This is a genomic window from Paenibacillus sp. 2KB_22, assembly GCF_052115745.1.
GTDB lineage: Bacteria > Bacillota > Bacilli > Paenibacillales > Paenibacillaceae > Paenibacillus.
This window is the reverse complement of sequence record NZ_JBFRHG010000003.1, coordinates 230,686-288,356: the sequence shown is the minus strand read 5'-3', so window position 1 is coordinate 288,356 and position 57,671 is coordinate 230,686. Positions and strand designations below refer to the sequence as shown.

Sequence of the window (57,671 nt, the reverse complement as noted above, 5' to 3'; positions counted from 1 at the left end):
AGATAGCTGATTGATATTTGGCAAAAAACAAACAGGCATGAATACTCTTCAACTGAGGCAGTCCATCCCGGCATTATTCATGCCCATCTGTACGTTCAAGTGTTACTTATCTATGTGATTCGTACTGTATATAAATTCAAAATCCCTTCGGGTTCAAGCCCGTGAATGGTTTCGGCTAATTCGGTTATACTCATTAATCAATTCGTCCAATGCCATAGACTGCCGAATCACATCAGGATGCCCAAGCCCACCCTTGTTATGCTCTACCAGCACATAAAGGTTACGTCTGGCCTTCTCTATTTTATTTTTCAAATCCAAACTCATAACCATAACCCCTGATACCTCCTTATTCTGTGAACCATTTTAGTTTTTCCTGTCAATCTATAGGTGGATTAACATATGGCATAGGAGACAAGGATGTTTTGTATTCTTCTCCATTTTTTGATAAAGATTATTTTATCATACAAGAGCTTATCCGAAAATGGCTGATATGACGCAATTTTAGAGGTAATCACAAGGGCTTTATTCTAACGTCTGACCCCATCATTCACGCCCAGAATGGATTGTGTCGTAAATGTGTATATTGAAAAAACAAAAAGTCTATTGGTTCAAAAGGTAATAAAATCCCTTTCCATAATGGGGTCATTCAGGTACAATAGGGCGATGTGTGTGTCCGGACCCGGCGGATACAAATGATGTAATGTAGAGGACGGCCAACGACGGCCATTGATCCTGATTTGATATTATTGGAGGCTTATCATCACCATGCAGACCGATTCACAGACTAAAGTCAAAATTGTTAACGCCGATCCCAGCGCAATGGGATTATTTGGGTTGGCTATCGTAACCCTGGTCGCTTCTTCCCAAAAGCTTGGCATCACAGATGGACTTAGCTACGCTATTCCTTGGGCGATCTTCCTGGGCGCTTTTGCCCAGTTATTCGCATGCATTCAAGATTCCAAACGCAACAATACCTTTGGCACAACGGCATTTGGTGCGTACGCATTCTTCTGGTTCGCCATGGCTGCCAACTGGATGATCAAAATGGGCGTATTTGGCTCCACTCTTGCTGAACAGGCCGATGGCAAGCAGCTCGGATTTGCTTTTGCCGGATACCTTGTATTCACCCTGTTCATGACAATCGGTGCGATTGAAGCGAATAAAGTATTGCTTATCATCTTCATTCTGATCGACTTCCTGTTCCTTGGCTTGACCTTTGACGCTTTCGGCGTAGCTCCTCACATTTTCCACACCATTGCAGCATACGCTGAAATGGCGATCGGAATTGTGTCCCTGTATGGTACAGGTGCTTCGGTACTGAACGCTCACTTCGGCTATGCGTTCTTGCCGATCGGCAAACCGTCCGGCATTTTCAAGCCCAAGGCTTAATATACAGCAGTAAACCGCCAGCGCGCCGGTCCGCGCCTGGTGGTTTTTTTGCAGTCCAACTTCATTTGAATATGGTTCTGACCGACACTTATACTTAAAGATACTATATAAGTCAAACTAAACATTTACATAGAACGAAGAGGAGAGAAATAACTTGAAGAAGCGGAGCGTTCGCCTCAAAGCTTTCTGAAAGAAAGCTGCATCGGAAGCATACGCTATCCCCGGATTTTCACTCTATAAAAAGGAATACTAAAAATCTGGGGATAACAGCGATCGGAGAGTTATTCTATCATCGGAGTGGCCATGTAAATAATCTTTAGTTGAACTTATGTCACAGCAGCCATACGGTAAGGAGGAAAAAGCATGAGAGAGATACCGAAACCTACGGAGATGGATCAGGTGGAGAAAAAGTATGTACGCGAAACGCGTTGTTTCAAGACGGCTCGGGTGTTCCCAACCGATGTCAACAATCATAATACACTGTTTGGCGGGAAACTGATGTCCTACATCGATGATATTGCATCCATTGCCGCTTCCAAGTTATGCCGGGTCAATACCGTAACAGCCTCAACCGACTCGGTCGATTTCCTGTACCCGATTAACCCAACGGATTCGGTTACGCTGGAGTCGTTCGCGTCCTGGACCGGACGCAGTTCCATGGAGATTTTTGTGAAGGTGATACGTGAGGATCTGAAGACCGGAGAGAAAAAAATTGCAGCCACGGCATTTCTGACTTTTGTGGCCTTGGACGAAAATAATCGCAAACTGATCGTACCCCGCATTATCCCGGAGACGGAAGAAGAGAAGAAACTATACGAGACCGCTCCGGATCGGGCGGCCATGCGGAAAAGACGGCGGGAAGAGAGCAAGAAATTCGCTGACTTCCTGACCGTTACTTATCCTTGGGAATAAGAAGTCACTAAACAAGCACAAGCTTGAACCAAGGGCTACCTGGACGATGCCGGATAGATGGACACCGCTCTGTTATCCGGCAGTTCGCCACCCATGGAGACACACCACTGTTGATAGATGCGATACGCTGCACCACTCTCCAGCAATCCCTGACAAGTGTATATGCCCTCTTCGATGGAATTGACACGCCCTGCTGCGTACAAGCGGAATCCCCCATTTAACAAAACCTGATTCACAAAAGCAATATGGCCGTCACCACTTAAAACACTTTCCGCCACTTCAAGCTGCTTCGCAGCCGTCCAGACGAGTTCAGGCACGGGCATATCCAGTTCATAGGCTGCTGGATCAACCAGTTCCAGCTTCATATCACCGTCTTCCACGGCGTATACGCGGGTTGGCCGATCAATATACAGATCCTCAGAACCTTCCATCCCCTGTACCACATAAGCACGACGATAATTAAACCGGGTGAGCAGCTTTGCAATCCGATCCAGAAAGGTATTATGAAACACACCGAACACCAGATACGGTGAATGGTTATAATCAATGAGTTTCTCTGCTGTGTTAAACACCGTGCGGAATCCCAGCTCTTCCCGTAACGGACGAAGCTTGCGAAGAGGCTCACACCACTCCTCGGAAGATACGTACATGACACCTGAACGGAGCGCAGCGCCTTGGGCATCTTCCCGATCCATCTTACCGGGATCTATTCCTGCTTCCTTCAACAGTACCGACAGCGTAACGCCCCACTTGGGCGGTAAAGGATCACTCCCGTGCAACGTCACTGGCAACCCGGCTGCCGCGAGTACAAACGCAACCGGAAACGTGGCCATGAACGACTTCGTCCGCCCGTCATAGGGACCCGCACAGTCCAATCCGTCCTGAAATAAGGAGAAACGTTCCGCACTGTTACGGCATGCATGAACAAAGGCTTCCAGTTCCTCTACGTTTTCCATTTTCATTCGTTCAGCCATGAGAAAGGCAGCCGTCTGGGCAGGGGAAACCTCCTGTTTCAGGATTTTCTCTGCAACGGTCAGTGCCTCTGTATAATTCAGATCACGCGAGCCTCGTTTCCCACGTCCGACCTCTCGGAGTATCTGAGACATATCCATGGAGAATCCTCCTTCCAATTAAGACTGGAGCAGTTGATGTGCCTTCACAATGGCTGTGGCTACATCGACCATCCGTTTGCGTTCATCCATCGCTCTCTTGCGTAACAAGTCATAGGCTTCAGCCTCGGAAATCTGCTTCAGATCACTAAGGATGGCCTTCGCCATATCAATCCACTTCCGATCCTCCAGCCTGGATTGCAACTGCTTCCGTTCCTGCTCCCACTGTTTGCGTTCCATGTAGCGCCGTGCTGCAAAGTGAAGCGTCCAGTGGATCTCGGGCCCAGTCATGGATGGCGTAAGTATGCCATCAAATGAAGTTTCGACCTCGCAGGACTCTGCGGATGAAGAGGCCGTATCTGGCGCGCACCACCAGAGCAGCGGGGAATCCGACTTCCCCTTTCCCAGGCAGTTCACCCAGTACTCCACATCAGCCAGCGACAGATGCAAGATGGACGCTTCCGCAGCACGAGCCAGCTTCACCGCTTCCATTTCACTGCCTGCCACCTGTACATGGTACCCGTTCGCTCCCAGCAGCCTCTCCGGTGTCAGAGGGATTGCATTGGACGAATCAGCTATCGTTGATTGTATACGGATGACCAATAAAGATCGCATGATGGAGCAATCCCTCCCTAATTACGTATAATTAGAATCGCATTATTCAAGGCATTAACACATGAAAGCGCTATATATGTTATATTACCTGACAAAAAAACAGATCAATCTGATTTTATAACTGATTTCGAGATAATAAATAGAAAAATCATGACAGATTGTCCTAGTAGCCAAAAAGATTGAAACACTAATCATGACACGTTTTCTATGCTTTTTGTAGTTCCCGGCACACTATTCCCCACTAAAACATTCATTTTCATGAATATATACCCTTAAAACCTCTTCGATCATTCGTGTTCCAATAAACTCATGTAAACATAATTAACTTTAAATTTCAAATACTTTTTTATGTTAACTATATTGACATGGCTAGATTGATCTTTTATAGTTAAGCCATAACAACTCCATATTTGAATCGATCACAGTTACAACGGCGTAGCTGGTTGAAACGGCAATGAAGCCTGTTTTGCAATCTCGGAGCAAGGGATGCGTATGTATATGCGCAGTCCTCCGAGGCATAACAGGCTTTTTCGATTTTAGAGACAAGATTCCGAGGCAGTTTGCACAATGGACCTAAGGGGGCTAATCATAATGAGTACAACGAAAAAGCTGGTATTGGTCGGTAATGGCATGGCGGGAATTCGCACAATCGAACATATCCTCAAGCTCGCTCCGCATGCTTATGAAATTACAGTCTTCGGCGCAGAGCCGCATCCCAACTACAACCGGATCATGCTCTCCTCTGTATTGGCTGGCGGAACATCCATCGAAGATATCGTCATCAACGAGTGGAGCTGGTACGAAGATAACGGCATTCAGGTATACCCGGGTGACCCGGTCGTTCAGATCAATACCGAGCGCAAGGAAGTTGTATCTCAGAACGGTGTACGCGCAGCCTATGATGAGCTGATTATGGCAACCGGATCACAAGCGTTCATCCTGCCACTTCCCGGTGCCAACAAGGAAGGTGTTATCGGTTTCCGTGATATCAAAGATTGCGAGACCATGATGGAAGCATCACAAAAATATCGCAAAGCCGCCGTCATTGGAGGTGGATTGCTAGGACTTGAAGCAGCACGCGGGCTGCTCAATCTGGGCATGGACGTCACGGTTATCCATATTAACGGCCATCTGATGGACCGGAATCTGGATCTCCCGGCAGGCCTGATGCTCCAGCGGGAGCTTGAAGAGCAGGGCATGAAGTTCCTTTTGAATAAACATACCGAAGAAATTACAGGCAAGCATCGAGTGAAAGCCATTCGTTTCACAGATCAAACGGTACTTGAAGCTGATCTGGTAGTCATGGCTGTCGGAATTCGTCCTCAGGTTGAACTTGCTCGCAATACCGGCCTCGATGTGAATCGTGGTGTCATCGTAGATGATTATATGCATACCAGCATTCCTGGCATCTCTGCCGTCGGCGAATGTGCTGAACACCGCGGTATTGCCTACGGACTGGTTGCTCCATTATATGAACAAGGTATGGTGCTCGCGAAACGCCTGGCTGGTGCAGCCACCGAAGGATATGCAGGATCGGTAACTTCCACCAAACTGAAAGTATCCGGAGTCGACGTATTCTCTGCCGGACAATTCAAAGACGCTGCAGATACGCGCAGCATTCGCATTCAGGATGATGTCGATGGTGTGTACAAAAAGATGGTGATTAAGGATGGGCAGCTCATTGGCGCTGTATTGTTCGGGGATACCACAGATGGCGCATCGCTGTTTTCTCTCATTAAGAGTGGCGAGAACATCAGCGGTCGGGAGAAAGAAATTTTGCTCGGCGTAACTTCCGGCGCTTCAGGCTCTGGTCCATCTGTCGCAGAACGCATGGCCAGTATGCCAGATGACGAGATCGTCTGTGGTTGTAACGGTGTTACGAAAGCCTCCATCGGAGATGCCGTTCTGAATAAAGGCTGTAACACTCTCGGTGCAATCAAATCCTGCACCAAAGCTTCCGCTTCTTGTGGTGGATGCAAACCGATTATCGAAAACCTGCTCACGTATTATGCCGGTGATAATGTAGGTGAACAGACCAAAGAAGGCATCTGTGGCTGCACATCCTATGATCGGGATGAGATTGTTGCACAAATCAAGGAAATGGGACTCAAAAGCGTGAAGGAAGTGATGAACGTTCTCGGTTGGAGTGAGCCGGAAGGTTGCTCCAAGTGTCGTCCGTCCCTGAATTATTATCTCGGTATGATCTGGCCGGCTGAATACAGAGATGAGCGTGTATCCAAATTCACCAATGAACGTTATCACGCCAACATTCAGAAGGACGGTACCTATTCCGTTATTCCACGGATCTATGGTGGTGTCACTTCCCCAGCGGAATTGATCAAGATTGCAACAGTCGCGGAGAAATATGATGTGCCGATGGTGAAGTTTACAGGCGGACAACGACTCGATCTGCTCGGAGTACAGAAAGAGAACCTTCCGAAGATCTGGGAAGAGCTCGATATGCCTTCCGGTTTCGGTTATGGCAAGGCGCTGCGTACGGTGAAGACTTGTGTAGGTAACACATTCTGCCGATTCGGAACACAGGACTCCATCGAGATGGGGATTCGACTGGAGAAAAAACTCGACAAAATGGTTGCTCCGGCAAAAGTGAAACTTGCTGTATCTGGATGTCCGCGGAACTGTGCTGAAGCAACCATCAAGGATCTGGGTGTTGTCGCCATCGATGGTGCATGGGAGATTCATGTTGGTGGTAACGCCGGAGTTAAAGTTCGCACAGCTGAGTTGCTCTGTACGGTGAAAACCGATGCGGAAGTGGAAGAGTGGACCTACTCTTACCTCCAATATTATAGAGAGAACGCAAAATGGAATGAGAGAACAGCGGCATGGATTGAACGGGTAGGTCTGGATCACGTGAAGGAAGCATTGGCGGATCGGGATGTACGTCTCGCTCTGATCGAACGCCTGGAAGTTACGCTGGGTCACACGGTTGATCCTTGGAAAGAAATTATTGAAGACGAGAAGTTGCGTAAGAACTTCACCCCACTGGCCGGTGCCGAGCCGGTAACTCACTAGAAGAGGAGGAACAGCGATGAACAAATTCCGGATTGGACACCTGGCGGATATTGATGAAAAGGGTGCACGGACCTTCCTGATACAGGATACCGAAATTGCAGTCTTCAAACTGAGCGACGGGAGTCTGCACGCCGTCGAGAATCGCTGCCCTCACAAGGGCGGCAAGCTGTCGGAAGGCATGGTATGCGGGACAGCTGTTCATTGTCCTTTGCATGATTGGAAGATTGATCTGCGCAACGGTAAGGTACATGAGCCGGATGAGGGCTGCCTGAACACCTACAAAACAGAAGTAGATGGCAACAGCGGAGAAATCTATATCACAATTGCGGGTTAAAGGCTAGAGATACCCTGACATCAAGGAGGCGTGCGCTATGGATTTTGTTAAACCTGCAGAAATGCTGCAATCGATGGTCGAAGCTGGTGAGAGCAAAGCCAGCATGAATCGGGTACAGATGCTGATCCGTGGTTTTCTGGCAGGGGCCATCCTTGCTTTTGCAACCACAATGGCATATACCGCTGTAACTCAAACTTCCGTTGGTTTGGCAGGTGCACTGATATTCCCGGCGGGATTCGTCATTATTATTCTGTTGGGCCTTGAATTGGTGACAGGAAACTTTGCGATGCTTCCACTCGCAATGATGAAACGCAGAATTACATGGATGGATATGCTCCGAAATTATTTTTGGGTGATCACAGGTCATCTGCTTGGATGTGCATTCTATGCTCTGTTATACGGCCTGACCATTACGAAGATGGGTACGGATATGAGCAACCCACTCATTCAAACACTGATCCAAACCAGTGAAGCTAAAACATTAGGATATCAGCATTTGGGCGGAGCAGGCATTGTTCTGGTGATCATCAAAGCCATTCTATGTAACTGGATGGTCACACTTGGGGCAGTGTTGGCGATGACATCCACATCAACCCTGGGTAAAATCGTAGCAATGTGGCTGCCTATTATGATATTTTTCGCCCAAGGTTTTGAACACGCTGTGGTGAACATGTTTGTTATTCCGGCAGGCATGATGCTCGGTGCACAGGTTAGTGTCGCTGACTGGTGGCTGTGGAATCAGATCCCGGTGTTGGTGGGTAACCTCATTGGCGGAGCTGTATTTACTGGACTCGGTCTATATGCTGCCCATCACTGGGGGAAACCGGTGAAGATATCAACCAAACTGGCAACCATTCAGGGTGGTCGTTCAGGATTGGCAAGTTCCGATGTGGCACCGAAATTGGGGACACGATCATGAGCCGGGGCTTGGTTAGTATTGTTGGCGCTGGTCCTGGAGATCCGGATCTGATTACGGTAAAAGCCCTGAAACGTATTCAGTCCGCAGATGTCATTATGTATGATCGGCTTGTGAATGATCAATTGCTCGCAGAGGCTCGTGATGGAGCACTCCGCATCTACTGCGGCAAGGCGCCAGGGCTTCACTCCATGAGTCAGGAGATGATTGGACGGATGCTGGCTGCACATGCAGCGGAAGGCAAACAAGTCGTACGACTCAAGGGTGGCGATCCGTTTATCTTTGGCCGTGGTGGTGAAGAAGCGCTTGTGCTGGCGGAAGCAGGCATTCCATATGAAATCATTCCCGGCATCACTTCGGCTGTCGGCACGTCCGCTTCCTCCCTTATTCCGTTAACCCATCGCGGAATCGCTTCATCGTTCGCATGTGTCACGGGAACCGGCAGCGACGGAAATCGTTCTTTGGTACGCTGGGACCTGCTTGCCCATAGCGTGGATACACTGGTCATCTACATGGGCATTAGCCAACTCCCCCAGATTCAACATGAATTGCTTCACCATGGTAAAAGTGGACACACCCCTGCGGCTTTGATCGAACGGGGAACCACTTCGGAGGAACGGATTATTACCGGCACACTTGCCGAACTTCATTCCCTAGCCCTGTCACATCAAGTGAATAATCCGGCATTGATCATGATCGGAGAGTCGGTCCTGATTCGCGAACAGCTGCTTCAGATGCAACAGGCCGCCAACGCCTCCATGACGGGATAATCTGACTCTCTAATCCAACAGCATACGCTCGTGAATTGTCCGACCCTTCTGCCCTGGTTCAATCAGCAGACGGGTCGGTTTAATGTTGATCAGTGCCGTAAGCTGCTCTCCCATATAATGCGCAGAATATTTGAACCCAATCTCCGCCCAGTGCATAATCACGCCCACCGTAGCAGATACCAGATAACTTAACATGATGTCGTAATTAATCGTCTGCTCGCTATCTTCGGTCACCAGCACAAAATCCTCGGTTAAATACGTTCTAAACATATTGCACAGCCGGGAACCCATATCCGAATGCATCGTTATTAATGCGCGGAAAATATCCTGATGGGCTTCAATATATTCAAATACCGGCATCGTGGATGGCAGCAATGCAGTCATATCCACTTCTTTGAGCTGTGCGTATGGTGCTGCATAAGCCTGTCCTACCCCCTGCATGAAATCATCCAGAATGAACTGCAACAACTCCGGTTTGCCGGGAAAATGTAAATAGAAGGTTCCACGGTTGTAATCCGCCCGCTCCGTAATATCCCGGATTGTGAGGGCATCCGCTCCCTTTTCTAATATCAAAGAAACCGCCGCAGCGATGATCGCATCCTGTGTTCTTCGTGCTCTCCGGTCCTGAGGATGTTCAATAATCAACATTTTCGCCTCCTTTGTTCATTATTGTAATATAAATAAACACCGCTTACACCTCTGTCCGATAGCTGACATATGCGCTGTCAATGATTATTGTCACATGGCTATGTATATCTTAACATTGAGACAGGAAAGATAGACGACAGGTTGAAACTTTTTTTGAGAAATACCTGCCAATAATGAATAAGGAGCGAATATATCATGAGTACAACGTATACACATACAGCCGTAATTACAGGAGCAGCCGGAGGCATTGGTAAAGAATTGGCACGCCGCCTTGCAGAGCGCAAAATCAACTTGGTTCTGGTGGACCTGAATGAAGAAGCCATCCAACAGACGATTACTGATCTGAACCTCGACAAAGAGCACGTCATCGCTGTAAAAGCAAACGTATCCCAGGAAGCAGACGTGAAAAACTATGTGCAAAAAGCACTGGATGCATTTGGCCGAATCGATTATTTTGCCAACAATGCCGGAATTGAAGGTCCAACAGGGCTGATCGAAGACCTGAGTGTTGAAGCACTCGACACCGTATATAACGTCAACATTCGTGGCGTATTCCTTGGTCTGCAAAATGTCATTCCAGTGATGAAAAAACAAAAATCCGGTGCGATTCTAAATACCTCTTCCCTTGCGGGTCTGATGGGCGCACCTGCCGTATCTCCATATATTATGTCCAAACATGCCGTAGTTGGCCTCACACGTACCGCTGCCAATGAACTGGCACCTTACAATATCCGGGTTAACGCTGTATTGCCAGGCACAATCAACACACGTATGATGCGCCAGATCGAGGCGAATTCCGGTAACGTGGAAGACTACCAATCCGCAACCGTGTCCGCCATTCCAATGGGTCGCTATGGTGAACCGGAAGAAGTCGCTGCGGTGATGAACTTCCTGTTGTCCGAAGAAGCATCCTATGTAACAGCTTCCCTCTACACCGTAGATGGCGGTATGATGGGTCAATAAGAAGCTGTAAACTGTAGGAGTTATACTGACAAGTATCCCCCAAGGGATGCCTGGTCACTACAATCTAAAAAAGGCCTCAACACCACAGTAATGCGGAGTTGAGGTCTTTTTTACAGTACAACATTTAGACTTAGCATGCTGAAGGCTGCACATATGAAATGTTACTTTTGGAACAGCCATATAACGCCTCGCCGTTGCCCTTGTGATCACTCACGCTAACGAACCCAGAACACCTTATTTCGGCTAAAAGTGCTTATTTCCCGAACTAACGAATCTCAGACACGCTAATTCCGCACAAATGCTGCAATTGCACTGGAAACTCACACATAGCCGTACAATAACGCGTCTCAGATTCCTTAAACTCTCAATCAAGCGAGAAATACCCGAATAGCGCGTGTCAGGTTCGTTAGATTTTGCCTATGCTGAACTTAATCGATGTATCCCGCGTGACCCTTGTCCATCAAGTAGTCCATCTCAGCATCCAAAATGCTTTCCACGGCCAACTCATCCAGCTTCACATCTTTGCGACTAAGGATGTAGTCAGCCAGATCATCGCCGTCAATATCTACATCGTTACCTTTGGCATTTTCGTGCGCCTTGTTGATGTACGCTTGCTCATGCTTCAATACAAGGGCGATATTTGCCTGGCTTGCCTTTGTTTTATCTGCAATATATTGCATCATTTCTTGTTCATTAATATTGTTTGCTTCTGCCACGTTCAGTTCATCTCCTTGATTCATACATACTGTTGCCATTGTAGCATAGGTTAACCCATTACAGGCAGAACTTATGCTTGAAGAACGGTTTTGGAACAGAGTTGTAATCCCTCAATCCCATTCATACACTAACGCTTCATCCAACTCTGCGCCTGCGCTACTCACCCTACGACAACCGTACGTAAAATGTAGCGCCCTCTCCGACCACACTTCGGGCGTATAGCTCTCCTTTGTGCTGATCCACAATGGACCGAGCAATCGCCAACCCCAGACCATGTCCACCATGTGTGCGGGCTCTGGACGAATCCGTACGATAGAATCGATCGAAGATCCGATCCAGATGTTCCGGTGCAATGCCTTCACCCGTGTTGGACACGGCCAGCATAACATCATTATTCTGTTTCTGGAGCGTAACGTTTACCGACCCTTTGGGACCGGAATACTTCACCGCATTATCGAGCAGGATCAGAATGACCTGTTTGATCTGCTCACTGTTTCCATGAACCGTAAGATTCGGCTCAATGTTGTAATCGAGGGAGATGTTTTTCTCAAAAATAACGGCTTCCATTGGCAAAATAATACTTTCTACCGCATCGCTCATATTAAACTTCGTATGAATCATCGTTGAGCGTGAATCGTCCATCTGTGTCAGATAGAGCAGATCATTCGTAAGTCCGGTCATGCGTTCGGTTTCCGACTTGATATAGTGAAGCCACTTCGCCTGGTTCGCTATGGTATCCTCCTGATTCGCCAATAACACGTCAGCATTGGTATTGATGATCGCCAGAGGGGTCTTCAACTCATGTGAAGCATCACCGATGAATTGTTTTTGCTTCTCAAATGCTTCTCTAACCGGTGCAATGGAGCGATTCGCAAAATAACGGCTCAAGAAGTAGATCACAATCAACATGAGTAATCCAACAACAGCAAATGTATAGATCAAATTGGTCAGAATGCCCTGTTGTGCCGTCACATCAATGAATACGATCATATGGCCATCACCGCTCGGATCAACTACATAGGCCCAGTTCGTTCCATCCAGTGCGAATTGTCCAGTCTGCCGTTCCGAATCACCAACTTTATTCTGGTCAACCTTTTGCAACGCCTCGGTGTAGAACGTGTCTTCCATATCAAATCGGGATTGCGTATCCGTAATCTTCCACTGGTTATCTGTCTTGATCATAAACGAAACGGAACGTGCCGGTGGTGAGTTGGGATCACCTCCCGGTCCTCCATTAGCACCACCCATGGCGTCGGAGGGCAACGAATCTGAACCGGAACCTGAAGCACCTGTACTAGAACCTGATCCAGAGCCCGTCCCCATCCCCCCACCTTCCCCACGCGGCATCTTGGATGAATTATAGGGACTATGATAGAAATCAGACACCTTGTACAACTCCATATTTGTCTCCCGTTGCACATTCTGATAAGTAATCGTATAGATCGTCGCAAATGCCACCAGCATCATAACGGAGATGGACACCAGATTCACGATCAGGAATCGATTTCGGAGTTTATTGAACATCAGGACGTCACCTCAAGCACATACCCCACACCCCGAATCGTGTTAATGCGGACAGCCGAGTTCAGAAAGGTTAATTTTTTGCGCAAAAACGAGATGTACACCTCCACATTGTTATACTCCACTTCCGAATCGAATCCCCATAACTTCTCAATAATCTGCTCTTTGGAGGTAATCGCCTGTTTGCGCGTAATCAACAGCTCCAGCAGTTCATTCTCCTTCAGATTCAGCTTGATCTCCTTGCCCTGCACGCTCAGCTTCAACTGAGTTGTGTTCAGCTCCATATCGCCGAATTTCAGTCCATCCTCCGGAACCACTTCGCCCTTCCGCCTTAAGGCTGCACGAATTCGGGCCAGCAATTCCTCTGTAGCGAAGGGCTTGGCGATATAATCATCGGCACCATAATCGAGGCCTGTGACTTTATCCGATAATTCACCTTTGGCCGTAAGCAGAATGACTGGCGTATGATTGCCTTCACTGCGAAGTTTCTTCAGGACGGTGATCCCGTCCATCTCCGGCATCATGATGTCGAGCAGTAACAGGTCGTAGATGCCGCTCTGCGCATAATCGAGTCCTGATCTGCCGTCGTGGACCATATCCACGGAGTAGTTGTTTTTTTTCAAAATCTGCGATACTGCCTCTGCCAAATGAACCTCATCTTCCGCAATTAATATTCTCATGCTCTATTCATTCCTCTGCTTGAATTATTCGTCATCATGAACGCTGTATGGTATCACCTATTCTATCAATTAAACCTTGAATCAATCTTAATTCATTTTGCGGATGCGAACTATTATAGGAAGGTAAAAAATTGTTAACGCAATGTAAAACCATTTAAGATTCATTCAAGGTTAGCCCTCTAAGATACAGACATGGAAGCAATACACGATGCAACAAAACATACAACCCACCAACGAAAGGACTGATTCCCACATGGCAATTGAAGTATTCAACCGATATGAGAGCAAATACCTCCTGACGGATGAACAGTACGCACATTTCTACAACGACCTGCTGAAATACATGGAGCTGGATGCCTACAACAAGAAACATGAGTACTATTCCATCAGTAACCTGTACTTCGACACTCCACAGGATTCCCTGATTCGCGCCAGTCTCTCCAAACCAAAATATAAGGAGAAGCTGAGACTGCGGGCGTATGGAGTACCTGAAGAGAATACCAAAGTGTATCTGGAGATCAAAAAGAAAGTCTTCGGCCTGGTGAACAAGCGCAGAACTGCATTGAAGCTGGATGAAGCGTACGAATTCGTTCGTTCAGGACAGGCACCGGAGCTGGCAGACTATATGAATAAACAGGTTGTTGAAGAGATCAAATACTTCCTCCGCCTCTACGATCTTGAACCGAAAGTGTATCTGGCGTATGAACGCAAAGCACTCTTCGACAAAAACAGCCGGGATCTCCGCATTACCTTTGACACCAACATTCGCAGCCGCAGATATGATCTGAAGCTGGAACAGGGAGATTACGGTGAGGCGCTGGTGAAGGACGGAAGGTGGCTGATGGAAGTGAAAGCCGAGAAAACCGTTCCGCTGTGGCTGTCGCAACTGCTCTGTGAGCATGGTCTATATCGCACCGGATTTTCGAAATACGGCAACGAGTTCAGACATCTGGTGAGAACAACCAACCTGAATTACCAGTCGGAGCGCATTCTTGTACCAGGCACCGATTTCAACCCATCCATAGAACAAGAACAAGATAAACCGATTATAGAAAGAGAGCGTGTCATATATGCTTGATTCCCTGTTCAGTTCAGCCCTAACCGATACCGATTTAACATTCAGTAATGCAGTCATTACCATTGGTCTTGCCATCATTCTGGGATTAATCATCAGCCTCACGTACATGAAGACCAACCAAGCCACATACTCCCAGAGCTTCACCTTAACGATGGTCGTCCTGCCCGTCATTGTCGCCATCATCATCCTGCTTATTGGCAGCAATATCGCTCGAGCATTCAGCTTGGCAGGTGCCTTCTCAATTATTCGTTTCCGCAGTGCCCCTGGTGATCCTAAAGACATTGCTTATGTATTGTTCACGATGGCTTCCGGTCTTGCCTGCGGCGTAGGTGCTTTTGGATATGCAGTGCTGTTCACGATTATCCTGTGTGTTCTGATGTTTGTCCTGAGTCGCTTCAACTTCGGCGGCAAGAAGAGTCAGTTGAAAACGCTGAAAGTCACCATCCCCGAGAACTTGAGCTATGAAGAAGCACTTAATGAAGTGTTCCATACTTTCAACGTACCTTTTGATCTGAAAAAAATCAGAACCACCGAACTCGGCAGTCTGTATGAGCTGGTCTACAGTGTAACCATTCACGAAAGTGTTAGCCAAAAGGAATTCCTCGACGCCATACGTACACGGAACGGCAACCTGGATATCTCGTTAACCATGAGTCCAACAACGGAATATTAATTCTTAATTCGAAGGGAACGATCTATATGAATAAGAACATGATAACAGGCAGCAAACTGTGGTCCATCGCCATGATTACCAGCCTACTCGCCGCATGCAGTTCACCAGCAACCACAAGCACAACCGCCAATGCCGCAACGTCAACGACAGGAACAACCAAAACGGTATCGGTCAGTGAGCAAACTTCTGTGAAGTACGCAGATCTGGTCTCTCTGGATGCTGACGATACCAACATTAGCTGGAGCGAGGCAGATTCCACAGCGATTAAGTTGAACGGCACAACTGCAACGGTGACCGGTTCGGGCGCCAAAGCAGCCAATGGCTCCGTAACAATTACTGAAGCAGGTACTTATGTACTTAGTGGTGAGCTAACCGACGGTCAGATCGTGGTCAACGTTGCCGATAAGGGCACCGTACATCTCGTATTAAACGGAGCTACCATCCATGATAATGACAGTGCAGCGATCTATATTCAGAAGGCCGGTAAAGCGGTGATTACACTCGAAAAAGGAACCAAAAATACCGTTTCCGATGGTAAAACATATGTGTACGCTGACGCTACAACAGACGAGCCGGATGCTGCAATCTTCAGCAAAGCGGATCTTACGTTCAACGGTGCAGGTCAATTGACCATCACTGGTAACTATAATGAAGGGATTACGAGCAAGGATGATCTGAAAATCATTAGCGGTAACATCAGTGTCAAAGCAACCGATGACGGCATCAAGGGTAAAGACATGGTCGCCATCCAAGCGGGTACGATTACCATTGAAGCCGAAGGCGACGGCATCAAATCCACCAATGACACGGATACCACCAAAGGTTTCGTTGCCATCGCAGGAGGTACCTTCGATATTCAAAGTGGTAACGACGGTATTCAAGCCGAAACCGCACTTGTTACGGATGGCGGCACATACAACATTGTGACTGCTGGCGGTAGCGCCAATGCACCAGCCAAAGTCGAAGAAGGTCCATTTGGCGGCGGTGGCGGTGGATGGGGTGGCGGAACACCTCCAACCGATATGGGCACACCACCAGATGGCGAACCTCCTGCAGATATGCCGGAAATGCCTAATAACAGCGGTACGAATGCAGGTGCTAATACAAACGGCGCAACATCCAGCTCTGCCAACACAACAGCAACAACAAATACCGATACCAATGTCGATGCGGACACTGCTGCAACAGCAACCGAGTCCACAAGTGCCAAAGCGCTCAAAGCAGGTACAGACCTTACGGTGAATGGCGGTACGTATACCATTGATTCCATGGATGATTCCCTGCACAGCAACAATAACGTGACAGTCAACGACGGAACATTCAACATTGAATCCGGTGATGACGGCATTCATGCCGATCAGGAACTGACGATTAACGGTGGAACCATCACAATCGCGAAGAGCTATGAAGGACTTGAAGGAGCAATCATCACCCTGAACGATGGGGATGTGGATGTAACGGCATCCGATGATGGCGTCAATGCTGCAGGTGGCGAGACGGAAACAGCTGCGAACACAGCGACTAGTACAGATCGTGCTACTACAGCAACCGATGCTGCTACGACATCCAACATCTCTGTAACTGAAACGACAGGTACAACATCGACTACCGATCAAACATCCCAAGGTACAGCTACCACTCAGCAAGGACGTGGACCGGGTGGAATGGGAGCAGCGAGTAATAACGAGTTCCACATTAACGGCGGTACACTTACCGTGAACGCAGGTGGTGACGGACTGGATTCCAATGGTTCCATTAATATGACTGGTGGTACGGTTATTGTGAATGGACCAACGGATAACGGTAACGGAGCATTGGATTATGACGGTACATTTGAAATCAGCGGTGGATACCTCGTTGCTGCTGGAAGCTCTGGTATGGCACAAGGAACATCCGATGCGTCTACGCAAAATGCCATTGTGATGACGTTCCCTGCAACGCAAAAAGCTGGAACACTTGTCCATGTACAAGACAGCGAAGGCAATAACATTCTGACGTTTGCTCCGGCAAAAGATTATCAAACGGTGGTTGTCAGCTCCCCGGATCTGAAAAAAGATGGCTCTTATGTGATCTACTCCGGTGGTACGTCTACAGGTAAAGCGGTGGATAGACTCTACACAGACGGTACTTACAGTGGCGGAACCAAGGTAGTTGCATTCCAATCGACCAGTAATGTGACTTGGGTGAATGAATCTGGTGTGACCACAGCCAATACAGGTATGGGTGGTCCAGGAGGAGGACGTGGTCAAGGCGGCTTCGGAGGCGGCAGAAACAGATCCCAATCCGGTACAACATCCGACAGAACGGGCACTACCGATTCTTCAAAATAATCATCATGTCCTGAGGCGTAGCGCATAACTCGCTTCTCAGGCGCAGGGCAAACAAAAAAGGCTCCGAATTCACGTTATGTGAGTTCGGAGCTTTCTTTCGTTTTTCTTCTGGAACCAGAATTACAGGGAATTACAGCCCTCCGCTCAAGGTGCAGCGAAGGTACTCTTTTCCTCAGAACGAGTAGACATACACCTTGGTACGCAAGGCATCCCTGCATGTAATCGTACGTAGGGGTTCCTTACCCGGGAGCGCAAAACAGACGCTAATCACCTTGGCGCCCGGCGGAAGCTCCCGACTGAACTTGTCCAGAAGCCGGGTCATCGCTCCAGGGTACAGATAACAGATTACGCAGTCTGCATGTTCATAGGAACTGGTGTAGATATCCCCGCGCATGAAGCTCAGCCTGCCCTTGAGAGAGTGTTTGTTTCCCTTGGCTCGACGTAAGCGAACACTGAGATACGCAATTAATTGGGAAGACCATAAGGGAATTCTCGAATTCTCAATCCCGGTCAGCCTTTTACCAGGACAATGCCTTACAACATCCAATCCCAGTGTGCCCCATCCGGAACCCGCTTCAATCACATCGCCGTACCCGGGTATACGGTTCACCTCTTGAATGACCACCTGCCTGACGCGGCCGGATGTGGGCATCGGGGAAATCCCGTTTTTCCAACTGACGAGTACGATGGATATGACACCTATCAATGTCACCACGGCAATCAGCCATGGAATCAGGTAAATGATGAACATGAACTCATCCCTTTGTTATCACTCATTCATTCCGGCACATGAGACTTCATATATACACCCTTTTTATAAACGGACTTAATGGTAAAGTGTACACCCAGCTTGCGATTCGTCCGATAGATCAGCGAGTTAATCTCGTCGATCCCTACCGCGTCACTCTCCAGCATGCTCCGCTCCGGCCACACCTGAGCCACAATCTGCTCTCGGGTCACAAAATGGTCCAATTGACTATACAGCAGCTTGAACAGCTGATATTCCTTTTTGGACAGCGGAATCTCCACTTCACCGATCTGCACGGTCTGCAAGTGATCCTGCAAACGTACACCCTCACCCAACAGATCCGACACCCGATATTCCCTTGTCTCTCCAAGATCCCCTTCAGCGCGAAGCTGAATCAAGCCGTTGACGAGCGTCAGGCTGTCACCTTCGCCAAACGGATATTTCTCATAGGGAACGAGACGCTGCCCGTTCAGTTCGGTTCCATTTTTGCTATCCAGATCCTCAATCCATAACTGCTGCTGTACATCATAATGAATGCGGCAATGCCGCTTCGATATCATCTGATTATAGACAGACAAGTCCAATTCATTACCGCCTGTATAACGTCCCACCGTAATGGAGCGACCCTGGCTTACATAAGCGAACGAGCCGTCACTTTCCTGCCCTGGCGTACGAATGACGATTTTTGCCGTCTCCCGCATGTTATTCTCCCACCTTCAAACTCGATCTCTATATACATCTCGTTAACAATAATGATAAATTCATCAGATTTGTTCCATTGTTTGCACCGCTATAGTTCAATATAGTGATATTCAGGAACGAATGAAGTTTGGTTCTACTCACTCTACTATACCAGACGTTGTGCTTTTTTTCTCATGACGGCCGGATATCTACTATAGCCCATTCAACAAGAGAGGTACCTTCCTATGAACAAAAAAAACATTTTCATATATGTGCTACTCGCCTTCGCCTTGTCCATGACATTAACCGTGCTCTCCCGTATGAACGATGATGGCGGAGAATCATTGAAAGGCACCTCGGCTGCCGAAACCTCATGGTTACAAATGAAGATTCAGCCCTAGTCTACTCTATTATAACGTGATCTCCGCGCAAAACGTTTCACGAATGTCATATTAGGCTATGGCATCGAACCCAAATTAAAACAGATCAATAAGGCCCCAGATTGCTGGTCACAGCAGCCCGGAGCCTCATTTTGGATTGTAAAACAATACCGAAAGTATAGATGATTGCATGACTTCAATCATAAACTGCCCGGCACGCAGATGGATTTCAGCCATTTGTGCTGGTGACATTTCTTAGTTTTGTGATTTCGGTTTCCTCTCCACCTTTCAACCCAACAATTTCTCCATTTAATCACGGTGTTAACGGGTGGAGTATAGACCACTTGCAAGTAGATTTCTGTTAGGTGCTTCTGGACTATCGAGGAACGCCTTTTTTGAGGGATTATATAACATAAATTTAACTTAAATTATAAATAATGTTAATTATATGTTATTCATGGTTTAATTTTCTCTGATATAATTTCTGCTAGGTCTACGAAAGGAGATCATAGGTGAAAAAAGAGATTGGTGTATTGATGTTGTTATGTATCGTTTTTCTTTCAGGATGTGGTGGATCAGGTAATCCCGCATCGGTTATGCAAGTTTCGGGTGAGTCCCCGAGTAAACAAGTAACAACACAGCAAAATAATGAGTATTGTTCTCTAGAACGTACAAGTTTGGATAGTGAAACTGAAAAATATTTCTATGGAACTTGGAACGTTGAGAAGCTTTTAGGATTTGCAAATTCATATAATGATGCCTCAGAATATCCAACAGGTCAAAAATTTATTGGTGATGAAATAATCATCAAAAAAGACTTATTTTCATCAAAAGGAATTAAAAACTACAGTAAATATCAAACTGAACTAAGAAACCCATTATATGAGTTTACAGCGACATGCAATAATTCAGATTCTTTTTATAGATTATATAAATTAGATATTCCAAACTTAAATAAAAATGATGTCGTAAAAGCAATAGGTGTAAGTAACCCTTCTACAAAAATTAGTATACCTGTAAGTTTAAGTTTTTTTGTTGTTAATAACGAGAAGCTTATCTTGTTATCAGAGGCAACTATCTTTGAGCTTAAGAAAATCTCGGTAAAATGAATTAAGGTTATGTAATTAGTTTCGTGCTAATATCCAGGAGAGATTCCCTATAATTGATTCTGAAAATTCCTGTGAATATAATTTTCAAACCAGAAAGGGCCTTGGACAGCTCCAGTTTTTTTGAGGAGGCTATGTAAATGTTAATTAAAGTATTTAAGGAATGGTCGGACCAAAATAATGGTCGAATTGAAATACTTGCTCCTACTGGGAAAATGACTGCTATGAATAAATTCAAACCAGGTGCATCCGAAGATAAAATTAAAGAGCTTTCGGAGTATTTTTCTACTCCATTACCTCCAGATTACATAAGCTTTTTACAATTATGTAATGGAGCGTCCTTGTTTGAAGACCCTGAATATGGCGGGGAGAGCCTCTTATATTCAGCCCAAGATGTTATACATTACAATGAAGCCTCAGATAATAAGATTGTGGTCGCCAATATTCTTGATGATCGAATCCTAATTGATTTAGAGCTTTGGAGTTCAGGTGATGAGCAATATCTGTTGCTTTGTGAGAGTTTATATTCTGTTGAACATACGGGATCTTTTTACAGTAACTTTGAGACATGGTTAGAACGGTTTATAATCTCTCAGGGCGAGAAGTTCTGGTATTGGAAAACAAAGCGTAGTTTTGAAGAATAAAAGATATGATCAGTAGTCTGACCCGTAATTATAGCTTAATTTGCGGAGGTGTGTGTATGCTCGATGAAAGAGAGATTCAAATTAAAGAGAGGATACAAGAAAGGTACGATATTACGGAGCAAATATATTCAGCTTGGTTTACTGAAAATCCCGCAATGCTTTTACCGAAAAATAGATTCTACCAAAAGGAAAACATAGAAAAGTACAGGGCCATCTCATATCTGCTAGACAGAGGATATATCGTTGCACAGCCCGTAGAGAATGATTCGGAGACAGTTGCAGTAACTATAACCCCTGACGGGATAGACTACTATGAGCAAGGATATCTTAATGGAGAAGCAAACGGCTTTCAAGTCGTGGATGAGATTAAGCACAAGGAGTAAAGAATTGTGGAAGAACTCTGGATTTGAACCACTTCCGGAGTCCTCCCATTTAGTTCAAATGAAAACTTACAACAGCAAGAATATCTTTTCAAACGGTCCCTTCTGGGTTATATCCCATTTCATTTTCCTTCGTAATACATGGATAACACATCACGGGCTGAAAGAAAGTAGAATCATTATATCAATCTTGTTCATCCTCAGGAACAGTCGGTTCGTCGTCAGGCTTCGTTGACTCTCTGGACTGTATTTCCTCCATACGGCTCGACACCTTCTGATACAGGTAAGAGATGCCAAGCAGCAGCACACCGAAGCTGAAGTAGGCAAAGATTTTGCTGCCCGAGGTGAGCATCCCCACATCATAGAACACCATTTTACCGGTGGCGAACAACGTCAACCCAAGGCCCAGACGCCGAATCATCACATATTTTCTACGGAATCCGTAGGCAATATAGAGAATCGCCAGGAGCAGATAGATCAGGCTGAACATCAGCCCCACATCACCCCACTGGAACTGGATCGTCAGGAATACGGTGATGACCCCTAGCAGATATACCCCTGCGATAACCGGGTACCATTCAATGCTCTTGAACTGCCCGCGGATGCCTGCAATCAGCAGATCCCTTCCTGCAAAGAATACCCCTACGTTAAAGATGATTAGCACCAGCAAACCCACAATCTCTGCCGCTGTATGCTGCTGAACTTCCGGTTGAAGCGCTGGCATGGTTAAGGTAACAGCCAGTGCAATACAGCAACCAATAGCATGCAGGAAAGTGGTATACATCTGTACGTATTGATCACGCAACAACTTCACTTTGCTTAATCCATAGGCCAATGCAATGGTGAGCGCTGCGAACATGAGCAACTTGTAGAACATGTATAACAGGAACGTCCCATCGACAGCTCTGGTATACAATTCATTCGATTCATACAGCACGTATAACCACAGATTGGCGAGTGTCACATACTTGAATCCGTTCAGGAATCCCAGCTCCAGCGGGCTGTAGTTGAATCTCTCCCTGGCAGATGAGCTGCTGTGAACTGCCCAGGCATAATACAGTGTAATCAGCAGGGTTCCTAGCGTGATGCTGGAGTATTTTAACATGAAGTAAGAACGTTCCCCGATGAAGAATAGCGTGAGCAGGTCATAGTACACGAAAGTGATTAGACATAGAAGCACGGTACCCCATCCGGCACGTTCCACCGACTTGAACCGTTTCAGATGTCCAAGCGTAACCAACAGAACCCCTTCAATTAACCAGCCCATCGATAACCACTTGGCCCCGAACTGGAATGGAATAATCAGAATGGCAAAGGTCAGGGAAGTGATATAGAAGAGCAGAATCGTCTGTTTCTCCTGAGCCATATTGCGCTGAACGAATCGTGCGAGACCCAGATATACCAGGCAGAAGATTAATGCCAACAAGCCCTGAGCATCATTCCAATCCGCCACATCAAATAACACGTATAACATCAGGCAACTGATGGTCGTATTCATAGCGAGCAGAGCGAAATCCCACCAGGTTAATTTCATCCGATGTTTAAACGGATATGCCAGTGTAATGCCCAGATATAATGCAAACGTCACAATGGAATACAACATGCCGATCTTCTCACTTGGCGACAGCCACAAAAGAATAAGCATGGATGGTGTGTTGAACAGGAAACTGATATAGTGCACTACCGGCCATCGTTTGCCGAATGATATGAACACAATAATGCCGTTTAAGAGCAGCAGATAGATCATGGCTACATAGACAGCAGTACCCTCAAGCCCGAACGAGAACATATAGGAGAATAGCGGGAGATATCCGCCCACCAGACCCAATGAACAGATAGTCTTCGACTGATATCTTAGGGACAACAATACGGAGATTGCCGATACCAATACAGACAGGGCAAGTCCCGTATATAACCCGATAATATGCAGTAAAAAGTAACTATAGAAGATGGACCCGAATAACACGGAGATCCCGCCGCCGAGCAGCCCCATCGCAAACGTCTGCTTTTTGCGGCGGAACAGCCACTCTCCTCCAGCGAGCATCAACGCACCGAGCAGGAAAAAGGCTACGCTCTTCATCTCGTCATTAAACCAGGTCGAGTACGAGTATTGGAACGCTGCTCCAACCCCCAGAATGAGGAGCAGGATGGCTACTTTGTTGATCCAGCTAAGCCCAATCTTCATCTCCATGCGATTCTGCTTGATCCGGCGCTGAATGGTCTCTTCGCTCAATCCCTCCTCCGCCATCTGCTCATATCCATGTTCCATGTGCCCACGTAGAGCCTCTTCTCGTTCCAATACGAATCGCTTGTGCGATTCAATGCGCTCCTTCACCTCTGCCGCAAGGTAAGCAATCCTCTCCTTCATTTCGTGGGAATCCTCTTGTAACTCCTGTGCTGCCTGGTTGTACAGCGCGTTCAGGTTGGATTTGGTTCGATGTTCATGGAAGGCAACTCGATCATTATGTACCGCCGTTTTTCCTTGAAAATAAGTCTCCATCTTCTCCCGCGATACCCGGATCAGATTAAGCTTCTCATCCAGCATCTGTTCAGATAACGCCATGCGAAGACGTGCATTCTCTTCTTCCATCTTGCGCGAGCGAAGTTCAAGCTGACGCAGCTTGAGCTTCTGGGCTTCATACTGTTCCTGTAACTGTTCATTCTGAACGATCAGGTCATCGGACTGGTATTCCTGGAGCAAGGCGTGATACTCCTTCGCCAGCTGTTTCTGCTGCTCCTGAACCTGTTCAAGCCGATCCTTAAACTCCTTCATGTACTTCCTCCATTGGTTGATGTTTAATCTTTTCCCTATATTTTACTATATGTATGCCATAAAAAGAGGTTTAAACATTAGATATATTTGTGCAATATTTCAATCGAAGGATCTCAAACGCAAAAAAAGCCGGGAAGCAACCGCTTCTCCCGACTTATATTCATATGAGTTTTGCACAAGAATGGATTCTTATGCTGCATCAGGTGTATCTGCCTGGTCCGTTGTCTCCGGTTCAATAATCTCGGTCGCATCCGGATCCAGCCAACTGGCGATCATACCACGCACATATTGCAGATCGTCCTCCGACAGATCGTAGTACCATGTGCCACTGCGCGTTGCACCCTCTCCTTTCAGCATATAGTTGCTGATCGTTGGTATGCTATCTTTCATATATAAAGACTCGGCAAATTTCACGATAAAGTCCGAAGTCATGTTGGTTGTAAAATTCGATCCGGCAATCTGGATGACGTCCGGGATCTTGGTCAGATTTTTGACCTCCAGCGCACGATTCATGAAGGCACTTAGGAAAATCCGGTGACGCATCGTACGATTGAAATCGGAATCTTCCCGGTAACGCACATAACCAAGCGCTTCTTCGCCGTTATAGATCGGTTTATTCGCTTCAACAAACAGCTTCTCATGAATTTTGAGCTTGTTCTCAATATTTTTTTTGATCGGCAGTTCAACGCCACCCACCGCATCAACAATATCCTTGAGCCCGTTAAAATTAATCGCGGCATAGAAATCCACTTTGTTCCCCAGCAAATTCTCCACCGTATCCATCGCCATCTTGGCTTCACCGTGGGCATATGCTGAGTTGATCTTCGACTTCACATCCCGGCCGACAATCTCGGTATAGGAATCACGTGGAATGGACAGCAGCAGCACTTTATTGTCTTCTGGACGCACGACGGAATAGATGATGGTATCCGAACGGCTTGGTTCATTATCGCGTTGGTCAATACCCAGCAGCAACAATGAGAACGGGTCGGTATGTTCCACGACAGGGGCATCCTTATCGCCAGCTGGTACAAAGGAGTCATCCAAGGCTTCCTTCACCGTAGCTGAAGCGAACATGTTAAAGGCAAACACGACAAGTTGCTTTTGATAAATAAATCCGAGTCCTCCGAGCACAAGCAGCACACTTAGGGTGATGATCCATGGCTTCTTCCATTTCTTCTTCGGTTTCTTCGGCTTCCGTCTTGTTAAATGTGCAGCACTGTTTTCCATCATATCTCCTTTAATAACGGGTTCTTAGAATCATTTAACTATATTAATAACACGTTGACAATAGATTACGTTATAATCTGCATTACATAAATGAACATAAAGGGAGCGATAAAGAATGGAATATCGACGTTTGGGCAATAGTGGTTTGCGTGTGTCGGCACTAGGGCTCGGCACCAATGCGTTTGGCAAACGCGCGGATGAAGCAGCTTCTACCCGCATCATTCATGCAGCGATGGATCAGGGCATCAACTTTATCGATACCGCCAATATCTACGCAGGTACGGAATCAGAACGCATCATTGGACAGGCTCTCACGGGTCGTCGGGAAAACGCGGTGCTTGCGACCAAAGCCGGACTTCCCCGGCATGACGGTCCCCATGGTCGCGGTTCATCCCGCTACCATCTGCAACAAGAGCTGGAACATAGCCTGCGGCGACTGCAAACGGATTATGTGGATCTGTATCAGATCCATACCTTTGATCCGCATACACCGCTGGATGAGACACTCCGCACGCTGGACGATATGGTCACTTCCGGTAAAGTTCGGTACATCGGAGCTTCCAACTACGCAGCCTGGGAGCTGATGAAAGCTCTCGGGATCAGTGAACAGAAAGGTTATGTGCGCTACATCTCCACCCAAACCAGCTACTCCCTGGCAGACCGTACGCCTGAACTGGAACTGGTACCGATGTGTCTGGATCAGGGTGTAGGCATTATCCCGTATTTCCCGCTCGCAGGCGGTATTCTGACGGGTAAATATAACGGACAGGCCAGCGTACCTTCCGGCTCCAGAGCCGACACCGACCCGTCCTTCAATCGTTTTCTGCTGGAGCATAATCTCCAACTGAGTGAACAAGTAAGTGCCAAAGCTGCTTCATACGGGTGCTCCCCGAGTGTACTGTCCCTCGCATGGCTACTGACACGTCCGGCTGTATCCACAGTAATTGTTGGCGCTACAGGCACCGAACAGCTGGAGCATAATCTGGCTAGTCTGGATATGTCACTGCCCGATGAGCTGTTGACCGATCTGGATCAGATCAGTGACTCTTTCCGTCGCCGCGAGCCATTTGCCTCCTACCGAATCGATTGAAGCAACTGAAATAAACCTCCCGACAGATAAAGTCAGGAGGTTTATTTTGATTTTTGCATAGATATTATTCAGAAAATTTCCAATTCCACTACAATCTGTAGTTTAATAAAATAAAAAAAATCTTATTATGGATTAGCCCTCTGTTTTTTGGCGAAGAAACTCCTGCATGATCTGCATATACTCTTCCTTACGATCATCCAAAGTTTCAAAAAAAGCCTTGTCCGACTCCTCTACCAAGTGGATTCCTTCAATGACCAATCGGGTTCCTTCTTCCGTTGTTGTAATAATATTGGCACGCGTATCCGTCTGATGACGAGCACGCGTAATCAACCCTCTCTTTTCAAGAGCACGCAGAACCTGAGAAGTAACGTTTACATCTACTTTGGCAAATTGTGCAATTTGAACCTGAGTGACTCCCTTACCTTCCTCATCACGTTCATTGAGCCACAAACAGGCGTGCAACAATACAAATTGGGGCTGTGTCAGTTCGAGTGGCTCCAGCACTCTGCGTACTTCTTTTTGCCACATCGCTGTAACCTGCCATAACAGATATCCCGGGCTTTCTTGTGCGTTTTTATACCGTGAGCTGTTCATCTCATACCTCCATGATGTGCGACCTTATGCAACAGATTATGTACCTACCAGTCAATGAAGTAAATCCATTATTCTTCATAAACGATGATGGAAACACATCCGTTGCAACTCTGTGTGTTCTTTCTCCAAAAATGAATTATCGTGCAGGGATAAATTGCTTCACCCATTGTCCGAATCCTTGCGGATTGCGGCTCTGTATAAGAATGGTTCCTTCTCCACGGAACCGGCATACCAATCCTTCTCCACTTGTAACACTGGATAACCAGCCCTGTGAAGCTTTCTCTATCCGGTAATCTACATAATGAGGCCATGCCACCAAATGAGCGTTATCCACGATCATTTCTTCACCTGCTTCCAGATTAATCGCATGAATCGCACCATAGGAAGACAGAAATACGGTTCCACGTCCGCTGATCTCAATAATGAAGAAACCTTCTCCCGAAAAGAGGCCTTTCTTCAGGTTTTGCATTTTGGTATTCACCTGAATGCCCTCGGTCCCCGCCAGAAATCCGTCTTTCTGCACATAGAGTGAATAGGAACCGTCCAATTCAACAGCCTCTACATCGCCCATGCTTGAAGGTGAGAGCAGAATCTCTGCCGACCCGCCCGCAGCCGTCAATTCCTGAAAGAAAAACTTCTCTCCGCTCAGCATCCGACCGAACCCGGCAAACATCCCGCCTTCTGCTGAACCCTTCAGTTCAACCGTAGGCGTCATGGATACCATCGCACCGCTTTCGGCCTTAAACCGCTCTCCCCGCTGCAAATGTACCTTGAGCATTGCAAAAGCACCATCATATAGAATCTCATAGTTCACGGTTGCACCAGCTCCCTATTGTCAGAGTTAAAATCATTGAGCCCATTGTCTTCCAGAACTGCTGATTTGTCTCCGTATTCCTTCACGATATGTTGATCTCCCCAATTGCAGAGCGCATTGAGAATCGGTTCAAGACTCCGCCCGTAATCACTCAATTCGTATTCTACTTTAGGAGGGACCTGATTATATACAATTCGGTTTACGATCCCGTCGTTTTCAAGCTCTCTCAGCTGCTGTGTTAACATTTTCTGTGTAATTGCGGGCATAATACGCTTGAGATCACTGGTTCGTCTTTTCCCATGTGTCAGATGACAGAGAATGACGCATTTCCACTTGCCACCGATCACCTCTAAGGTAGCTTCAACCGAGATGTTATATTTTTTTCTAACCATAACTTGTTACCTCCCTGATGAATTGAATTACATCCGTCGCATGCTATATAGGCACCAAAAAGTACGTAGGGTACTAAAAAGTACGTACTATTCAATCTATACTGAATAACTCATAATAGCATTTGCCGGTACGTAAATCTACATTCGGGGGAGTTGAGCAAGAAATGTTACAAGATTCAAAACGCAGCACGTGGGCACTGTTAGCACTGGCCATTAGTGCATTCGCGATCGGTACCACAGAATTTATCAGCGTTGGGCTCCTGCCCCTCATTGCAGATGACCTGGGCATTTCCGTAACTACAGCGGGACTGACCGTTACTTTATATGCATTAGGCGTTACCTTTGGGGCTCCTGTTCTGACCTCACTGACGTCTACCATATCACGCAAAACGCTATTGCTTGCCATCATGATAGTCTTCATTGCGGGGAACACGATGGCTGCACTGTCGACGGGCATCACCATGTTACTCATTGCAAGAGTGGTGTCCGCTCTGGCACACGGAGTGTTCATGTCCATAGGCTCCACCATTGCAGCCGATCTGGTGCCTGCCAACCGCAGGGCGAGTGCCATTGCCATCATGTTCTCCGGTTTAACGATAGCTACTGTAACTGGCGTACCTCTCGGTACACTTATCGGTCAACATTGGGGCTGGCGCGCTGCGTTTATCCTAATTGTTGTGATTGGTATCGTTGCCATGATTGGGAACATGATACTCGTGCCATCCACGCTGAAGCGAGGAACACGAACAGCATTTCGGGATCAGCTGAAGCTGGTTACAGGCGGACGCTTGCTGCTTGCTTTTGTCATCACTGCCGTTGGGTATGGAGGAACATTTGTTGTCTTTACGTACCTGTCCCCGTTATTGCATGATATCAGCGGATACTCCGAGAAAACAGTCGCGTTCATTCTGTTGTTGTACGGAATCGCCATTGCTGTCGGCAACATCATCGGCGGCAGAGCAGCCAATCGTAACCCGCTCAAGGCTCTCTTCTACATGTTCATCATTCAGACGATCATTCTGGCTGTGATGTACTTCACCGTTCCGTTTAAGTTGGCAGCACTCCTAACCATCATGGGTATGGGACTACTTGCTTTCATGAATGTGCCTGGTCTTCAGATGTATGTAGTAACTTTGGCTGAACGATATGCACCACAGGCCAAAGATGTAGCCTCAGCCTTTAACATCGCTGCGTTTAATGCAGGGATTGCTATAGGAGCCTATCTGGGTGGCGTGATCAATGACTCCATTGGTTTGATTCACACGACATGGGTCGGAGCCTTAATGGTTCTCGTAGCTGTAATCCTGACCGCATGGGCTAAAATGCTGGAAAGCAAGGATCAACATGCATCCGTCTAAATGGAGAAAGCTTTGTTCTAATTTCCATTCCGACCTTGGGTCGCACTCTTATATAAATATCAATTCCAGCCTTCAAGGGGAACCGGTTTCATATCGTATTTTACTATACTATATACGTTGAACCCAATTTGATCTACTATGATTTAATTTTGTATGATAAAAAACGATAATTCAGCTTGAAATCACTGATTTTTACACACTTTAAGGAGGAAATCTCATGACAACAGCCCAAACCGCACAACATTTACAATCCACAGTAACTCTGCATAACGGTGTTCCTATGCCTTGGTTCGGACTTGGTGTATTTAAGGTAGAAGAAGGATCTGAACTGATCGAAGCTGTGAAAAATGCGATTAAACATGGCTACCGTAGTATTGATACTGCTGCAATATACGGTAATGAAGCTGGTGTTGGACAAGCGATTGCAGAAGCTTTGCAAGAAAACAACCTGAAACGCGAAGAACTGTTCGTGACATCCAAAGTATGGAATGCAGACCTCGGATATGAAGAGACGCTTGCTGCTTTTGATACGACATTGAACAAATTGGGACTGGAATACCTGGACCTGTATCTGATTCACTGGCCTAAGGCAGGCAAATACAAAGCAGCCTGGAAAGCAATCGAGGAGCTGTACGCAGCAGGTCGCATTAAGGCTATTGGCGTAAGCAACTTCCAGATTCATCATCTCGAAGACCTGATGCAGGATGCCAAAGTGAAACCGATGATCAATCAGGTGGAATATCACCCTCGTCTGACTCAGGTTGAGCTTAAAGCCTTCTGTGAGAAGCATGGTATCCAGCTTGAAGCATGGTCACCTCTGATGCAAGGTCAGCTGTTGGACAATCCAGTACTCACGGCGATTGCTTCAGCCAAAGGCAAATCGGTTGCACAAGTAATCCTGCGTTGGGATCTGCAAAATGGGGTCATTACCATTCCGAAGTCTACCAAGGAAAACCGGATTATTGAGAACTCCTCCATCTTCGATTTTGAACTCTCAAATGAAGAGATGGAGCAGATCAGTGCTCTGAACGAAGATGTACGCGTTGGACCTGATCCGGACAACTTTGATTTCTAATGAATAGCCTTTTGCGAGCCTGCGTTGTTTGACATAATATAACGAAAAACCACCGGACAAGGAACCGGTGGTTTTTCGTTATATTCTCTTCCCTATAGCCAAACCTCGCTAACACTGCATATTTCAATTCAAAATGAGGTATTGCATATTTTAACTATTGAACCTGCCACAATGCAGGGACATTGGATGGTTCCCACCCAGGCAAGGAGGTGTGGGACTGCAAACATTTATACGTCTTGCCGTTATATGTGACCAACTGTCCTACAGTATAGGCTGTATTCGCCTGCCAGGCGGAAACGCCCGGGTTCGTCGTTCCTGCTGCCGTTTTCACAGTCACCGCATTGCTCGCAGCAGAACCATTCCCCGCCGCATCCTTTGCTTTCACCGTAAATGTATACGAGGTGTCCGCAGCGAGCCCACTGATCGTTGCTGTCGTTCCGTTCACAGATGTCGCCAAAGCCGTTCCATTGTACACATCATAACCCGTTACACCCACGTTATCCGTAGATGCCGCCCAGCTCAGCGTTATGCTGGATGTCGTTTGCGCTGTCGATGCCAGGTTCGTCGGTGCAGTTGGCGCTTGCGTATCACCTCCCGGCTGAGTCGTAGTGCTTACAGTTACAGCATTACTGGCTGCAGACAGATTGCCTGCCGCATCTTTTGCTTTGATCGTAAAGGTATAGGAAGTACCCGCGGACAGGCCGCTGATTGTTGCGGTCGTTCCGTTGACGGAGGCAGCAAGATTGGCACCATTGTAGACGTTATACCCAGTAACACCCACATTATCTGTTGAAGCATTCCAAGCCAGCGTCACCGAGGTAGCTGTCACACCTGTCGAGCGGGCATTTCCCGGTACGCTTGGCGCCGTCGTATCTGCTGGAGGCACCGTACCTCCGGTAGGCAGGTCGGCTTTCAGTTTATTTTGGAGTGTTTTGTTCCGGTCACCGCTAAGCTCCCAGAACATCGCACCACCGAGTCCCTTACTCTTGATATAAGCGGTTTTATATCCAATAGACTCCGCATCATCATAGCTAATAAAACGCTTGTTGGTTGCATTATAGAGATATGGCACCTTGGCCGTGTCATTCCAGTAACGCGTGTACCCGTTTTTGTTAATGTAATTGGTCTCCAGATCATAGAAGTCAAAGGAACCTGCTTCCCATGTTCCAACGGAAGAACCTCCCGTACAGGTCTGATACTGACCATTGCTCGCCTGTGCGCATCCATCCCAGCCGCGGCCATAGAATGGAACACCAAGCACAAGTTTGGCGGCTGGTACCCCGGCATTCAGATGCCCTTGTGCTCCGGCAGCCACATTAAATGTATTTGCATCCGGCACCCCGGCAGCCGAAGCCGCAGGGTCATAGTTCAACGGCGCGTTATGCGCGCTGACTTTTTGCCAGGCCCCGTTAAAATCGTATGTCATAATATTAATCCAGTCTACGATGGCAGCTATATTGGCAAGCTCAGTATTTGCAGCATAGGTCGTCGACGCTCCGCTTGCAATCGTAAGCAGATACTTCTTGCCGTCCACAGCTCCGGCAGCATCCAGCTTCTCACGGATTTTGCTCAGAAGCAGTGTGTAATTTTGCTTATCCTCCGGACGTTTGCTGTTACCATCCAGCCCGCCTGATACCGGGTACTCCCAGTCCAGATCCACCCCGTCAAAATTGTATTTTCGCAGGAAATCCACGGCAGAGTTCGCAAATACTTCTCGCGTTGCAGCAGTCGCAGCTACATCAGAGAAGCGGTTGGACCACGTCCATCCTCCGACGGAGATGATTGTCTTCAGATTAGGATTGATTTGTTTCAGCTTGTTCAGCTGATTGATATTGCCTGCAATGGGTTGATCCCATGTATCCCCTGCAAATGTCTTCCCCGTATCGATCCAAGGATCGCCAAGCACAATTGTTCCGTTGGGCACATTAATTGTCTGACTTTTTTCATTCTGACAAGTCCAAGTTACAGGATTTGGCCCCGAAGGGTCCGGATTTCCATGAATACCGTTCCAGCAAATATCGGCAAAAGCATAGTTGATATGCGTGACCTTGGTTGGGTCGATATCTGTTACATTGTAGTTTCTCCCGTACGCAGCCCAGGACGGATAGTAACCAACAATTTTATAAGAATCCGCTGCTGCTGCTGTAGCGGGTTGGAGCACAAAAGAAGGAACAATGATGGATAAGAGCAGGGATAGACCCAGTAAAAACGTTGCAGTCTTCTTGAAAGCAGTGTGTTTATTGAAAGGTATCATCTAATACACAACCTCCTTTGTCGTTTGCGTACTCAGCCCGTTCAGGAACGGACGATGTGCGCTCGAAAACTGGTTATTCGTATATGCGTCCCAATTGATTGACCAGGTCATAATCCCTTTTATCCCCGCATAGCCGGCAGGCTGGCGCAAAGTATAGGAACCGCCGTATGACACACCTTTGATCAGGTAATTCAGCGCCTTCTGCAGATCGGCCGGCGTGGTATACCCTCCTCCGGCAGCCTGTTGGGAGGCCGGTACGCCGATCGCAATCTGGTCCGGTCGCAAGGCACTAAAGAACGGGCCTGAACTGCCGCCTACATGAAAGCCTTGAAGCAGCATCTCCGCCATGGCCACATGGAAATCGGCTGTTCCTTGCGCGTAAGAGCGTCCATCCAGCCCCACCATGGAGCCCGTGTTATAGTGCTGCACATGTAGCAGAGTTAGATCATTACGCAAGGCATGAATGACTGGCAAGTATGCCCCCCAAGGACCGCCGTAGCTCAAATATCCCCCCTGTACATAGGCCGTCTCCGGGGCAGCCGTCAGGATGAAATTGGCGCCGAAGTGTGACTTAACCGCTTTCACACCTTGGATGAGGTTAACAATTTTCGGTGTAGTTGGACTACGGAAGTCGGTATCCCCTGCATTCAGAGACAGGGAGCTTCCCTCCAGATCGATATCGAGACCATTGAAACCATACGTGGAAATGATTGATTTTAATGAATCTTCGAATTGCTGTCTCTTGGTCGCGTCGGTGAGCTCAATGGTACCGTTGGCTCCCCCCATGGAAAGCAGTACTTTTTTTCCCTGGCTTTGCAGGTAGGCAATATCAGATTTGAATTCGGCTACCGTCGCATTGTATGGAGTAAAAGCAAGCGTTCCACTGCCATGTGAAATCGGTTCGGCAAAGGAGACATTAATGACGTCATAGGCTGTTGATACATTACGAAGTCTGATATTCGTTGAACCATTATCGAAGTTGTGCCAGTAGCCGATCAGCCATTTGCTGCCGGTTGGCCCAGGATTAGAAGAACCGTTGGAAGTTGTTACACTGAGGGAGGTGCTCGCAGCGGATATATTGCCTGCGGCATCTTTGGCTTTTACCGTAAATGCATAGGTCGTGCTGGCTGTCAGTCCCGTGACTACAGCTGTTGTAGTTGAGGTACTTGTCACAAGAACGCCATTCCGGTACACCTCGTATCCCACTACGCCCACATTATCCGTGGATGCATTCCAGGCAAGACTAACGGAGGTGTTCGTTATGGCGGATGAAGTCAGACCCGCAGGAACAGAAGGTGGCGCCGTATCTGGCGTTGGCGTTTCCCCTCCCGAACCTTCCCCGACGTATTTCCACAACGCGGGTACAACAGAGGGCTCCCATCCGGTCAATGCCGTGTGGGCCTGAATACACTCATAATCTTTATTTTGATAAGTGACGAGGTCGCCTTTCTTGTATGCGGTGCCTGCCTGCCACTGGGCGGCGGCATCGGCTCTCGGTGCAAACCACAAAAGAAGTAGAAGAAATACCAAAGCAAATGTAATAACCGGGCGGAATCGAATAGCTTGATTCAAGCAAAATCCCTCCTGTACTAAGGATACGTTCACCTTGCAAACAAAGATATCCATCGTCCACCTGCATCTGATCTGTGATCGATTAGAGCCAGCCTCATTCAGCCATCTGATGTTGCGTGTCGCTTCACTCCCTTCCCTAATCCAAAATGGACCTTCCCCTCTCGTTTTCTCTTTCAGCAGACATCACCAAATTTTACAGGGAATTTACAGATCCTCACCCTGTATTTAATCAGTAAAATGCCTAGGAGATAAGGGATAAAATAGTTCTATTGGGGGCGAAAAATGTAATATAGCGCACAGAAAAGGCTTTCCGCCAAGTCCTCAGGAGACTTGAAAGAAAGCCTGTGTTATATATTGTGTAGAGAATAGGGCGAATCTTACCGCTGCTCCCCTCTCCCTTCAAAAGGCTGCCAACCATCCATGCCGGATAGAATCAGAGGTACAGCGTACTCCGCCGCTTCCTGTTCGGTCAGCATTTTGGCCCAAGGCACACGATCAGCAGCACGTCCGGCACCAGGACCGGCACTGTTATATTCCGCATACTGAACGGTCTGCTCTGCATCTGTCTTGTTCCAGTTATGCCATCCCTCTCGCTTCACATGAGCGCCGATCCAGCAGTTCAGAAAACAGACTTTGGCATGATGACGCCACGGTCTGCCCAGATACACCGACTGCGGCGGAGCATTGCTGGTCAGATCACAGTCCAGAAATACATAGCCGTAACGCACATCCTCTGGCGTAGATGCTGCGGTAATCCAGCCGTTCACTTGCCCATCCGCAGCCTCCGCTTCAGTCAGGCGATTCTTCGTAAAGATCTCGCACCCCTTAAATACCACCGTAGCCGAGCCAAAAATAAAATCGATATCGCCTTCGATGTAACAGTCTTCGAAATACTGCCGCAGTTTGCGCCGCTCGGCACCATCACGTGGCCCGCCAAAGTAACTGCGGTCCATGGGCTGCTCCGGCAGCGGGCCAGTGAAAATCGTATCCTGGTGACCGATCAAACGACAGCGACGAAAGGCCGCCCGGTCTCCATCTACGTAAACGGCCAGCGCCTGACCAACCTCCCTGCCCGGCCCGGCAGCATTTACGAAGGAAACCCCCTCTGCCGTGAAATCATCGGCACCGATGAAAGCTGTATAGGAATGAAACGTATGATATGGCGACCCGTCCGGGAACTTCTTGAGTGCATAATCATCATACGTAATGATTGTCTGCTCCGCCCCGTCACCAATCAGATGGATGCCCGGCTTCTCCATATGCAGCTTCTCATAATAAACACCAGCTTTCACTCGAATCGGGACGTTTCCGATGCCATTCTCCGGCAGCGCATCGACTGCAGCCTGAATCGTCACATAATCCCCCGTCCCGTCTGAAGCAACAGTCAGACAGGGAGTCGATGATTCCAATGCTGTATTCGGCAATCTCTGCTGTGTCATGGCAATCGCTCCATTTCCAGCGCTGCCAGCAGGAGCGGAGCCACCCCCATAAAGGAATCGCTTACAACCGCTTCGCTCACATAGTAGCTGTACGAGCCATCCCGGTCCAGACTTAGTCCTGCGCCATGACAGATCCCGTTTAACCGAACGCCGTCAGCCGTCTCCTCCACCAATCTGGAGGAAAGCCCCTGCCATCCTTTCTCCGCCGCTGCTCTGAAATGCGGCTCCAGATACTTTAGCCGTACCCCCTTCGCAAGTGCATATATAAACATGCTTGACCCGGATGCTTCCAGATAGTTGCCTTTGCGGAACCCCTGATCCAGCACCTGGAACCATAACCCGCTCTCCTGCTCCTGCACGCGCACCAAAGCATGGCACATCCGTTCGAAGATACCGATGATGGTTCCGCGCTTTGCATGATTCACGGGAAAATGTTCCACGCTGTCCACAATCGCCATGGCATACCAGCCCATCGCCCGGCTCCAGAAGTGTGGCGAGCACCCTGTCGATGAATCGGCCCAGACCTGCTCCTTCGATTCATCCCAACCATGATAGAGCAGTCCGGTCCGGGGATCACGGGTCTGGCGTTCGATCAGCAGAATCTGGTGTGCCACTTCATCCCATAACTCGGGGTGATGAAATGTCTTCGCATACTCGGATAGAAAGGGAGATGACATATACAGGCCGTCCAGCCACATCTGGAAAGGATAGATTTTTTTGTGCCAGAAGCCACCCTCCGACGTTCGAGGTTGCCCTGCAAGCTGTGCGGCCAAGAGATGCGCCGCTTCTGCGTAACGCCGATCTTCTGCACCATCCAGTAATGCAAACAGGTTTTTTCCCTGATTAATCTGATCCAGATTATATTCTTCCAAAGTATACGTGCCAATAGAACCGTCTGGCTGGATATACAAGTCCATATGTTTTTTCATAAAATCAACATACTCTTGCTTGCCATAATATCGCCCAGTTCGTGCCATCGCCATCAATGTCATACCTTCCACGTATGCCCATCGTCCCGAAGGGAACGCATGATAACCGTCCCCGTCACATTGCTGGATGATCGTTGCTGCAATTCGCTCAGACCAGGATAACTGTGTCTGTACCTGCATAAGCAATTCCTCCTTGAATGTTGTATCCACCTAATACATGTATGACTAACACTTTGCCGTTGAATTGCGAAGGTTCAATTTGGGCTGGATGACTACCGGAACGTCCACCTGTTCATCACGGATTAACGATACAATCAGCTCTGCTGCCTGCACGGCCAGTTCATCCAGAGACGGACCAATCGTCGTTAAGGCCACCTCGGCATACTGCATATCCGGCAGATCATCATACCCAATTAACGAGATATCGCGGGGAACGCTGTACCCAGCCTCAAGCAAAGCCCGGAGCGCACCTCGGGTGACCAGGTTGTTCAGTCCAATAAAAGCTGTCGGCGACTCCGGCCCAAACGTATGATTCCGTATGGCAAAATATCCGTCTTCCCAGGAGGAATACGCTGGCAGCACATGATCTTCGTTAAAAGCCAGACCCGTGCGCTGCAACGCTTCCCGGTATCCCTCCAGTTTAATATTCTGCGAGTTGCCGATGAATCCGATTCGGCTGTGCCCCAGCGATTTTAGATGCTCCACTGCTTTGAACAGTCCTTCTTTGCGGTCAATCTTGATGTAAGGAGAGTTCGGAGCTTCATCTGTACCCAGCACAAAACATGGCATGTTGAGTGTCGAGAACTTTTTCCAAAATACATCCCGATTATCCAGTGCATAGTCCCACAGAATACATCCATCCACACGCAGCTGGCTGAAGACATCCACGCCATCATCCGCCACAACCAGGATCATCTGATATCCCCGCTTCTTCAGCTCGGTGTGCAGACGGCCGGAGATGTTCGAGAATAACGGATTGCTCAGTTCATCCAGCACAAAACCGATGATGTTGCTCCTGCCGGTGGAGAGCTGCCGGGCCAACATATTTTTCCGATATTGGTGTTTCTCTGCGACCGCAAGCACCTTCTGCTTCGTTGCCGGTTTGATTCGGGGATCATCATTCAGCGCCTTTGATACTGTGCTATAGCTCACCCCCGCCAGTTTGGCAATGTCTTTAATGGTTATCAAAATCAATCAACACCTCTCATACGCCTGAAACCTATTTCCTATTTCTGTGCAGCCTTATAACGATCATATTGTGCCTGTCTGCCCGCAATAACCTGCTCTATGTTCATCTTCTTCAACGTCTCAATATAACTGTCAAACTGGTCCAGACTGGCATCACCGCTAATAAACTTGAAATTCATCTCTTCCACATATGTGGTAATGTCAGGCATCGCCATGCTCTCCACGCTCGCTTCATCCGGCAGGGCATAGACAAACGGGAACGGTTCACGGACATACGGCTCCAGTTCCTTATCCATCTTCGCATGCCAAGGGGCCACGACGGAATCGGCAGAATCGGTGGATTGAATGTTCGGCAGATTCACCGGACCGATGCCGAGCTTCTGAATGTATTCATTGTCCTTGCCTTTGTCCGTAAATGTCTTCACGCCATTCTCTTCCGTATACGTGTCATCCTTGATGCCCCACGTATAATACGTCTGTGCCTCTTCACTTACCGCATAATCCAGGAAGCGGAAAGCCAGCTCCGGATTTTTGCTATCCCGCGTGATACCGAAGATGCCGCTAACCGGGGTACGACCGATGTAGAACTGATCGCCATGCGGTCCTTTCAGTGGCAGAATGCCTTTGATGATTGGCTCTTCCGGATTGTAATCCTTGAACAGCGGGCTGTAGACCATCGACATGTACCAGCTGAAATTAAATGTGGCTCCTGTCACATCCTGAGAGATACGCGATGTGACCTGATCACTCGTAGTACTCGCATAATCCACCCCAAGCAGACCTTCCTTGTACAGTCCATTCAGATAGGTCAGGTATTCCTTGTACGCTGGCTCATAATAACTGAAATGCACCTTGCCCTGATCGTCTGCATAAAACTGGTTGGACAGATCGAGACCAAACGCGGGGCCAAAGGCCATTGACACAAATTTTGCTTCCATGGACAGCGGAATCTCATCGGCTTTTCCGTTGCCGTTCGGGTCGTCTGTCTTGAACTTGCGCAGCATCGCCGTAAATTCATCCAGCGTGGTTGGCTCGCTTAATCCCAGCTTATCAAGCCAGCGCACATTAACCATAAATACCGGCATGTAGTTGCGGGTTAACGTCTGCTGCGGGATATAATACATTTTACCATCTGGTGTTGTTAAACTGGCTTTGACCGAAGGCGACTTTTCATATATTTTTTTGAGATTCACGCCGTACTTCTCCACCAGATCATTAATTGGAATGAACAGACCGCTGTTAATGTACTTCATCAGCTGATCCTGATCCGGCAGGTACACGATATCGGGCAAGCCGGTACCGGCAGCCAGCCTCGGATTGACGGCATCCGCATAATTCTGCGGCGGAATTAGATCCCAATCCACCGTCACACCGGCATTGCTCTCAATTTTCTTCACAATGGCGGCGGTAGACAGATCCACATTGGTCGTCCATGCGTTGGTTCCGAGAACAGACAACTTGGCATCCGTCTGATCCGTTACCGGTCCTGCTCCGGTATAATTGAAGGCTGGCTCCGAAGTGGACGGGGTACTCCCCGCATCGGTTCCCGCCCCTGTTCCGCCGCTACATCCCGCCAGGCTGATTGCCAGTATCGCTGCGATTACACTTTTTCTTCCTGCCCCTTTAAATCTCATCCATCATTCCTCCTTGGTATGAACCATTCTGAACTCCCTTGAATGACATGACACTTAAGTAATAAAAGCTATCCTTTCACGGCTCCGAGGGTGATCCCCTTAACGAAGTACCGTTGGATAAACGGGTAGATCGTAACAATAGGCAGAATGCTGACCACAATGGATACATAACGAACCTGAAGGGAGGAGACCGCCAGCGCACCAGATGTCATCGTACCGCCCATCTTCTGCATCACTTCCGGCGAAGCCATGATCAGCACCCTTCGCAGGAACATCTGTAAGGGCTGCATATCCTGTTTGCCCAGATATAATAGGGCCGTGAAAAAGTTGTTCCAGTGGAATACCGCATAGTATAGCGTGAGCACAGCCAGTGTTGGCTTGATGATCGGAACCGCCAGACGATACAGCATTGTCATCTCATTGGCCCCGTCTATACTGGCACTTTCAAAAATCTCATTCGGAATGCCTTCAAAGGCCGAACGGCAGATCATGACGTTAAACGTAATCACCAGCACAGGCAGCACCATGACCCAGCGGGTATTGTACAGCCCAAGCGAGGTAATCAGCATGTAGACCGGAATGAGTCCACCCGAGAAATACATGGTGAAAGCGATGAAAAAGTTCAGCTTGCGACGCAAGAAAAACTGCTGTCTGGATAACGGAAACGCGGCAAGACATGTTGCCACAATATTCAACAGTGTGCCTACCACGGTGTACCAGAGGGTGTTGTAGAACGACACCCATAACTCCTTGTATTGCAATACCATTTGGTAACCTGACAGGGTAAAGCCGACGGGCCACAATACAACTTTTTGTTTGTCGATGGCATCCACCGAGCTGAATGAAATGCTGATGACGTACAGAAAGGGATACAACGTGACAACAACCGCCAGTATGGTCAGCAGGTAGACACCTCCGTAGAACAAACGGTCACTTCTCGATTTTTGCATACAGGTCTCCTTTGGTCCGGGTTATAGTCTTACCAGAGTGACATCTTGGTCAGGCGGCGGGTCATGGAATTGGCAGCAAACACAAGGACAAAGGTGATGATGGAGTTGAACAAGCCGACCGCTGTGGCGAAGCCGTAATTCTGGCCCTCAATCCCCATCCGGTATACATAGGTGGACAAGACATCCGCCGTTTCGTAGGTGGCTCCGTTGTAGAGCAGATATACTTTCTCGAAACCTACACTCATAATGCCGCCAAGCGACAGAAGCAGAAGAATGACAATGGTTGGTTTGATACTGGGAAGGGTCAGGTGCCATAGCTCCTGGAATTTGTTGACGCCGTCAATTTTGCCGGAATCATACATCTCGGGGTCGATCCCCATAATGGCTGCAATGTAGATGATGGAGCTGAAGCCAAAGCTCTGCCAGATGTCGGAACTTGTGAAGATGGTACGGAACCAGCTGGCATCCATCATGAAATTCACTTTTTCCATGCCCAGACTCGCGATGAGGGTATTCACAATACCGTCTGTTGGTGACAGGAAGTTAATGATCATGCCGGCTACAACGACAGTGGAGATGAAGTGAGGAAGGTAGGTAACCGTCTGGGCAAATCGCTTGAATGTTCGGTTCTTGATCTCCACGATGCAGACAGCGAATAAAATCGGAATGGAGAAGCCGAACAGGAGTGGCAGGAAAGCGAGCAGAAATGTGTTACGTAGCAGTCGCCAGAAGTAAATGGAGTTCACGAACTGTTCGAACCAGCGCAGTCCCACCCATTCCCCGCTGAGCATGCCCTGACCCGGCAAGAAATTGCGAAATGCCAACAACACGCCAGGCATCGGAAGGTACATGAAGATGAGGTAATACAGGAAGATAGGTGAAAACATCAACAGCAAATACTTATCCCGTCTAATCAGGCTGAACAGCGTAGACATGCGTTTTTTCAACGTGAGACACTTCCCTTCGCTACATAATTACAACGTTTGAATTTTTGAATAAAAATGAAATTGTCATTTCACTGACGTATTTGTTATTCATTCCATCCACGTTTTGTAACAACCGATAATATTCTGCGTAAAACGAGATATTTGCTCGAAATAGTCCTCCTTACACCGTAGTTCTGTCATTTCAATAATTTCCAAAACCATAATTACAACGTTGTAATTTTAATCTAAATGTATACGCTTACATAAACTTTTTCCCATCTTAGCAAAGTCTCCATCGTTTGGCAACAACAAAAATCAGTGTCATGCTGTAACGTACTAAATACAGTCTCGCATACGCGAGACTGCCCATTAAAATCTACACCTGATTCCGATATTGCATCGGTGTCATAACATACACTCGCTGAAAGGCTCTATATAACTGGCTGACGCTGGAGAATCCCAGATCATAACTGATTGTGGTCACTGAATCTGTTGTAAGGCGGAGCCTTCTGGAAGCTTCTTCTACGCGCAAATTCAGCAAATATTGATACGGGGTGGTTCCCGTAAGAGCCTTGAAAGAACGCATAAAATGATGCCGACTCTGATGCGCGACCATCGCCATCGAATCAATATCCATTGAACCTGTATAGGCACTGTGAATGTACTCCAGCACCCGGCGGATATGAGGGTCCATACATGTACGATTATCTACAATCGCTTTTCCATTTTCCTGCCCCATCAACATGCGCCTTAGATACATCTCGACCGCCAGTTCTGTTTCCTGTACTTGGAGCGAATCCGGCATGTCATCTACCAAAATGGAGTTCCAACCTCGGAACAGGCTACTGATCTCCGTTGGATCAAAAGTATGGGTGGGTTGAAACTCAGCTTGTCCGCTACTAATCTCCCCACTCGCGTAACTGCCTAATGGCGGTTTACGGAACTTGATCACGATGACAGCCGAATCCGAACCTATTTCAAAATAATGCTCGGTCTGGGGATGAGCAATAATCCCCTTGCCCGCTTTCAGAGGGTATGCGTGCCGTTCCTGTACCAGATGACATTGGCCTCTGACCGGCAACGTTAGCTGATACCAGTCATTATGCACATGGGGTTCATTCGCGAACCCTCCTGTAGCTTTCCATAATTCCAACCCATTTAACGTCATGTTTAATTCCATCGTTTCCTCACCTGCTGACATTATAGCAAATCGTGCTCACTTTCCAAGCACTTTTCACAAAGACAATACATGACCGTATCTTTTATCATAGAAAAAAAATAATTCGAGGTGATCTCCCATGGCTCAGGCTACTTTAAGCAAAATGCAAATCAACTCCTCCGCCAATTGGGCACTTGTCGGAGTCAGCTTCGCCCATCTGCTGAATGATGCGATGCAGACCGTGGTTCCATCTGCTTTTCCGCTGTTTCAGCAAACCATGCAGCTCAGTTTCGCCCAGATGGGCTGGATTGCCTTCACCCTGAATATTACCGCATCCGTCCTTCAGCCACTGGTCGGTTATATGTCAGATCGCAAACCCATGCCGATTCTGCTTCCCGGAGGCATGTTATTCTCCCTGATCGGTGTGCTCGGCTTAGCCTTGTCTTCCGAGTTATGGATGCTGCTTGTTTCTGCAGCACTGATTGGCATAGGCTCATCCATCCTACACCCCGAGTCCTCACGCGTGGCTCATATGGCAGCAGGCCGTGGACGTGGAATGGCGCAATCCATCTTCCAGGTGGGAGGCAACACGGGACAAGCGATTGCTCCATTACTGGTCGCCTTCATCCTGCTGCCACATGGGCAGCGTAGTTTTCTATGGTTGATGGGCTTTGCCCTGATCGGCATCTTCATTCAATCTATTGTCAGTCGTTGGTACAGAGACAAGCTTGCCGAGACTCGCATTCGTCAGCAACAACCTTTAAAATCAAGCGGTGCAGAACCAATAGCTCGACCTGTGAGCAGGGGATTCATCGCTTTTACAATGGGAATTCTTATCCTGCTGTTATTCTCCAAATTCGTATATATTGCTGGCATGACCGGATATTACGCCTTCTATTACGCGGATGCATATGACTTGCCGCTCTCCCAGGCACAGATCTGTCTGTTTATCCTGCAATTTGCAGGTATGGTCGGAACCTTGCTCGGCGGCCCACTCGCTGACCGCTACGGACGCAAACCGATGATCTGGTTCTCCATTGCAGGCACTGCACCGTTTTCCCTGATGCTACCTTATGTTGGCCCCGTTTTGTCCATGGTATTATGCGGGATCATTGGACTAATCCTGATGTCCGGCTTCAGCGTCATCATTGTTTATGCACAGGAATTGCTTCCTCGTCATATTGGAACGGTATCCGGATTGTTTTTTGGTCTGTCGTTCGGCATGGCTGGACTTGGCTCGGTTGTGTTAGGTTCCTTAATTGACGTGACCAGCATTTCGTTTGTTATCAAGTTATGTTCGTTTTTGCCACTGCTTGGTGTGTGTGCTGTATTTCTGCGCAAGGACCAACCAAGAACAGCGTGATAACCGTTGAAACCTCACTGATTTTGTGACTACAATACACCTAGGACACTCGAGGATAACAGAAGGAAGGAATAACGCATGATTATTGATGTACAGCATGTCACTTGGAAAAGGGGACCACTTACCCTGCTGAACGATGTGAGCTGGCAGGTTAATGATGGTGAACACTGGGCGTTGCTTGGCCTGAATGGCTCCGGCAAAACAACACTCCTGAACATGATCACCGGGTATCTCTGGCCAACTGAAGGCAATATATCCGTGCTGGGCCATGAATATGGCGATGTGGATCTGAGGCAGCTCCGCAAATCCATCGGCTGGGTCAGTTCGTCTCTGCAAGAGAAATTGTACGGCACGGATCGCACACAGTATGTCGTGATCAGCGGCAAACATGCCACCATTGGCTTGTATGACAAGCTATCGGATGATGATCTGGATCAGGCACAGGAATTGATGCAAACGCTGGGCTGTCAGCACCTGTGGGATCGCGAATATCGTACCTGTTCTCAAGGTGAGAAACAGAAACTTCTCATTGCCCGAGCACTCATGGCCAATCCGCGCGTACTCATTCTGGACGAGCCTTGCAATGGACTGGATCTGTTCTCAAGAGAGCGATTGCTGGACAGCATTCGTGAACTATCACAGCGTCCAGATACCCCTTCACTCATCTATGTCACCCATCATACCGAAGAAATATTGCCCGTGTTTAGTCACAGTCTCTTGCTTCGTAGGGGTGAAATCGTGAATAGCGGACTAACGAGCGAGCTGATGAACACCGAAGTGCTGAGCAACTTCTTCGAGGCACCTGTGGAAGTTGATCGGCATGGGGAACGTGTCTATGTCAGAGCTGCGGCGGATTCATAATTACGTGGTTATACACAGCACACGCAGCATAGGTGCAGTAACTTAACAGTAAAAGCCCAAAATCTTATCCACATGTGGATAGATTTTGGGCTTTTCAGTGCTATATCTAGTGTTATCCACCGTTTTCTGTGTAGAACTTTCTACTTTTTGAGTATAACTCAGCTATTCCATCTGTTTCTTCTCCGCGATCTATTTCCGGGTAGCCAGGAACAGAAACAATGGAATGCGCTGCCTGCGCAGATAGGTTTCCTCGTTTACAAAATAAGCACGTTGTGGTGCTGACTCGCGCAAATGTTCTACACGGAACCCCGCTCGCTGCAATGCCATAAAGTAGGATTCAATGGAACGATGCATTTTTTTCACAGAACCGCCCAGCCACTGCTGCTCACGGAATCCTTCCACAAAATACTGATCAACCACCCAATCCGTTCGAGTCCCGGAGGGTTGCAGTGTGGACGTGATCACAGGGTGTTCTACCGAGAATACAAATGTCCCGTTCTCTTTCAACGTGTTGTATATGTTGCGGAACAGGCAGTCTACATCCTCAATATAGTGAACAGCCAGTCTCGATATCACCAGATCGTACACTTCTTCCGGGTAGGTCCAATCTTCCATGAACGCTTGCTCAATCCGGGCATTCAATCCTTTTACGGATTCGTTAGCTGCCTGAATCATATTCACCGAACCCTCAATTCCCGTATACGTCGCACCTTCGCGCTCCCTGCTCAGCAATTCTGCGGCGAACCTTGCATCCCCGCAACCGAGGTCCAGTATATTCTTGCCAGCAACATCTCCGATCAACTCCAGCATCACCGGCTTTTCCAGTGTATCATTGGCGTTCTCCTGCCACTTGCGACGTTCCATATACTTCTCGAAATTCGCCTCATCATCGTAGAAGTCTGATCCTCTGTGGCCCATTCCACACGCCTCCGTTTCCTTTATGCAACGTTCAATATGTACAGCCTGAAAGAGTATACATAATGCCAACCGATCTTTCCATAGTAAAAAAGACTGCCTTCTGAACGAATCCAGAAAACAGCCCTTCATTTATAAGTTGATGTTTCTCAGCCAAAACGCTGCGTTTTGTACCATTTGGTTTCTCTCCGGAATAGCTTATCTCCAATAAGCGAGATAAATGCTTTGACGGATATGACCAGAAATAACTGGGCATATGTGAAATAGGAGAGGCAGGCCACAATAAAATTCTGCGTATTGCTTTGCCCAATATCTGCTGAGAGTGCGAGATTAATTTGTAGTACATAAATGTAGTACATTAATGCCCATGCTATTACGAGATACACGTAAACATCCCCTGAGAACTGGAAGGGAGAAATGACATTCGGATTAAATAATGCAATAACCTGATACACTAGATTCGAGACAAAAATAATATCCGATACAATAATAGCGATCATAAACCAGAAATAACTTGCAGCATAGTACAGAACATGCAGTTTAATTCTCCAGCTAGTACGGTCAAATAAATGCTTCACATTGTCGATAACAACCTGGTAATTTCCCTTGGACCAGCGCTGGCGCTGTTTCATATATACCGATAATTGCTCAGGTTCCTGCTGATAAGCCTCTGCTTGTGGCGCTAATGCAATAAGCTGACCCCGAGTAAGAATATCAAACGACACGGCCGTATCTTCCGTGATCGCATCAGGGTCCCATCCACCAATCTCACGGATCAGTGCTGCCTTGATAATATAGTTCGTACCAGGAATCGTGCCCAGTTTGAATAACTCCCATAGCCCCGTATGGTGAACACGTTGGACCGTTACAAGTTCCAAATTAATGCAACGGGAGAGAAAATTCTGACCCCGATTACGAGCTTTGTTTCGACCAAATACAGCACCATACTTCTCCGGGTTTTCCAATGCTTTTTGTGTCAAAAACATCAATGCATTCCGCTCAGGCGCCGCATCTGCGTCATAGATACATATCCATTCTCCCCACGCCAGTTCAAGGCCATCATTCAAAGCTCCCGACTTCCCACCTGTACCGGTACGCTCCAGAATGGTAAAGTCACGATCTGCATAACTCGTCTTGGCCTTGAGCTCCTTCAGGTGCTCTGCTGTATTATCTGTACAATTATCTGCAATAACAATAACTTGAACTTTATGCTCAGGGTAGTTCAGACGCAATATATGCTCAACGGTAGACACGATAACTACCCCTTCATTATGCGCAGGCACCATGACAGTCACAGTGGGGTAATCATCCATACTTTCAGGAATTTGAATTCCCTTTTTTTCTTGTTTGTTAATGAAACGAATAGCTCCAGCCATAATGACAATCGACTCGGTGACGGATATCCAAATACTGAGGATGGACATCAACAGCAGGAAATCAGCCATTCAATTTCCTCCGATCATATTTCCTGTTAATTTTCCCTCGAAAACGAAGAGTCGCGAAGGTTAATATAAGAATCGTAATAGCAAAGAAACTGCTAACTACAATACATAATGGAACAAACCATGTTAAATAATTCACAGAAATACTCCTCCCCCATAGCATCTAGATGTATTCACCAATGAGATCTGTCTCTGTGTTCCGTTCCAGTGCCGCAATAACAGCATCGATATCCTCATACTTACTGAATTGTTCCTTCTGGAATACCAGTGCACCAGATCGAATAACCGTCTGCAACTCATTTCCCTTTTTATCGATGATTTGCAGATCCATCATGGCTTTTTTGATCCGTTGTGTCAGGATGGGCAAGTACTCCACATTGGTCATTGGACAGATAATCACAAAACGTCCTCGATCCACAAAAAATTTATAATCCTCAAACCGAATCTGCTTCTGTATGGTAGTGGATAGTTCAAGAAGGAACTGTGCATAACGTACGGAACCGAGTGATTCCAGTACCAACGGCAAAAACTCGATCTTGAACATCGCCATGCTGAATCCATATTGATCCGAATAACGTCTGGCCAGATTACTTTGCTTAACAAGCGTATCCGCAAGTGCATCCTTATTGCCCAGGGAGGTATCCAGATCAATCTCCGGATTACGCTCCTGAAGCTCCTGCAGACGCTCCATGACACGCGCATTGCGCACAAGACTTGCCTTGATAAAAGCAGCCACAGCCACATTGCCTGGAATGAGCAGCCACCAAGAGAACGTAAGTACACTTACATCCGCGTAGGTAACAAGCCATACAAAATAAGAGACCAGATAGATAAATCCGGCGACGACAGATACCCCGACAGGTATCACAAAACCCAGGATCAGCGCTCCAAGCGACACAATGCTAAACACCACATCCAGTGTAGTATAACTCTGATTCATATAAATCTTAAGATAGACAACGAGCTGCTGGATTACGGCTAATCCAATCAAACTCGCATATCCCCATGCAATACGAAGGATGGGTGCTTTATTCCTCATAGGTTTCTTCTCTCCAGTAGATTGGTTAGTGATATTTCGAGTAAACAATATATGACATGAATAGACAAACTTCATGTTAACACATTGTTGAATATATTATATGACATTTTCATTACTTTTTAAGTAACTTTTGTAATTCAGTCTCCCCAAGCAAAGGAAACAGGTTATCAAACATATGTGTGTTTCCACTAAATACATATCCGCCTGGATAACTGGCGTCCAGACTACGCATGCTGATCATATGCTTATACAGCTGTTTCGCCCATTTTGGATCACCTGACTGTACCGCAAGCAGCATCGCGAGTCCATATACGGATGGAGATTGGTAAGATACCGCAGGTGTGCGAGTACTACGCTTATATTGTCCCGGCAGCTGATGACGGGTATTGAATTCTTTTTTCAAAAAAGCAATGAGCTTGTCCGGTTTGCGGCTGGTCGCAGTTAGATGGTTCGCTACGATCAGCTGATCAATCAGATTCACTGTGTCATCATATGTATACTCTTTCGTCCCCACATTGAATGTTTTCGGATAAAATATCCCGTCATCCGGCATACTCTTCAACATGGATTCGTACTTGGCATATGTGCCCGGCTCCAGCATTTCATGCTTCTCCATTAATTGGAGAGACGGTAGATCCACATAAACCAGGCTTAACATATCCGCGGAGTAACCATTGCCAAAATCGTGAAAATCAACATAATATCCTTTATTCTGAACCGACTGCGTCAGTGTACGGGAAATATCCGAGGCCGTTGCCAGTTTGGCTTCTCTTCCCTGTTGCCATTGATCTGCTGCCTTTAATAAGGCACCGACAATTCGGAAATCATCACCGAGCGCGTTGGTGGTCACGTGAGATTTTCCCTCAGCATCCAGCTTCCAGGCAATATATTTTTGCGGCATGAGGAAATAGGTCGTCAGCAGCTCATAGCTTTGCTCAAATAACGCCTGATCGTTCTTGGCTACAGCATATTGCATCCAAAGACCAAGTGATTCAGATAAAACCTCTCTGCCTGCTACGATATCCGCTTTTTCGGATGTGGCATCCTGCAAATAGGATGCAAGTAAACCATTGGGATTGGTCATATGATCTTGGACAAAGGATACTGTAGGGGATAATTCATTCAACACGAACCGCTCCTTCATGAAAATAATGAACGCTGCTGCAATACTGACCATCAATAGGACCAACCACGTTACTGTTTTCCGGTTCATTCTCTTCATGATTCCCTCCTGTACTTTTGCTATTGTGAGAAAATGACTCTGCTCCTTGAGATCGGTTCGGCTAGGGTCTGGGATGTAGGGGTCAAGGATAGAGGTATTGTTCATTCTGAGATATCCATGTAGGAACGCCGTCCGCCCTTTTTGACAAATTTCCAGTCTACCTCGATGTTGTGGCGCATTCGGCGGAGAAGCTTAACCGCGGTCTCTATCTCTTCATCCGTAAAGCCGTCCAGCGTCACCTGATCGGAATGCTCGCCCTCTTTACGAATGAACTCCCATGCTTTCAGGCCAGCTTCTGTCGGATATAACAACTTGTTCTTCTTATTGTCTATTGCCGACTGTTTGACAATAAATCCATCGGATTCGAGTTTGCTAATCGCTCTGGCCGCTGTCGTTCGATCTACTTTGATTAGTTCAGCCAGCTGGTTGGGAATAATGCCCGGATTCTCACATATACGATAAAGATACAGATATTGGCCTCGGGACAAGTTCAGATGTTGAAATTCCACATTGCTGATCGAATCCAGACAGCGGGCAATCATGCCAATTTCACGCAACACTTCTTTTTTATCAGTCAATGCGCTCACGCCCTTTTATAAAATTGTTGCATTCACAACATAAATAGTGATATAACTACAGTTAAATTGGATTAAATTTTAACCATGATACTCACATGGAACGGCTGCAATGATTATGCTATATACCAGTTTATCATGCCCGGATATGATTACTATCGTCCAAAGGAGAAACATTCATGAATACAACCATTGTTGAAGTTAATAATCAGGAATTGCTTAATGCCTGCTTCGCCATCCGCACCGCTATTTTCGTCGAAGAACAAGGCGTACCCGCAACGGATGAATTCGACGCTTATGATACATTAGACGCGGAGGCGCGCCACATCCTCCTCTACGTAGACGGTGTACCTGCTGCCTCCTCCAGACTGCGCGTTGTGGAGCAGGTCGCCAAATTGGAACGGATCTGTGTCATGCTCGATTACCGTAAACACGGTCTGGGCCGTGTGCTGATCGACAAGCTGGAGCAGATGGCTATTGCAGAAGGACTGGAGAAAGCCAAACTGCACGCCCAGGTACAAGCTTCCGGGTTCTACGAACGTCTCGGATATGCACCCGCGTCAGACGTATTTATGGAAGACGGCATTCCCCATCTGTTGATGACCAAAAAACTAAAATAATGAAATCCCAAAAACGCCTCCGTTATCACTTCTCAGTGATGTACAGAGGCGTTTTGTATTCAGGCAACACATTCATTCGTGACCCAACAACGGTATATGGCACATACAGACTCCGATTATAGTAATCAAGTATGCTAAACTGACTTGCCAGCTCCGCGTTGTGTCTTATCCCAGTGCCAGACGGTCTGACTCTGATTCGGCAGTGTTGTTCTTCATTTGTTTACTGCGCAACTGTCCGCAAGCAGCATCGATATCGGTACCATGTTCCATACGTACAGTAGAGTTGATGTTGTTCTTTTTGAGTGTATCATAGAAGCCCAGAATCGACTCTTCTGTACTCCGTTGATACTGACTGTGCTCATCCACCGGGTTGTATGGGATCAGATTCACACTGACCATACTTCTGCGACTGGACAACAGTTCAGCGAGCTCCGCGGCATGCTCACGTTGATCGTTAACATCACGCAAGAGGATATACTCGAACATGATACGTTTGTTCGTCGTAGCCAGATAATAATCGACTGCATCCATCAATTGCTCAATCGGGAAAGCCCGGTTGATCTTCATGATGTGGGTACGCAGTTCATTATTAGGTGCATGCAGAGAGATCGCCAGATTGACCTGGAGATTGCTGTCTGCAAATTCCTTGATTTTGTCCGGAAGGCCACTCGTGGACACCGTTATGCGTTTGGCGGCAAGTGCCAGTCCTTTGCGATCCTTGATGACTTCGATGAAATCACTCATGTGCTGGAAGTTGTCGAATGGTTCGCCAATGCCCATCACCACCACGTTGGTTACCCGCTCGTCTTGACCTGCTGCATCCAGATGCCGCTGCACGTGCATAATCTGCTCGACAATCTCGCCAGCGGTCAGGTCACGGCTCTTCTTGATCAGACCGCTCGCACAGAAGCTACAACCAATATTACAGCCGACTTGTGTGGTCACACAGACAGTAAGTCCGTATTTTTGCCGCATCAATACCGTCTCGATCAGGTTGCCGTCCTGCATCCGAAGCAGAAATTTCACGGTACCATCTGCCGATTCCTGCTTCACATGTTCGCTCAGCGAGTTCATGGTGAAATGCTCGGAAAGGACATCCAGACATTCCTGACGGACATCGGACATCTCCGGAAAATCGTGTACACGTTCTTGATATAACCATTCCCAGATCCGGGATGCACGGGATTTTTTCTGCCCATGCTCCGGCAGCCAGGAACGTAATTGCTCTAATGTTAATCCATATATGGATGATTTGTTCATTGTATAATCCTCTTTTCGCAAAAAAGCATATGGCTTATCGGTCCTACCCAAAAAACCTCTACTCCGTATTGTCCCAAAATTGACGAGGGAAAACAAGGGCTTTTGCATTTCTTCCAAGAGGTTTTATCCATGGTAAATCTGCACAACAGACCAACTTTAACCCTATCGGGCCTTCACATTTAGAAGTGAATGATACCGGATGTGTGCAGTAGAACCAGCAGAACCAGGATCGGAGCCACGTAACGCAGCATGAACAGCCACACACGGAACCATCCAGAACGCAGGCCGGAAGCTTCAGCAGCCGTTTTCCAGAAGTATCCCGCAAAAATCGTCACAAGCAGTCCACCTACAGGCAACAGGATGTTGGATGCTACAAAGTCCATCCAGTCGAACACACTCTTCGATCCAATCGTCCATTCAGGCAGCAAACCGAGCGATAGTACCGAAGGAAGTCCCACGATAAAGACCGCGAGTGATATTACCCATACCGTACGATTCCGGCTCCATGACAAACGTTCCATGAAATATTTCACCGGAACTTCCAGCAAGGATACTGCTGACGTCAAAGCCGCAATAGCCAGCAGGATGAAGAACAATCCGCCAAACAGGAATCCAAGCGGCATAGCCGAGAAGGCTGCCGGAAGAGCCACAAAGATGAGTGACGGGCCTTGGTCCGGTGCAATACCGAATGAGAATGTCGTTGGGAAGATGATCAGACCAGCAATGAATGCATAGATCAGGTCACCCGCACCAACGGCGACGGTTGCCGCACCGAGGGATTGATTTTTATCCACATACGAACCGTAGGTTACAAGAATACCCATCCCGAGTGACAGGGAGAAGAAAGCATGTCCAAGCGCCACCAGTGCAGATTCAGTTGTCAGCTGCGAGAAATCTGGATTCAGGAAGAAGGAAACCCCAGCTCCTGCACCTGGCAACGTAACAGCACGAATCATCAGGATAATAAGCAGTCCAAGCATGGCTGGAATCAGAATTTTGTTAAACTTCTCGATTCCGTTCGATACGCCTTTAGCAACAATCCACCCGGTGATCAGAACTGCAAACAGTTGCCATACAATCGGCATATACCCGCCTACAAAGGAGCCGAATTGTCCAGCATAATCCGGATTGTCAAACAACGTACCGCTGAAAGACGTAATCGCATATTGCAATGTCCAGCCCGCGATAATGACATAAAAGGACAGGATAATAAATGGCGTTAATACTTGCAGCAATCCGGCTGCGAGCCAACCCTTATGTCCACCTGCTTTGATAAAAGCAGTAGCTGCACTACCTCTGCCGCTGCGACCAATCGCAAGTTCAGCCAGGAGCACTGGCAGACCGATGAGTAACAAACAGACGATGAAGAGCAGGAAAAACGCTGCTCCTCCGTTCTCACCCGTAATGTACGGGAATTTCCACATGTTGCCCAGACCAACCGAACTACCAATGGCTGCAAGGATAAATCCAGCTTGGGAGAAGCGTTCTCCTTTGCCAGCGTTGTCTTGATTTAGATTAGGCTTACTAAAATTCATCGTATCTACTCCATCACTTTAAAGTTTTCCCGTAATTATATACTACTCGCCTTGTCAGGTCATTCGAAATTCGAAATTTGTCGAAATGTTATTTTTTTACATATAAAAACACTCGGAAATCTATATCTCATAAGTTCCCTAAACACAGTATGTGATAAAGTCCGTTAGACCAACCGTATGAAGTTTCAACACAACCATAATTTCCAACCTTTCAAAGCCCAACAGAACCAAAAAGAGGTGTCCCTCAGCCATTTTGATGACTGCGGAACACCTCTCTTTTAAAATTAAACTTTAATTTGAAGTAACTCGTACTTGATAACACCCATCGGAGCATTGACATGAATGACGCTGCCCACTTCTTTGCCCATCAGTTCTTTGCCCAGTGGACTCTCATAGGAAATTTTATTATCTGCTACATCGGCCTCAGCAGGACCAACCAATTTATATTCAATCTTCTCAGCGAATTCGATATCATTGAGCAATACAGTGGAACCTACACCCACTTTGGTAGCATCCATGTTCTCGGACGTGATGACTTTGGCGTTTTTCAGCATCTTCTCCACGATCAGAATCCGGGTCTCCATAAAGGCCTGATCATCTTTGGCTGAATGATACTCACTATTTTCCTTCAGGTCACCGTAACTGATTGCGAGTTTCAGACGCTCAGCCAGTTCCTTACGCTTCACTGTCTTCAATTCCCTCAGTTCGTCCTCCAGCTTTTCCAAGCCTTCCTGTGTCAAAATCACTTCTTCATTAGCCATTTTTCCATCTCCTAATCCTGCTATCTATCTATATTCTAACCTATATCCACTCCAAAGGGTTAGCATACCCGAGAAAAAGAAATAGCTCATCCATATATTGTATTTCAGTACCATCAAAACCATGATTATCTCTTGAGATGATTTTCAGGGCTGTCCTATTAATTGTACCGTTACAATTAGCCCAATTGACGATGTTGTTTTCACCCGTTGACTTTTACAATGAACTCAGGGCAGCAGAAGTTTATAACCAGTGCTTGCAGCCCAATATATGACGTGAGGTGATCTGAATGAACGTTACACTAAATCCATCTGAAATACAGGCTTATCTGAAACGGATCGGCATGGATGATATAAAGAAACCTACGCTGGAATACTTAATTGAACTCCAGCGCGCACATGTGCAATATCTTTCCTGGCAAACGGTCGATATTTTTGCAGGTCGTCCTTCGGGAATCAGCCTTCAAGAGTCAATTCAGCTCATATTACAGGGACGCAGCGGCTACTGCTTTCATCTAAATGGTGCATTTAGTGTTCTTCTCCGCTCGCTGGGTTATACGGTTGATTGGCATCGCGGTGGAGTACAGCCTCATGGGGAACAACCCCGTGTGAATTCATTCCATCTCGGTCTGTCTGTCCATCTGCCGGATGCCGACCCAACAGTTGAACGCTGGATTGTGGATGTAGGTCTGGGCGGAATGCCCTTTGAACCTCTGCCACTTCGTTATGGAACCTACGGTCAAGCTCCGTTCACATACCAATTGATGCCATCATCTGTTGCTGCTGGGGGATGGCGGCTTGAGTACGAACCGAATGGGCCAAGTGAAGGCGTCGACTATGCTGCCGAGCTAGTCCACGATCTGGGGGAGTTCATTCCCAAACATGAATTCTACAGTCGGGCGGCCGAATCACCTTGGCATAACGTATTTTTGCTTCGTCAGCGGGATGAGATCAGCAGTCATGAACTACGTGGATGTATGCTCCGAACACATGATAAGGAAGGAATCCAGAAAACGGAGATCCAGGATTATACCGAGTGGCGTAACGTATTAACTGAAATATTCCATGAACCATTGGTGAATTACAGCGAACTGGAATGCCACGACATGTGGGAACGAGTGCAGGCTGCGCATTCGGAATGGAAACGAGCGCAAGAAGCTTAAAGATAACGATAAAGATAAAGATGCATAACCTGAAACCTTAAATTGAAAGGAACACCGGGATTAACCTGCTTGATCAGACATCCGTATAGAGATCCATAGAGGGTACGTTCCATATAAAGGAAAGTTATTAATCCATGCCGAATATGTCCTCAGGTGATAAATGATGATAACGATTCGTATGCTCCAAGTTCCAGAAGTATTGCCCGAGGCATACTGGAACCATTTTCTCTCGCAAGTCTCGGCCGAGCGTCGTGCCCAGGCTTTGCGTTTTGTTCGTCAGGCTGATGCGTATCGCTCCGTGTTGGGAGAGATATTGACTCGTGTGACTTTGAGTAAGCTAACTGGCCTAAGGCCTGCTGAGCTTTCTTTTACCCGTAATTCCTACGGCAAACCTTCACTCAGTCACTATTCGGATGTACAATTCAACGTCTCCCACTCTGGTGATTGGATTGCTCTGATCTCCGGCGGTACAGATGAACTGGGCGTGGATGTGGAAAAAATAGCTCCAATTGACATGCAGATTGCAGAGCGTTTCTTCTCTCCTATGGAGAGCAAGTTCTTGGCCGCCGCGCCTGACGATCGTCGGCTGGAAACCTTCTACCGTCTATGGACGCTGAAGGAAAGTTATATCAAGGCAGTCGGTATGGGCTTGTCCATACCATTGGACTCCTTCGCCATCCTCCCGGATGAACGGAAGGAATGGCATTGCGAGCAGGCCGGTGAATATCGCTTTCACAGTCAGCGACTGGATGAAGGACATATGCTTGCGGCATGTTCGGCTGGGGGAGATCCGCCGAGCCAGCCCGATATCATAACCTTGGAAGATCTATACGCAGAAATGGTGTAGTTTGCGGCTGGTTGAGGATTAATTGAGGTTTGGTTGAAGTTTGAGTTGAGACTTAAGCTGAGCCGAGCTCGGCTCTAACGAATCTGATATACCTTATTAACTAGAATTACGCGACTTTCGCACTCTAAGGAATCCTACACACGTTATTTCCTTCAATATGCTCTATTTTACGTTGTTATTACTGAATTCTGTACCAATAAGGTGTCTAAGGTTCGTTAGGTTTCCCTACACCCTAATAATCCACTATTAAGAAGTGTGAAATTCGTTAGAATTGCAAATATGATGAAGGAGCGGTCATTGACTCTCCTTCATTTTTACTTTTTATCAAAAAGAGAATATATCTCATATAGGAAACCATAATTTTCAAAAAAAAAAGATTAACATCCTGTCCAGTTAATGGTACTATAGGACCAAAAGGAAGAAGAATAGGTAATAATAATCAGGTATTTACGACTAGTTTCACACTACATACTTGTTAGTACTCGATTCTCTCTCCGATTCATTATTTTAGAAGGAAGTGGACAAATGCATATCTTTTTGCAAAACAGTGCAGGTGTAACCAAGAACGTGAAAGTAGGTTTCAGCTGGACAACATTATTTTTCGGATTTTTCCCTGCGTTGTTCCGTGGTGATTTGAAATGGGCTGCCATCATGTTCTTGATCTCCGTAGCCCTTGGTATTTTCACTGCAGGAATTGGAGCTTGGATTAGTGGGATCGTCTTCTCTTTCGTTTACAACAAAATCTACATTAAAGAGTTGCTCGAAAAAGGCTACCGTCCTTCCAATGCTGAAGCTCAAGCGGTTCTGGAAAATAATCAGATTATTGCTCGAGCAGCTTAAAACCAAAGCAATACACGGATGATCATAGCAATTATAAGCTTTTAGATTTTTTATTGTAGATATACCAACCAGCAATCATGTTGAGATAAACACCAAAAAATCCCTGGCGAACCTGTCAGGGATTTTTTGGTGTTTATTCAGATAACAATACCTATTCTTTCAATTGAACAGATGATTCCTGCACCAATGATAGTGATTTCTTTGTCTTTTGGTCTTTTGCGCGGTAT

Annotated in this window: 54 protein-coding genes; 23 read left to right on the top strand and 31 right to left on the bottom strand. The window is 47.2% G+C overall.

Annotation, left to right across the window (positions count from 1 at the left end):
* Nucleotides 1-153 precede the first annotated feature (153 nt).
* Nucleotides 154-330 carry an aspartyl-phosphate phosphatase Spo0E family protein gene (locus AB4111_RS20235; RefSeq protein WP_253441866.1) on the bottom strand — a complete coding sequence of 59 codons (177 nt, stop codon included), beginning with the start codon at nt 328-330 and terminating at the stop codon, nt 154-156.
* A 435-nt stretch (nt 331-765) separates the two neighbouring features.
* On the opposite strand from AB4111_RS20235, the gene AB4111_RS20230 reads away from it, so the two are divergent.
* Both AB4111_RS20230 and AB4111_RS20225 read left to right on the top strand, forming a co-directional pair.
* A complete protein-coding gene (locus AB4111_RS20230) occupies nt 766-1,389 on the top strand; it encodes an acetate uptake transporter (protein ID WP_091012490.1) in 624 nt (207 codons plus the stop codon).
* A 399-nt stretch (nt 1,390-1,788) separates the two neighbouring features.
* Entirely contained in the window at nt 1,789-2,301 is a 513-nt protein-coding gene (locus tag AB4111_RS20225; RefSeq protein ID WP_124116913.1) for an acyl-CoA thioesterase, read from the top strand.
* A 35-nt stretch (nt 2,302-2,336) separates the two neighbouring features.
* On the opposite strand, the gene AB4111_RS20220 is transcribed toward AB4111_RS20225, so the two are convergent.
* Entirely contained in the window at nt 2,337-3,413 is a 1,077-nt protein-coding gene (locus tag AB4111_RS20220) for an anthranilate phosphoribosyltransferase (RefSeq protein WP_442032968.1), read from the bottom strand.
* 18 nt (nt 3,414-3,431) lie between these two features.
* The gene (locus AB4111_RS20215; protein WP_442032967.1) at nt 3,432-4,025 is read right to left on the bottom strand and encodes an ANTAR domain-containing response regulator; all 594 of its coding nucleotides are present in this window, start codon (nt 4,023-4,025) and stop codon (nt 3,432-3,434) included.
* Nucleotides 4,026-4,616: 591 nt separating this feature from the next.
* Between AB4111_RS20215 and nirB the strand changes: the two genes are divergently transcribed.
* Genes nirB through cobA form a run of 4 tightly spaced genes read left to right on the top strand, consistent with a single transcriptional unit; the run spans nt 4,617 to nt 9,078 of the window.
* Nucleotides 4,617-7,058, top strand: coding sequence for a nitrite reductase large subunit NirB (gene nirB, locus AB4111_RS20210; RefSeq protein ID WP_442032966.1), 2,442 nt, complete (start codon nt 4,617-4,619; stop codon nt 7,056-7,058).
* Between the two features lie 16 nt (nt 7,059-7,074).
* Nucleotides 7,075-7,392 (top strand): nitrite reductase small subunit NirD, encoded by a 318-nt coding sequence (gene nirD / locus AB4111_RS20205; protein WP_074092734.1) that lies wholly within the window; start codon nt 7,075-7,077, stop codon nt 7,390-7,392.
* A gap of 37 nt (nt 7,393-7,429) precedes the next feature.
* Nucleotides 7,430-8,311 (top strand): formate/nitrite transporter family protein, encoded by an 882-nt coding sequence (locus AB4111_RS20200; protein WP_442032965.1) that lies wholly within the window; start codon nt 7,430-7,432, stop codon nt 8,309-8,311.
* On the top strand, nt 8,308-9,078 hold the full coding sequence (cobA, locus tag AB4111_RS20195; RefSeq protein WP_442032964.1) for a uroporphyrinogen-III C-methyltransferase: 771 nt from the start codon (nt 8,308-8,310) through the stop codon (nt 9,076-9,078). Before AB4111_RS20200 ends, cobA begins: the two co-directional genes overlap by 4 nt.
* A 9-nt stretch (nt 9,079-9,087) precedes the next feature.
* Here cobA and AB4111_RS20190 read toward each other — a convergent pair whose 3' ends face one another.
* Entirely contained in the window at nt 9,088-9,726 is a 639-nt protein-coding gene (locus tag AB4111_RS20190; RefSeq protein ID WP_442032963.1) for a TetR/AcrR family transcriptional regulator, read from the bottom strand.
* A 195-nt stretch (nt 9,727-9,921) separates the two neighbouring features.
* On the opposite strand from AB4111_RS20190, the gene AB4111_RS20185 reads away from it, so the two are divergent.
* Complete coding sequence (locus AB4111_RS20185) at nt 9,922-10,689, top strand: SDR family NAD(P)-dependent oxidoreductase (protein ID WP_091012476.1); 768 nt, start codon at nt 9,922-9,924, stop codon at nt 10,687-10,689.
* A 428-nt stretch (nt 10,690-11,117) separates the two neighbouring features.
* On the opposite strand, the gene AB4111_RS20180 is transcribed toward AB4111_RS20185, so the two are convergent.
* From AB4111_RS20180 to AB4111_RS20170, 3 genes are all read right to left on the bottom strand, one after another.
* Nucleotides 11,118-11,429 carry a hypothetical protein gene (locus AB4111_RS20180; RefSeq protein WP_442032962.1) on the bottom strand — a complete coding sequence of 104 codons (312 nt, stop codon included), beginning with the start codon at nt 11,427-11,429 and terminating at the stop codon, nt 11,118-11,120.
* Between the two features lie 142 nt (nt 11,430-11,571).
* Nucleotides 11,572-12,930 carry a sensor histidine kinase gene (locus AB4111_RS20175; RefSeq protein ID WP_442032961.1) on the bottom strand — a complete coding sequence of 453 codons (1,359 nt, stop codon included), beginning with the start codon at nt 12,928-12,930 and terminating at the stop codon, nt 11,572-11,574.
* A complete protein-coding gene (locus AB4111_RS20170; protein ID WP_253442924.1) occupies nt 12,930-13,607 on the bottom strand; it encodes a response regulator transcription factor in 678 nt (225 codons plus the stop codon). The genes AB4111_RS20175 and AB4111_RS20170 overlap by 1 nt, the downstream gene beginning before the upstream one ends.
* 253 nt (nt 13,608-13,860) lie before the next feature.
* Here AB4111_RS20170 and AB4111_RS20165 point away from each other — a divergent pair, with 253 nt between their 5' ends.
* From AB4111_RS20165 to AB4111_RS20155, 3 genes are read left to right on the top strand one after another with little or no spacing between them, the layout of a single operon-like run.
* Nucleotides 13,861-14,685: a polyphosphate polymerase domain-containing protein gene (locus AB4111_RS20165; protein ID WP_442032960.1), complete on the top strand. Its 825-nt coding sequence runs from the start codon at nt 13,861-13,863 to the stop codon at nt 14,683-14,685.
* Nucleotides 14,678-15,358, top strand: coding sequence for a DUF4956 domain-containing protein (locus tag AB4111_RS20160; protein WP_339238671.1), 681 nt, complete (start codon nt 14,678-14,680; stop codon nt 15,356-15,358). Before AB4111_RS20165 ends, AB4111_RS20160 begins: the two co-directional genes overlap by 8 nt.
* A gap of 26 nt (nt 15,359-15,384) precedes the next feature.
* Entirely contained in the window at nt 15,385-17,688 is a 2,304-nt protein-coding gene (locus tag AB4111_RS20155) for a carbohydrate-binding domain-containing protein (protein WP_442032959.1), read from the top strand.
* Between the two features lie 172 nt (nt 17,689-17,860).
* On the opposite strand, the gene AB4111_RS20150 is transcribed toward AB4111_RS20155, so the two are convergent.
* The gene (locus AB4111_RS20150) at nt 17,861-18,439 is read right to left on the bottom strand and encodes a class I SAM-dependent methyltransferase (RefSeq protein WP_442032958.1); all 579 of its coding nucleotides are present in this window, start codon (nt 18,437-18,439) and stop codon (nt 17,861-17,863) included.
* Nucleotides 18,440-18,465: 26 nt separating this feature from the next.
* On the bottom strand, nt 18,466-19,137 hold the full coding sequence (locus AB4111_RS20145; RefSeq protein ID WP_442032957.1) for an FHA domain-containing protein: 672 nt from the start codon (nt 19,135-19,137) through the stop codon (nt 18,466-18,468).
* A 225-nt stretch (nt 19,138-19,362) separates the two neighbouring features.
* Between AB4111_RS20145 and AB4111_RS20140 the strand changes: the two genes are divergently transcribed.
* The 4 genes from AB4111_RS20140 to AB4111_RS20125 all read left to right on the top strand — a co-directional run bounded on the left by AB4111_RS20140 (nt 19,363) and on the right by AB4111_RS20125 (nt 21,630).
* Nucleotides 19,363-19,518: a hypothetical protein gene (locus AB4111_RS20140; protein WP_017691624.1), complete on the top strand. Its 156-nt coding sequence runs from the start codon at nt 19,363-19,365 to the stop codon at nt 19,516-19,518.
* Nucleotides 19,519-20,009: 491 nt separating this feature from the next.
* Complete coding sequence (locus tag AB4111_RS20135) at nt 20,010-20,606, top strand: hypothetical protein (protein WP_442032956.1); 597 nt, start codon at nt 20,010-20,012, stop codon at nt 20,604-20,606.
* Between the two features lie 137 nt (nt 20,607-20,743).
* Nucleotides 20,744-21,247 carry an SMI1/KNR4 family protein gene (locus AB4111_RS20130; protein WP_442032955.1) on the top strand — a complete coding sequence of 168 codons (504 nt, stop codon included), beginning with the start codon at nt 20,744-20,746 and terminating at the stop codon, nt 21,245-21,247.
* 56 nt (nt 21,248-21,303) lie between these two features.
* Nucleotides 21,304-21,630, top strand: coding sequence for a hypothetical protein (locus tag AB4111_RS20125; RefSeq protein WP_442032954.1), 327 nt, complete (start codon nt 21,304-21,306; stop codon nt 21,628-21,630).
* Between the two features lie 181 nt (nt 21,631-21,811).
* Here the strand turns inward: AB4111_RS20125 and AB4111_RS20120 are convergent, their stop codons facing one another.
* On the bottom strand, nt 21,812-24,400 hold the full coding sequence (locus AB4111_RS20120) for a DUF2339 domain-containing protein (RefSeq protein WP_442032953.1): 2,589 nt from the start codon (nt 24,398-24,400) through the stop codon (nt 21,812-21,814).
* A gap of 189 nt (nt 24,401-24,589) precedes the next feature.
* The gene (locus AB4111_RS20115; RefSeq protein ID WP_442033285.1) at nt 24,590-25,630 is read right to left on the bottom strand and encodes an LCP family protein; all 1,041 of its coding nucleotides are present in this window, start codon (nt 25,628-25,630) and stop codon (nt 24,590-24,592) included.
* A 115-nt stretch (nt 25,631-25,745) separates the two neighbouring features.
* On the opposite strand from AB4111_RS20115, the gene AB4111_RS20110 reads away from it, so the two are divergent.
* Nucleotides 25,746-26,720, top strand: a complete 975-nt coding sequence (locus tag AB4111_RS20110) for an aldo/keto reductase (protein WP_442032952.1) — start codon at nt 25,746-25,748, stop codon at nt 26,718-26,720.
* 132 nt (nt 26,721-26,852) lie between these two features.
* Here the strand turns inward: AB4111_RS20110 and AB4111_RS20105 are convergent, their stop codons facing one another.
* The 3 genes from AB4111_RS20105 to AB4111_RS20095 form a co-directional block, all read right to left on the bottom strand.
* Nucleotides 26,853-27,314, bottom strand: coding sequence for a MarR family winged helix-turn-helix transcriptional regulator (locus AB4111_RS20105; protein ID WP_442032951.1), 462 nt, complete (start codon nt 27,312-27,314; stop codon nt 26,853-26,855).
* Between the two features lie 136 nt (nt 27,315-27,450).
* Nucleotides 27,451-28,128, bottom strand: a complete 678-nt coding sequence (locus AB4111_RS20100; RefSeq protein ID WP_442032950.1) for a TIGR00266 family protein — start codon at nt 28,126-28,128, stop codon at nt 27,451-27,453.
* Nucleotides 28,125-28,520: a winged helix-turn-helix transcriptional regulator gene (locus tag AB4111_RS20095; protein ID WP_017691613.1), complete on the bottom strand. Its 396-nt coding sequence runs from the start codon at nt 28,518-28,520 to the stop codon at nt 28,125-28,127. Before AB4111_RS20095 ends, AB4111_RS20100 begins: the two co-directional genes overlap by 4 nt.
* A gap of 164 nt (nt 28,521-28,684) precedes the next feature.
* Between AB4111_RS20095 and AB4111_RS20090 the strand changes: the two genes are divergently transcribed.
* Nucleotides 28,685-29,878: an MFS transporter gene (locus AB4111_RS20090; protein ID WP_442032949.1), complete on the top strand. Its 1,194-nt coding sequence runs from the start codon at nt 28,685-28,687 to the stop codon at nt 29,876-29,878.
* Between the two features lie 217 nt (nt 29,879-30,095).
* Complete coding sequence (locus tag AB4111_RS20085) at nt 30,096-30,953, top strand: aldo/keto reductase (RefSeq protein WP_442032948.1); 858 nt, start codon at nt 30,096-30,098, stop codon at nt 30,951-30,953.
* 154 nt (nt 30,954-31,107) lie between these two features.
* On the opposite strand, the gene AB4111_RS20080 is transcribed toward AB4111_RS20085, so the two are convergent.
* From AB4111_RS20080 to AB4111_RS20040, 9 genes are all read right to left on the bottom strand, one after another.
* Complete coding sequence (locus tag AB4111_RS20080; RefSeq protein WP_442032947.1) at nt 31,108-33,207, bottom strand: glycosyl hydrolase family 18 protein; 2,100 nt, start codon at nt 33,205-33,207, stop codon at nt 31,108-31,110.
* Complete coding sequence (locus AB4111_RS20075) at nt 33,208-34,779, bottom strand: chitinase (RefSeq protein WP_442032946.1); 1,572 nt, start codon at nt 34,777-34,779, stop codon at nt 33,208-33,210.
* 377 nt (nt 34,780-35,156) lie between these two features.
* On the bottom strand, nt 35,157-36,218 hold the full coding sequence (locus AB4111_RS20070) for a pectinesterase family protein (protein ID WP_442032945.1): 1,062 nt from the start codon (nt 36,216-36,218) through the stop codon (nt 35,157-35,159).
* Complete coding sequence (locus AB4111_RS20065) at nt 36,215-37,327, bottom strand: glycoside hydrolase family 88/105 protein (protein ID WP_442032944.1); 1,113 nt, start codon at nt 37,325-37,327, stop codon at nt 36,215-36,217. The genes AB4111_RS20070 and AB4111_RS20065 overlap by 4 nt, the downstream gene beginning before the upstream one ends.
* A gap of 45 nt (nt 37,328-37,372) precedes the next feature.
* The gene (locus AB4111_RS20060; RefSeq protein ID WP_442032943.1) at nt 37,373-38,335 is read right to left on the bottom strand and encodes a LacI family DNA-binding transcriptional regulator; all 963 of its coding nucleotides are present in this window, start codon (nt 38,333-38,335) and stop codon (nt 37,373-37,375) included.
* Nucleotides 38,336-38,373: 38 nt separating this feature from the next.
* Nucleotides 38,374-39,969: an extracellular solute-binding protein gene (locus AB4111_RS20055; RefSeq protein ID WP_210109402.1), complete on the bottom strand. Its 1,596-nt coding sequence runs from the start codon at nt 39,967-39,969 to the stop codon at nt 38,374-38,376.
* A 68-nt stretch (nt 39,970-40,037) separates the two neighbouring features.
* Nucleotides 40,038-40,919, bottom strand: a complete 882-nt coding sequence (locus tag AB4111_RS20050) for a carbohydrate ABC transporter permease (RefSeq protein ID WP_192135300.1) — start codon at nt 40,917-40,919, stop codon at nt 40,038-40,040.
* Between the two features lie 29 nt (nt 40,920-40,948).
* Nucleotides 40,949-41,866 carry an ABC transporter permease gene (locus AB4111_RS20045; protein WP_036612224.1) on the bottom strand — a complete coding sequence of 306 codons (918 nt, stop codon included), beginning with the start codon at nt 41,864-41,866 and terminating at the stop codon, nt 40,949-40,951.
* Nucleotides 41,867-42,221: 355 nt separating this feature from the next.
* Nucleotides 42,222-43,025 (bottom strand): helix-turn-helix domain-containing protein, encoded by an 804-nt coding sequence (locus tag AB4111_RS20040; protein ID WP_442032942.1) that lies wholly within the window; start codon nt 43,023-43,025, stop codon nt 42,222-42,224.
* 118 nt (nt 43,026-43,143) lie between these two features.
* Here AB4111_RS20040 and AB4111_RS20035 point away from each other — a divergent pair, with 118 nt between their 5' ends.
* Nucleotides 43,144-44,367 carry an MFS transporter gene (locus AB4111_RS20035; RefSeq protein WP_442032941.1) on the top strand — a complete coding sequence of 408 codons (1,224 nt, stop codon included), beginning with the start codon at nt 43,144-43,146 and terminating at the stop codon, nt 44,365-44,367.
* A gap of 78 nt (nt 44,368-44,445) precedes the next feature.
* On the top strand, nt 44,446-45,228 hold the full coding sequence (locus AB4111_RS20030) for an ABC transporter ATP-binding protein (protein ID WP_442032940.1): 783 nt from the start codon (nt 44,446-44,448) through the stop codon (nt 45,226-45,228).
* Nucleotides 45,229-45,417: 189 nt separating this feature from the next.
* Here the strand turns inward: AB4111_RS20030 and AB4111_RS20025 are convergent, their stop codons facing one another.
* The 5 genes from AB4111_RS20025 to AB4111_RS20005 all read right to left on the bottom strand — a co-directional run bounded on the left by AB4111_RS20025 (nt 45,418) and on the right by AB4111_RS20005 (nt 50,388).
* Nucleotides 45,418-46,146 carry a class I SAM-dependent methyltransferase gene (locus AB4111_RS20025; protein ID WP_442032939.1) on the bottom strand — a complete coding sequence of 243 codons (729 nt, stop codon included), beginning with the start codon at nt 46,144-46,146 and terminating at the stop codon, nt 45,418-45,420.
* A 146-nt stretch (nt 46,147-46,292) separates the two neighbouring features.
* Nucleotides 46,293-47,588, bottom strand: a complete 1,296-nt coding sequence (locus AB4111_RS20020) for a glycosyltransferase family 2 protein (protein ID WP_442032938.1) — start codon at nt 47,586-47,588, stop codon at nt 46,293-46,295.
* Between the two features lie 160 nt (nt 47,589-47,748).
* Nucleotides 47,749-48,624 carry a diguanylate cyclase domain-containing protein gene (locus tag AB4111_RS20015; protein ID WP_442032937.1) on the bottom strand — a complete coding sequence of 292 codons (876 nt, stop codon included), beginning with the start codon at nt 48,622-48,624 and terminating at the stop codon, nt 47,749-47,751.
* Between the two features lie 112 nt (nt 48,625-48,736).
* Entirely contained in the window at nt 48,737-49,846 is a 1,110-nt protein-coding gene (locus AB4111_RS20010) for a glycosyl hydrolase family 8 (RefSeq protein ID WP_442032936.1), read from the bottom strand.
* 101 nt (nt 49,847-49,947) lie between these two features.
* Complete coding sequence (locus AB4111_RS20005; RefSeq protein ID WP_036612335.1) at nt 49,948-50,388, bottom strand: MarR family winged helix-turn-helix transcriptional regulator; 441 nt, start codon at nt 50,386-50,388, stop codon at nt 49,948-49,950.
* Between the two features lie 212 nt (nt 50,389-50,600).
* Between AB4111_RS20005 and AB4111_RS20000 the strand changes: the two genes are divergently transcribed.
* On the top strand, nt 50,601-51,041 hold the full coding sequence (locus AB4111_RS20000) for a GNAT family N-acetyltransferase (RefSeq protein ID WP_442032935.1): 441 nt from the start codon (nt 50,601-50,603) through the stop codon (nt 51,039-51,041).
* Between the two features lie 165 nt (nt 51,042-51,206).
* Here AB4111_RS20000 and rlmN read toward each other — a convergent pair whose 3' ends face one another.
* The 3 genes from rlmN to greA all read right to left on the bottom strand — a co-directional run bounded on the left by rlmN (nt 51,207) and on the right by greA (nt 54,597).
* Entirely contained in the window at nt 51,207-52,301 is a 1,095-nt protein-coding gene (gene rlmN / locus AB4111_RS19995; protein WP_442032934.1) for a 23S rRNA (adenine(2503)-C(2))-methyltransferase RlmN, read from the bottom strand.
* Between the two features lie 179 nt (nt 52,302-52,480).
* Nucleotides 52,481-53,836 carry a sodium-dependent transporter gene (locus tag AB4111_RS19990; protein ID WP_442032933.1) on the bottom strand — a complete coding sequence of 452 codons (1,356 nt, stop codon included), beginning with the start codon at nt 53,834-53,836 and terminating at the stop codon, nt 52,481-52,483.
* A gap of 284 nt (nt 53,837-54,120) precedes the next feature.
* On the bottom strand, nt 54,121-54,597 hold the full coding sequence (gene greA / locus AB4111_RS19985; protein ID WP_076332078.1) for a transcription elongation factor GreA: 477 nt from the start codon (nt 54,595-54,597) through the stop codon (nt 54,121-54,123).
* Between the two features lie 287 nt (nt 54,598-54,884).
* Here greA and AB4111_RS19980 point away from each other — a divergent pair, with 287 nt between their 5' ends.
* The 3 genes from AB4111_RS19980 (at nt 54,885) to AB4111_RS19970 (ending at nt 57,444) form a co-directional block, all read left to right on the top strand.
* Nucleotides 54,885-55,757, top strand: a complete 873-nt coding sequence (locus tag AB4111_RS19980; protein ID WP_442032932.1) for an arylamine N-acetyltransferase family protein — start codon at nt 54,885-54,887, stop codon at nt 55,755-55,757.
* Between the two features lie 160 nt (nt 55,758-55,917).
* The gene (locus tag AB4111_RS19975; RefSeq protein WP_442032931.1) at nt 55,918-56,604 is read left to right on the top strand and encodes a 4'-phosphopantetheinyl transferase family protein; all 687 of its coding nucleotides are present in this window, start codon (nt 55,918-55,920) and stop codon (nt 56,602-56,604) included.
* 525 nt (nt 56,605-57,129) lie between these two features.
* The gene (locus AB4111_RS19970) at nt 57,130-57,444 is read left to right on the top strand and encodes a DUF2628 domain-containing protein (RefSeq protein ID WP_253441950.1); all 315 of its coding nucleotides are present in this window, start codon (nt 57,130-57,132) and stop codon (nt 57,442-57,444) included.
* Nucleotides 57,445-57,671: the final 227 nt, after the last annotated feature.

Excerpts from the sequence above, each read along its gene's own strand:
- cobA (WP_442032964.1), top strand. The coding sequence starts at position 8,308 with ATGAGCCGGGGCTTGGTTAGTATTGTTGGCGCTGGTCCTGGAGATCCG.
- AB4111_RS20200 (WP_442032965.1), top strand. The coding sequence starts at position 7,430 with ATGGATTTTGTTAAACCTGCAGAAATGCTGCAATCGATGGTCGAAGCT.
- AB4111_RS20010 (WP_442032936.1), bottom strand. The coding sequence starts at position 49,846 with ATGAAGAGAATGAACCGGAAAACAGTAACGTGGTTGGTCCTATTGATG.
- AB4111_RS19980 (WP_442032932.1), top strand. The coding sequence starts at position 54,885 with ATGAACGTTACACTAAATCCATCTGAAATACAGGCTTATCTGAAACGG.
- AB4111_RS20095 (WP_017691613.1), bottom strand. The coding sequence starts at position 28,520 with ATGGTTAGAAAAAAATATAACATCTCGGTTGAAGCTACCTTAGAGGTG.
- AB4111_RS20065 (WP_442032944.1), bottom strand. The coding sequence starts at position 37,327 with ATGCAGGTACAGACACAGTTATCCTGGTCTGAGCGAATTGCAGCAACG.
- AB4111_RS20000 (WP_442032935.1), top strand. The coding sequence starts at position 50,601 with ATGAATACAACCATTGTTGAAGTTAATAATCAGGAATTGCTTAATGCC.
- AB4111_RS20120 (WP_442032953.1), bottom strand. The coding sequence starts at position 24,400 with ATGAAGGAGTTTAAGGATCGGCTTGAACAGGTTCAGGAGCAGCAGAAA.
- AB4111_RS19970 (WP_253441950.1), top strand. The coding sequence starts at position 57,130 with ATGCATATCTTTTTGCAAAACAGTGCAGGTGTAACCAAGAACGTGAAA.
- AB4111_RS20160 (WP_339238671.1), top strand. The coding sequence starts at position 14,678 with ATGCTTGATTCCCTGTTCAGTTCAGCCCTAACCGATACCGATTTAACA.
- AB4111_RS20040 (WP_442032942.1), bottom strand. The coding sequence starts at position 43,025 with ATGGAATTAAACATGACGTTAAATGGGTTGGAATTATGGAAAGCTACA.
- AB4111_RS20145 (WP_442032957.1), bottom strand. The coding sequence starts at position 19,137 with ATGCGGGAGACGGCAAAAATCGTCATTCGTACGCCAGGGCAGGAAAGT.
- AB4111_RS20005 (WP_036612335.1), bottom strand. The coding sequence starts at position 50,388 with ATGATTGCCCGCTGTCTGGATTCGATCAGCAATGTGGAATTTCAACAT.
- AB4111_RS20055 (WP_210109402.1), bottom strand. The coding sequence starts at position 39,969 with ATGAGATTTAAAGGGGCAGGAAGAAAAAGTGTAATCGCAGCGATACTG.
- AB4111_RS20220 (WP_442032968.1), bottom strand. The coding sequence starts at position 3,413 with ATGGATATGTCTCAGATACTCCGAGAGGTCGGACGTGGGAAACGAGGC.
- AB4111_RS20150 (WP_442032958.1), bottom strand. The coding sequence starts at position 18,439 with ATGTTCATCATTTACCTGATTCCATGGCTGATTGCCGTGGTGACATTG.
- AB4111_RS20215 (WP_442032967.1), bottom strand. The coding sequence starts at position 4,025 with ATGCGATCTTTATTGGTCATCCGTATACAATCAACGATAGCTGATTCG.
- AB4111_RS20110 (WP_442032952.1), top strand. The coding sequence starts at position 25,746 with ATGGAATATCGACGTTTGGGCAATAGTGGTTTGCGTGTGTCGGCACTA.
- nirB (WP_442032966.1), top strand. The coding sequence starts at position 4,617 with ATGAGTACAACGAAAAAGCTGGTATTGGTCGGTAATGGCATGGCGGGA.
- AB4111_RS20230 (WP_091012490.1), top strand. The coding sequence starts at position 766 with ATGCAGACCGATTCACAGACTAAAGTCAAAATTGTTAACGCCGATCCC.
- AB4111_RS20130 (WP_442032955.1), top strand. The coding sequence starts at position 20,744 with ATGTTAATTAAAGTATTTAAGGAATGGTCGGACCAAAATAATGGTCGA.
- AB4111_RS20035 (WP_442032941.1), top strand. The coding sequence starts at position 43,144 with ATGGCTCAGGCTACTTTAAGCAAAATGCAAATCAACTCCTCCGCCAAT.
- AB4111_RS20125 (WP_442032954.1), top strand. The coding sequence starts at position 21,304 with ATGCTCGATGAAAGAGAGATTCAAATTAAAGAGAGGATACAAGAAAGG.
- AB4111_RS20165 (WP_442032960.1), top strand. The coding sequence starts at position 13,861 with ATGGCAATTGAAGTATTCAACCGATATGAGAGCAAATACCTCCTGACG.
- AB4111_RS20105 (WP_442032951.1), bottom strand. The coding sequence starts at position 27,314 with ATGAACAGCTCACGGTATAAAAACGCACAAGAAAGCCCGGGATATCTG.
- AB4111_RS20090 (WP_442032949.1), top strand. The coding sequence starts at position 28,685 with ATGTTACAAGATTCAAAACGCAGCACGTGGGCACTGTTAGCACTGGCC.
- AB4111_RS20175 (WP_442032961.1), bottom strand. The coding sequence starts at position 12,930 with ATGTTCAATAAACTCCGAAATCGATTCCTGATCGTGAATCTGGTGTCC.
- AB4111_RS20020 (WP_442032938.1), bottom strand. The coding sequence starts at position 47,588 with ATGGCTGATTTCCTGCTGTTGATGTCCATCCTCAGTATTTGGATATCC.
- AB4111_RS20170 (WP_253442924.1), bottom strand. The coding sequence starts at position 13,607 with ATGAGAATATTAATTGCGGAAGATGAGGTTCATTTGGCAGAGGCAGTA.
- rlmN (WP_442032934.1), bottom strand. The coding sequence starts at position 52,301 with ATGAACAAATCATCCATATATGGATTAACATTAGAGCAATTACGTTCC.
- AB4111_RS20025 (WP_442032939.1), bottom strand. The coding sequence starts at position 46,146 with ATGGGCCACAGAGGATCAGACTTCTACGATGATGAGGCGAATTTCGAG.
- AB4111_RS19990 (WP_442032933.1), bottom strand. The coding sequence starts at position 53,836 with ATGAATTTTAGTAAGCCTAATCTAAATCAAGACAACGCTGGCAAAGGA.
- AB4111_RS20155 (WP_442032959.1), top strand. The coding sequence starts at position 15,385 with ATGAATAAGAACATGATAACAGGCAGCAAACTGTGGTCCATCGCCATG.
- AB4111_RS20070 (WP_442032945.1), bottom strand. The coding sequence starts at position 36,218 with ATGACACAGCAGAGATTGCCGAATACAGCATTGGAATCATCGACTCCC.
- AB4111_RS20115 (WP_442033285.1), bottom strand. The coding sequence starts at position 25,630 with ATGGAAAACAGTGCTGCACATTTAACAAGACGGAAGCCGAAGAAACCG.
- AB4111_RS20080 (WP_442032947.1), bottom strand. The coding sequence starts at position 33,207 with ATGATACCTTTCAATAAACACACTGCTTTCAAGAAGACTGCAACGTTT.
- greA (WP_076332078.1), bottom strand. The coding sequence starts at position 54,597 with ATGGCTAATGAAGAAGTGATTTTGACACAGGAAGGCTTGGAAAAGCTG.
- AB4111_RS20085 (WP_442032948.1), top strand. The coding sequence starts at position 30,096 with ATGACAACAGCCCAAACCGCACAACATTTACAATCCACAGTAACTCTG.
- AB4111_RS20185 (WP_091012476.1), top strand. The coding sequence starts at position 9,922 with ATGAGTACAACGTATACACATACAGCCGTAATTACAGGAGCAGCCGGA.
- AB4111_RS20050 (WP_192135300.1), bottom strand. The coding sequence starts at position 40,919 with ATGCAAAAATCGAGAAGTGACCGTTTGTTCTACGGAGGTGTCTACCTG.
- AB4111_RS19975 (WP_442032931.1), top strand. The coding sequence starts at position 55,918 with ATGATGATAACGATTCGTATGCTCCAAGTTCCAGAAGTATTGCCCGAG.
- AB4111_RS20190 (WP_442032963.1), bottom strand. The coding sequence starts at position 9,726 with ATGTTGATTATTGAACATCCTCAGGACCGGAGAGCACGAAGAACACAG.
- nirD (WP_074092734.1), top strand. The coding sequence starts at position 7,075 with ATGAACAAATTCCGGATTGGACACCTGGCGGATATTGATGAAAAGGGT.
- AB4111_RS20180 (WP_442032962.1), bottom strand. The coding sequence starts at position 11,429 with ATGAATCAAGGAGATGAACTGAACGTGGCAGAAGCAAACAATATTAAT.
- AB4111_RS20030 (WP_442032940.1), top strand. The coding sequence starts at position 44,446 with ATGATTATTGATGTACAGCATGTCACTTGGAAAAGGGGACCACTTACC.
- AB4111_RS20140 (WP_017691624.1), top strand. The coding sequence starts at position 19,363 with ATGAACAAAAAAAACATTTTCATATATGTGCTACTCGCCTTCGCCTTG.
- AB4111_RS20235 (WP_253441866.1), bottom strand. The coding sequence starts at position 330 with ATGGTTATGAGTTTGGATTTGAAAAATAAAATAGAGAAGGCCAGACGT.
- AB4111_RS20015 (WP_442032937.1), bottom strand. The coding sequence starts at position 48,624 with ATGAGGAATAAAGCACCCATCCTTCGTATTGCATGGGGATATGCGAGT.